Below are 56,944 nucleotides of genomic sequence, written 5' to 3'. Positions count from 1 at the left end.
GACGAGTCAGTAGAGCCGTCGTCTACAAGGATCAATTCCCAGTTCGTGAAGGTTTGTTTGCGTATGCTCTGCACGCATTCTTCAAGGTAACGTTCCTGATTGTAAACGGGAACGATGATGGAAACGCAGGGATGTGTCTGCCGGAGGGAGGCCATGGATCAATCTGTGGAAGTTGGATGCCAACCGGTGCGGCAGCCGTCCAGGGCCCGTTCCAGGTTGGCCTGGGATTGTTCGTCTATTTGTCTGTTCAGAAGGAGGAGATTCTGCTGCATCGCGGCGTATTCTGCGTTCGTTTGCGTGATGGCGCGGCGCATGGCGTTGCCGAGTCCCTCCTTGCCGTAGAGAAGGGCATTTTGAGCATCGAATCTGTAGAAAGAGGCAAATTTTTCATGGATGAGCGGAATTTTCGCGAATCCATAGATGAGCTGGGCTGATCCTGTGACACCGGTGGAAATGTAGCGTTCGTGAGCCGGATTGGTGGGATCCAGCAGGGGAAGGAAATAATCTGCCCGTTCCATGGCCGCGAACATGGAAGGAAAGTCAAGTTTTCCGGTGATGTTCAGGAAGGGGCGCAAATGTTCCGGTATTTCTCCCATTTCTCCTTCTCCCACGATGGTGACGGAAAAGTCCTTAAAGCCAGCATGGTAAAGCTCCGTAAGGGCTTCAAACAGCAGGCCGTGGTTTTTCCTTTCCGCGGAGAGTGCGCCTACGGTAATAAATTCGGGTTTCGGGTTACGGATGGTGATGGAAATTTGCCCGAACGAGTGGGGATTGACCATGATGCCCTTGTGGAAGGTGCCCAGTGTCAGCAGCCTGCCTTCCTGTTCGAACATTTCTTCCTTCAATCGTTCAATGTCCTTCAATTCGTGTTCCACGATCAGAAGGTTGCGGCGGTTCCTCAAGCCTGTTACATCAAGGGCGGAAGGCATCCCCGGCTTTGTATAAAAGAGGGAGGATGTAAAAATAATGGCTTCATAGCGGTTCAGGACCTCTTCCCTGTAAAGGCGTGGCCATAAGGTTTTCATGATGGTAAAGGCGCGTATTCCTTCATTCCCGGTGCGGCACAGGGGGAATTGGCTGCCCAGGGAATGGTGCATGAGCACATCCACACGGTACCCCATGGAGAGTAAAAGGGCACAAAAACCGGAAATAACTTCTCCATGGCAGTCGTTGGGTTCAAAAACGAGCACGGTACGTTCCGCTACCTCGTGCCTGCGCCATGCCTTTTCACTCCGGCGTGCCTCCTTGTCATAGTCGGACACATAATCCATTAGAAAAGTGCGCAGCTTTTTCCGGGGAGAGCGGAAGGGAATCCACATGGTCAGAAAACGGATCAGAGATATTAGGATGTGCATGGCTAATTTTATTTCAACATCTGGAAGAGGTCACAGGCATCCGGCTTTCCGGATAAGTTTTTCCTGATGATGGGAAAGGCGGGGGGCAGAGTCCGTCCCGGATACTTGATGAATTTCCTGTAGAACACAATATCAAAAATTTTCGGGCCCTCCCGTTTTTGAGACATCTACCGAAGTGCAGGGTTGATTCCGGGAATACGGCGGGGATAAGCTGATGCTTTTTTTGTTTCCGCTCACGGTTTGCTTTTTCCCATGCAGGGGGGCAAGGAGGTTCCTGCATGCTTCTTATGAGCATGGTACTGTCTGCTAGTGCCTGTGACGGGGATTTGCCATTGCGGTCATGCCGATTTTCATTAGAATGCGGAGAAGGAACGGCGCGGGATTTTCCGGTTCTTCCGGCGAACATCTGAAAAAACTGGCTTCTCTATGAATGATACTGTTTCCATTATTGTTCCCTGTTATAACGTGGCTCCATATGTGGATACCTGCATGAACAGCCTGGTGAACCAGACGCTAAGGGATATTGAAATTATTTGCGTTAATGACGGTTCTACGGATGGCACGTTGGCTGTGCTGCGCGGGTGGGCTGAAAAGGATGCCCGTATCCGGGTGATCGACCAGGGAAACGGAGGGGTCTCTTCCGCCCGTAATGCAGGGATGGCCGTAGCGGGCGGGGAATATATCGGCTTTGTGGATCCGGATGATTATGTGGATGCCTCCATGTATGCCCGGCTGGTGGAAACCGCGCGGCGGCATGATGCGGAGGTCGTGGCCTGTGGCTACGTTTTCTTTTCCGAGGAAGGCGGATCAGTGACGGAGGAAGGCAGATACGTTCCGGAAGAAGGTTTTGAACCGGATTCCGGAAATGCCCGTTTTAACGGGAATCCCGTATGGCGCCGGATGAGGGCTGAATTATGTAACAAGGTGTATCGACGAGAGGTCCTTCAACATTACGGGTTGCGCGTGAGATTGGAGTTTCCCGCGGGAGAAGATTACGTTTTCTGGATGGAGTTTCTTCCAAAGGCCTCCCGGCTGGCTGTCATTTCCGACCAGTTGTATTTTTACCGCAGGAAAAGAGCTGGGTCTCTCACTGATCTATGGGATGGAGATGGCGCCTTGCGCATGGAAAGGCTGGAATATATAACGGCCCGCTGGAAGGAACTCGGATGCTGGGAGGAGGCCGTCAGAAAGGGTTGGCTGGCGTATGCGATGAAGGACGGATTCCTGGCTTATGTCTGCTCCCCCAGGGAAGAGTTCTTTCACTTGGATGCCGAGAAGAGAGACGAATTGAGCAGCCGTTACAGGAAATGGCTGCAGGAGGCGGATATTCCTCTGGACAAGTGCGGCTTGGATCGGTGGGACTGCGCCTTTTGCCATCTTCTGGGAGAAGATTTGATCAAGGATGGTCCCTTCACTCGCCTTTACCACGCTCTGATGTCACGGTGCCGCGGAAGGAGAGGGCGTTATTACAGGCTCAGGGCGTTATTGTCCCGCTCTTCATGAGGCTGTATTCATCATTCTTCCATGTTATGAAAGCAGAACCCCATATGGAGGTCCGTACGGAGAATTTGCCTGTCTGGATCTTACAGAAGGATAGGGAAGGTTATCTGTACGGATGACAGCTCTACGGGTGGCGCTCCGGACGGCCTGTCCGGGATGGTGGAACATTTTTTGCGGAACCTATACTCCCATGTAGCACATCTGCTCCTTGAGCTGGGCCACCTGGAGGTCTTCTCCCAGGTATTCCCCGATGGAGTAGCCGAAGAGCATGGCGGCTCCGGGGCCGTTGGCGGTGAGCATGTTGCCGTCCAGCACCACGTTTTCATCCTTCACGATGTGGGCTCCGGCTTCGTTCAGTTCCCGGTAAACGTCCTGGGCCGGGTAGGCCGTAACGTTCCTGTCCTTCACCAGTCCGGCTTTCGCCAGAACGATGGGGGCGGCGCAGATGGCGGCCACCAGTTTGCCTGAGGCATGCATTTTTTTGACCAGATGGATGACTTCCGGCGTGTCCCGGAGCACCCAGGCGCCAGCGCCGCCGGGCAGGATCAGGGCGTCCAGCTTGTCGGCATGGAGCTTGTCCAGCATGGTGTCCGTGCTGACGGCCACGTCATGGGCGCTGGTTACCTTGTCAGACTGAACGCCTGCGAGGAGCACGTCCATGTTCAGGCGGCGCAAAATGTCCAGCGGGGCGATGAGCTCGATTTCCTCAAATCCGGGGGCGGCGAGAATGGCGACTTTTTTCATGCTTGATGAGACAGGGAAACGGAAGGGAGCGTTCAAGGAAAACGGTGAAAGCGGAGGGAGCTTCTACAGGAGGAGCAGCACCGGATTTTCCAGAAGAGTTTTGAATTCGGCGGCGATTTTGGACGCCTTGCTTTCCGGCAGAATGTTGGCGTTCACGTACAGGGTGACGGGCAGGATGAGCTTGGAGACGGGGCGTCCCGCCTCAATGCCCGTCTTCGGCGACGTGCCGCCGATGCTGATAATGCTGTGGGGCATTTCCGGGAGCACGGAACGCTGGGCTTCCACATTCACGCGGCTGTCGCAGAGCAGGATGTTGGGCGTGATGCTGCCCGCCGGGGGCGGTCCTTCCGCGCGAGCGGCCAGCCGTTCCATGGCGATGTTGTAAATCGTCTTGTCGGAGGCATTTTCAATAAAGACATACTTTTCCCCCTTGTCCAGCACCATCAGGAGTTCTGCGGCGGGACTCCCGGCCAGCCATTCCGGTTCACTGAGGCACGCTTTCACTGCAGCACGCACCACGTAGTCAAAGAGGCTGTAGCGGCCGCCGATGAGTTTTTCACACTGGACTGCGATGGGCGTGCTGATGGCGGCCAGATAAGCCATGTTCGCTTCCAGCGAATACAGGTAAAAGTTGTCTACCCGTGTGGCGTGGCGCGTGTCCCTGGGGGCCAGCGGGGTCTGCACCCGGCGGGCGGGACCGTCTGCGGAGCGGATGGCGGCGCGCACGTCCGCGGCCATGATTTTTCCACGGGGACCGGTGCCTGTCAGGCTGCCGGGGTTCAGTCCGGCTTCCGCAGCCAGCCTGGCGGCCAGCGGACTGCACTTGACCCCGGGGCACGGGGGGCAGTCACAGGATGCTGCGCCGAATTCCGACTGAAGCAGCGCAATGGGCGCCCCCACGGCGGCGGAGCCGCCTTCCGGCACCAGGATTTCCATCAGGGTTCCATCCTCGCATGCCTGGAGTTCCACATGGGCCTTGTCCGTTTCAATGTCGGCCAGATGGTCGCCCACTTCCACGAATTCTCCTATCTTTTTGACCCATCTCAGGACGATGCCTTCATGCATGGAGTCAGACAGGCGGGGCATTTCAATGGTAATAGCCATGGAGGTAAATATTGAACGTTGGAGTACGGTAAGAAGAGGGCGGCGCGCCGGAGGGTTCCATCCTCTCCGGCGCGCGGGTGCGCGGTTACGCGCTGTATTTTTCCACGCCGTCGATGAACACCTTGGCGGTGTTGAAATCATCGTCCAGCAGAACCATGTCCGCAGTGAAGCCGGGGGCAATCTTGCCCAGGCCTTCCAGGCCCAGGGATTGCGCCTGGTTCCAGGAGGTGGCCTTCACCAGGTCGCTGAGGGGCTTGCCGGTCAGGCGGTGCACGTTTTTCAGGCCGTGGGCGTATTTGAGGGTGCTGCCGGCCAGAGCGCCGGATTCCTGAAGGCGAGCCACGCCGTCCTTCACGATGATGGGCAGGCCGCCCAGGTCCCCGGGGCCGTCCGGCATCCAGGAGCAGGCCAGGGAGTCCGTAATCATCATCATCTGGTCCGTCTCCTTGTTCTTGAATACGGTTTTCAGCATGTCCGCGCAGAGGTGGATGGTGTCGCAGATGATTTCAATCTTGATTTCCCTGTCCAGCAGGCCGGAACCCACCAGGCCGATTTCACGGTGGTGCAGGGGGGACATCTGGTTGCAGTAGTGGGTCAGGTGCACGAGCCCTGCGGATTTTGCCTTGTTAAAGTCCGCATGAGTGGCGGCGCTGTGCCCGGCGGAGCAGCGGATGCCGCTGGCCGTGGCTTTTTCAATGAATTCCACAGCGCCGGGCATTTCCGGAGCCAGGGAGACCAGCAGTACTTTGGCAATGGAATTCAGGTTGGCTACTTCATCATAATCCGGCTGGCGGACAAAGGCGGGATTCTGCGCGCCGCAGCACTTGGGATTGATGAACGGCCCTTCCAGGTGAACGCCGGGCGTCTTGGCGAATTCCTGGTTCTTCATGTATTCCGCCACGGAGGCGCACACGTCTTCCAGTACCTTGGGGGACAGGGTGAGGGTGGTCGGCAGCCAGGAGGTGACGCCTTCCTTCATCTTGCATTCCGCAATGGTGCGGAGGCTTTCCAGCTTGGCGTCGCAGGTGTCGCAGCCGCCGGCGCCGTGGCTGTGGATGTCAATAAAGCCGGGAAGGAGCATCTTGCCTTCCGCGTCCACTACCTTGTCAGCGGCGGGGAGTTCGCTTCCTGCGGGATAGACGGCAGTGATGGTCTTGCCTTCGATTGTTACGGCAGCCCCGGGCAGGTCAATGCCGGGAGAGATAATGCGTGCGTTTTTAATGAGTGTTTTCATAAAATGAATGGTTGGTTGATGGATGGATTCCTGTCGTTGTTGAAATGATCAGGAGGGGATGATGTTAATCTGCCTTTTTGGAAATGACGAGCCATGACCAATGGCGGCAGCGCGGGCACCGGCCAAAGTTCCTTTTCCGGCCGGCCGATTTGTAAAGGATGCTGTATTTCCCGAAGGGTTCCTCCATGCCGCAGCGGTTGCAATGGATGACCCATCCGGGAGCTCTTTTTTCCCATTTGGCGATGTTCTCCGGCGTGGCTTCCACTTCCGGGGGAGTGAAAACCTGGTCGATGAACCGCCTGAGAATATTCATGCCGATGGGTGTTCCGGGGGGCCTGGTTTATTTGGCGGCGTCCAGCGTTTTGTTCCACTGGGCTACGCGGGCGGCTTCCGCTTTCAGCACGGCGTCCGCGGCGGCCTTGTCCAGAATGCGGATGTCCTTGATTTTGTCTCCCCGCACGATGGAATTGACCACGTTCTGCCCTTTCAGCACCTTGCCGAAGATCGTATGGCGGCCGTCCAGATGGGGCGTGGCGACGTGGGTGATGAAGAACTGGGAGCCGTTGGTGCCGGGGCCGGCGTTCGCCATGGAAAGCACGCCGGGGCCGTCATGCTTGAGGGCCGGGGAAAACTCGTCTTCAAAGCTGTAGCCGGGGCCTCCCATGCCCGTGCCGGTGGGGTCGCCGCCCTGGATCATGAAATCCGGAATCACGCGGTGGAAGGTAATTCCCTTGTAGTAGCCCCTGTTGATGAGATTCAGGAAATTGGCTACGGTGACAGGCGCCTTGGAGGGATAAAGGGCCAGTTCAATGTCTCCCTTGGTGGTGGAGATGACGATATTGACGTCCTTGAGGCTGGCGGTGGAGTCCGCAGAGGCGGAGAAGCCCGCGAGGGCGCACAGGGAGCACAACAGAAGGGTAAGGTACTTTTTCATGGCTTCTTGTTTCCCCCCTATGTTGCCGGAATAAAAGCGGGTTTGCAAGTAAATCGCGCGCCCTCGCAGGAGGCCGCGGCAAAATCGGCGGTAACCCGCAGTGGACGTGAAAATTTAGAAGGGGGGAATGCTCGTTCAGGAGGGAAAGTTGTCCGTGATCCGCAGCCATGAGGGGCGGGAGCCCCTCATTCCCAGGTGCCGGCAGCGCATTTCCGAGGGGGGTAGCCGTGAAGCGGCTTTTTTCTCATCAGCCTTCTGGGAACAAGGGCCTCCCGGCCCTTGCTCTCTATCGGAGTCTTTCTCCTGGAAGATCTTGTTTTGTATTTCGTTCAATTTTTTCCCCTCCTTTATCAAGAATCAAGTTACGTCAGCCCGGGCAGGGAATGATGCCGGGAGAAGGATGAAAGATTGCGCGTGATCCGCAGCCATGATGGGCGGGAGCCCCTCATTCCCGGGCGTCGGCAGTGTTTTTCCGGGGGGTAGTCACGAAGCGGCTTTTTTCTTGTCAGTCTCCTGGGAACAAGGGCCTCCCGGCCCTTGCCCTCTATCGGAGCCTTTCTCCTGGAGGCACTTGATTTATATTTTGTTCAAATTTTCGCCGTCCCTTGTTATCCTCACGGGCGCACCTTGCGAATCTCATGCTTCGCGCTTCATCCAGCAGGATCTTTATCCGGTTTCCCTTACCAGGTTCCGGTAAATCCATGGTGTCCTTGGTGTTTTTCCCTATCGTTGCCCGAAGGACCCGGTGATTTTAATTGATCCGCCCTGTTACGCGGGAAAACCGGAAGATCAACCAGGTCATGCCCAGGCTCAAGACTCCCATCACGACGAATTGCCAGGACGGGGGAATGACCAGCATCATGGCGTATTGGAACCCGACGGCCAGCAGCCCCAGCGCGCAGTCCACCAGGTTTCCGGCGGCAATCATGTCCCCGCGCTTGTCATTGTCCGCCCGGTCCTGGAAAAAAGCGTTCAGCGGCACCAGGAACAGGGCGGCGGAAATGCCCGCTGCCATCAGCAGGGCATAAAAGAGGTGGGAGGTCATGGAGACCGTGGACAGGGCTACGCAGCACACTGCCATCAGCGCGCCTCCCGTCACGGAGACGTTCATCCGGATGTGGCGGCGGCATATCATGGAGGCAAGGATGCCCCCCAGCACCGTTCCTCCGCTCATCCAGGCCATCAGCATGGCGCCCACGGAACTGAAATCGTCACTGCCGCCGGAGATTTCCTTGGCCATCTGGATGGTCATCAGCATGATCGTGCCGCCGAAGAACCAGAAGTAGCCGATGCCCATTTCACTGACGCGCAGGTTACGGTTGTTCCACATCTTGCCCAGCTGGTGGAAGTGTTCGTAAAACAGGGACCAGGAAAAGGGCCGGAAGCCCTCCGGAGCATACCGCGGCAGGTAGAAACTGGAAATGGCCACCGGAATGGCCAGAAGCAGGAACACCAGGCACGGGAAGGAGGCGGCATACCAGCCGTCATTGAGGCCGGAAGGTTTCAGCCATGTGTCAAACCACTGGAAGAATCCATCCCCCAGCCAGTGGTGCCAGATGGTGTCCGTGGAAGGTTCCAGCAGGTAGCGGAACCACAGGAAAACGCCAATCTGGCCGATGAGCAGGCTGAGGATGGAGGCCATTTCCACGATGCCGCTGGCAAAACCCATGCGGGAAGTGCCTACGATGTCCTTGACAATGCCCTTCTTGGACGGGCTGAAGATGGTGGCCTGCACCGCAAAGACGCAGAACCACAGGATGGCCCCGTGCAGGTTGTGGGTACGCAGGCTCCAGTACATGCCCCCCAGCACGCAGATTTGAAGCAGGGCCATGGATTGGATGATGCGCGCCTTGCAGAAACGGTCGGAGAGCCAGCCCACGAACGGGGAGAACAGGATGAAGGGAAGCACGATGATCGCCCCCAGCGGGTATTCCAGGTCTCCCTGCGTGCCGTACAGCCAGACGCCCAGGGGAATCAGCAGGAATTGAGCTCCCTTTTCGTTAAAGGAATTCTGCGCCTGGATCAGGACAAGCCGCCAGAAGGCTCCCCAGGGAACCTTTCCGGCGTGTCCGGGCGTATGGGGGGGATGATTCATGAAATTACGGGTTGGACTCTTCCACTTCCTCCATTCCGGAAGCACGGAACAGGCAGAGCACGCCGATGACGGCCACCAGCAAGACGCTGGCGATCAGGGAGGCCTCATAGCTGAAGCCGCACATTTCCGGGCTGGAAAACAGGTACTGGAGCACAACCAGGCTCAGGAAGGCGGCAGGAACGGCTGCCGTCCAGTAACAGCGGTTTTTGCTGCGCAGGTAGACGGAGACGGCCCAGAGCGTGGCGGCGGCCAGGAGCTGGTTGGCCCAGCCGAAGTATTGCCAGATGATGGCGTAGTCCATGCTGCTGACGGCAATGGCCACGGCAAAAAGAGGAATGGCGATCATCAGGCGGCGGCTCAATTGTTCCTGGTTCAGCTTGAAGCAGTCTGCGATCATGAGGCGCGTTACCCGCAGGGCGCCGTCCCCCGTGCTGATGGGAAGGATGACGACGCCTATCATGACCAGAATGGATCCGGCGTGCCCCATCCAGGATTCGGAAATCATCTGAATGGCCAGGGCAGGGGTTTTGCCGTTGGCAGTAGCCATTCCCAGGGCTTCCGGAGAGCCGTAGAAAGTCAGCGCGGCGGCGGCCCAGATAAAGGCGATGATCCCTTCCGTAATCATGGCGCCCCCGAACACGGGCAGTCCTTCACCCTCCGTTTTCAGGCAGCGCGCCATGAGCGGGGACTGGGTGGCGTGGAAGCCGCTCACGGCTCCGCAGGCAATCGTGATGAACATCACGGGGAAGAGGGGAAAGTCCGCCGGGTGGCGGTTCCGGAAGAAATCCAGGTCCGGGAGCACTTCCATGCGGGGAATGTGCATCCAGTACGGCATGAAATCCGCCAGGGGCATCAGGAGCATCACGCCCAGAATGCCGACCACCATGATGATCAGGGCTATGGAAAAGAAGGGGTATACCTTGCCCATGATAGCCTGGATAGGGAGGATGGTAGCCAGAAAATAATAGCCGAAGATGATCCACACCCAGGAGGAAATGCTCCAGCCCGTCATGGGGGCCAGGATGGCGGCCGGTCCCACGGCGAAGACGACGCCCACCAGCACGCTGAATACGATGCACGCGGCGCGGCTGATCCACTGGGCCTGGCTGCCCAGGTAGCGGCCCAGGATTTCCGGCAGGTTTTCACCCTGGTGGCGCAGGGAAATCATGCCGGAAAAATAGTCGTGCACCATTCCGCCGAAAATACAGCCGAACACGATCCACAGCAGCGCTGCGGGACCGTACAGCACGCCCATCACGGCCCCGAAGATGGGACCCAGCCCCGCAATGTTCAGCAGCTGGATCAGGAAAACGCGCCAGCGGGGCATGACCACGTAATCCACGCCGTCCGTGCAGGCCACAGCGGGTGTGGGCCGGGCGTTGTCCGGACGGAAGATCCGCTCCAGCACGCGCCCGTAGGTGAAATAACCGGCCGTCAGGAACAATATCCCCAGGATGAAATAGCAGTAACCGTTCATGTTGGAAAAACGCCCGGCCTTCTGTGTGGGCAGGCAGGTCGTTCGTGGAACTTAGCTGTTATCCGGGCTTCTGGCAAGCCGTTATATGAGGCGGGAAAAAGCGTAGAACGGATTTGGAATCCGAAGTCAACGAAAAAAATCTGCGGAAAAGTTGGTTAGGGATAATAGGGCATATAAGGATAACAGGAATAACAAGGGTTGGCAAAATTCCCCTATTGCCCCTATTACCCTTATATTCCCTATGAATAGGCCTACTTGATGGCGGCTTTTACTGATCACGGATTCCAAATCCGGTAAAGGGGGAAAGTAATTTCCATCCACCACCACCTCACTCTTATTTATGAAGAAAACATTAATACTTATTGCCTCTCTGGCTTCCTGTTCGTTGTCTGCCCAGGCTGCTACCTTGTGGACAACTACTTTCGGAAATGCGGCTCAATCCACCGCGACGGATGTAACGCTCACCAACACGGGAGAGATGTCCGGCATCACGGGAACCGTTGATTCCCTGAAGAAGACCCTGCACAACGGTGGAGCGGAATCCGATTGTTCTTTGAAGACAATTGGGGCCTTGGGACAGAATTCCTCCCTGTTCACTCCTGATGTCAATGTACAAACGAATGCCGGCGGGTCATGGACTGCTGGAATGATCTTTACCAATGGAGGCGCCCAGACATGCTCCATCACTTCCGTCACGATGACCATGATTTCTTTTTCCGGGGAAGGCAAGGTACAAAGCGCACCGAAAGATTTTTCTTTGACGTTGAACATCGGCGGACAGATGGTGGACGCTACTGCTACGATTCCGGGAGGCAACGGATCAACCGGAACTCCGGTGACTTTGACTTTTAGCCAACCGATAGAGATGGGAGCCGGAGATACGCTGAATTTTTCCGTTCTTGTCGATAAGGCTACTCAGACAGACGGTTCTTTTTTCGGCATCAAGTCCATGGAATTCCAGGGAGCACTTCAGGTTCCTGAACCGGCCACGGCTTCTTTGGGGCTGCTGGGGCTGGCTGTTTTGATGATGCGCCGTCGCAGAGCCTGATTTTCCGGAAGTCCGTAGTTATTCAATATCAAGCAGCCCTGTGGATTCGGCCTAAAGAGCGGTTTTTGCGTTCTATCCGGAGAACTTAACTATTCTCCCCCATTCTGGTAAGCCATAAGTGAAAGAGCAAAAATACGGAACGGATTGCCAATCCGAAAAGAAATTCGATGGGCCTTACTTATTGTATTGGTTGCAGACATTCTATGCGTTGCATCGGATTAAATTTTCCGGATAGGAAATGACTTTTTAAAAATGGACCCATGCCGTTTTCTATCTAAACATTTCTTTTTGATCATTTATTGTTGACTTCGGATTGGCAATCCGCTAGGGAATAAGGGTTGTTTCCATTCAACATCCCCCCTAGTTATGAAGAAAACATTAATACTCATTGCCTCCCTGTCTTTTGGAACGGCGGTTTCACAGGCCGCGGTGCTGTGTTCCACTACATTTAACCGGACAGGAACCTCCTTGGATACCGTCACCGTGAATACGGTATCCGACGTCGGCCTCACTTCCTCCACTTCGATCAGTACCGGGGATTTTCACAAGAGTACTACTGGAAATGATCTGCTTGGGAATGGTTCCATTCCCGCGACCGTATTTTCTCCCAACGCGAATGTCGGGAATGCGGATAATAATACATGGAGCGTTTCCTTCACCTTCACCAATACGAGTGGCCAGAATATGTCCATTTCTTCCATTGATTTGTCCATGATCGGATTCACAAGCGGCGGCGAGCCTCAGCATGGGGCGGGAAATGGCGTTGTTAACATGCCCGCGGATGCAGGCTGGATAGGCGGCAATAGTGACGGGAATACAAACAAACCTATTAATCTGACCCTTGCCATAAGCGGTCAGGCAGACCAGATGCTGACTTATAACGGAGCTACGTCAACGAATGGCAGTGGGACATGGGAGGGCATCCGGACCGGCAGCTATAATTATGATAATCTTGTGCTGGGAGCGGGTGATAATCTGATCATCACCATCACCGCCTCCAAGAACAGCGCTTATAGCTCCGGTTGTTTTGCCGGTCTCACCGGCATCCAGATTAACGGTGAATTGATGGTTCCGGAACCTGCCACGACATCCCTGGGGCTGCTGGGATTGGCCGCGCTGATGATGCGCCGCCGTAGAGCCTGATTCTCAGTGCTCCCGCCGATATTTGATCTCTCCAAGCCGCTCTGTGGATTCACTCCCGAAGAGCGGCTTTTTCTCTTGATATAGAAGTGTTTTTTTGATTCACCTCACCTTTCTTTACCATCATTATGTTCCTGCTGCGTTTGTTCCCCGTTCTGGTGTCCTCACTGTTATTTTTGAATCCGTTAAAAGGTCAGGAGGTGAATTACGTCTGGAAAGGTTCCTCGACTGACTGGACAAAAGAAGATAATTGGAGCGTGAACGGGGCTCAGCCGTCAGCCGCCCCCGGTGCGGCGGTTTCCGCCTACACGCACTGGATGCTTACGGACAAGAATTCAGTAGGAAAGACCAATATAGGCGGTCTTGCCGGAGGCCGGTACCTGAAGGGGATACGGGTGGAGGGGATCGGCAGTCCGTCGGGAGGGGGGCTCCAGCTTTTCGTGTTGAATTCCGGTTCCACCGCGCATTTGCGCGTGGCGGACGGCGGCATCACCGTGGAAAACGCGAGTATGGGCGGCTACAATACGGACTTCGGTATTGCCCGGCTGCGCGTGGCCGCGGACCAGGAGTGGCATGTGGCTGAAGGCCGTAGCTTTTATGTGGGACGGGACAGTCCAGCTCCCAGTGACGGGGCATATTCCCTGGATACGGAAAAAGAGGTTCCCTATCGCGTGACGCTGACGGGCTCCGGAGCCGTGCGCATTGGAAAAGGAATGCTGCTGAACAATATTTCCAAAAACATCGGCTTTGTCATGAGTGCCGGGAAAGGAGCGCCCACTCTGGATCTAACGGATCACGGCATGGAACATACGATTACGGTGGAGGACGTCGGCCGCCTGGAAGGCATGCTCCTGTACGGGGGATCCCTGGTGACGCGGGAAAACGCGGCCGTGACTTTTTCCGAAACCACGGCGAAGGCGTCCGGTCAATGGAGCATCGGGACGGGAACGTCCTTTGCCCTGGAAGACGCCACGCTGGATCTGACGGATGCGGGAGTGGACGGGGACGTGACGCTTTCCGGCGCCTCCGGCATTACCGGTGGTAACGGGGCGCTGAACCAGACGATTCTGGATGACGCCCGGGTGACTTATACGAACCGGCATATGCAGGCCGGGGAAATCCGGAGTGTAGGCGAAAACGTAACGATTACGCTGAATAATTCTTCCATTCACTTTGACGGAGAAATTCCGGCGGTGGACCTGGTGGTGCAGGGAAACTGCACGCTGGGTGGCAGCGGCGCGTTCCCTGGAACGATCACGCATACGCCGGGCAGCAGTCTTGCCGTGGATGGGGATATTTCCCTTCCCAGTTCTGCCCTGACGCTGGGGCGTGCCCATGTGAGCACCCTGGACGGAGTGCCGCAAAACGCAGCCGTACAGCCGGAAAACCCCTCCCAGCAGGCACGGGAATACGTCGTTCTGTTTGATTCCTCTTTTGAGGATTTCATTGCCTCATGGCCGGGCAGGCATACGCTGGGCGTGCAGTTCAAGCCGGAGATGACCGCTTCCATCACCGTGAAAGAATTGCCGAAGGGGGCGGTTTCATGGAACTATGACGAAGGCTCCAAATTACTGACGCTCCAAACGGATGTGGCCGTCAAGCCGGAGATGCCGGCCGGCATTTCCGGTTCCAAGCCCAACATCATCTTTGTGCTGGTGGATGATATGGGCTGGGGGGATTTGAGCGTCAACTGGACGCAGCAGGACAAGAATGGACGCGAGGTTACCCGTAGCAACAGCTTCAAAACGCCTACCCTGGATACCATGGCCGCGGAAGGCATGCAGCTGCGCCGCCATTACAGCGCCGCTCCGGTTTGCGCCCCCGCCCGCGCCTCCCTGCTGCTGGGCGTGCACCAGGGGCATTCCCGCGTGGTGCGCAACAACACATTCGACTACCCCATTGAAAACTCCCATACGCTGGGAAGCCTGCTGAAAGAGGCCGGGTATCACACCGCGGCCATCGGCAAATGGGGCATAGGCGGAGCGGGGCAGAGCCCTAAGGCGCTGACTGCCGCCCCCCATATGCGGGGATTTGATTATTTTTACGGTATCATCAAGCATTTGTCCGGCCACTTTCATTATCTGAAGGACGGGAAGCAGGAAGTCTTTGAATATGATGACCAGGGAGAGAAGACATGGACCGATATCAGCGGGAAGATTCCCGCCTCCGCGTATGATACGGACCTGTTCGGGGCACGGGCCAAAAAGTGGATCATGGACCATCATGGAAAAACTCCCAACCAGCCTTTCTTTCTGTACCTGGCCTTTCCCGCCCCTCACGGCTGCCTGTCCGCTCCCGCCTGCCCCTATCCGGCCGGTCTTGGGAAAACCGGAGGGCTGCAATGGGAGGAAAAGGACGGGTATGCCGCCAGTAATACGGGGGCTGCCGGCTGGTCCGGAGTGGGGAGCGTTCCTTTCACCGTTGACAAGACCGGCGAGGAGACCACTTTCCAGATAGATGGCTATGTTTATCCGGAACATACGCAATTCGGAGTTACGGAAGGGCGCCACGCCACCATGATCCGCCGGGTGGACGACGTCATCAAGGACGTGATCCAGCTGTTGAAGGATCTGAACATTGACGATAATACGATGATCGTCTTCACTTCCGACAACGGTCCCCATAATGAAGGCGGTTCCGGCAACTACAACAACGGGGCCCAGAACCCTTCCTATTTCAAGAGCTACGGCATGATGGACGGCATCAAGCGCGACTGCTGGGAAGGCGGCATGCGCGTTCCCACGGTGGTGCGCTGGCCCGGGAAAATTCCTTCCAACGGCATCAGCCTCCACGCCTGCCAGTTCCATGACTGGATGGCCACCTTCGCGGATGCGGCGGGTGTTCCCGTTCCGTCCCGTTGTGACGGCGTTTCCCTGCTGCCCACGCTGGCGGGAGTTCCGGATCGCCAGAGAAACGGAGTGATTTATGCGGAATATTCCCAGCCTGGCGGCAGCACTCCTTCCAATAATGGCGATTTTCTGGTTGCACACAGGGGAAGGGGACGTACCCAGCAGCAAATTGTCTTTGTGGACGGGTTCAAGGGAGTGCGCGTGGACGATGCCGACCCCGGAACGGATTTTGAAATCTATGATACGAAGAACGATCCCCAGGAAGCCCGCAACCTAGCTTCTTCCCGCCCGGATCTTCAGGAAAGAATGAAGGCCCAGGCCCTTCGCATGCGCCGTCCCTCTCCTACGGCAGTCACGAATTTTGATTCCGGTTATATCCAGCCGGTAGCCGCGTTATCCGGACTGAAGGAGGGAGGGCTGCGCTGGCGCGCCTGGAAACGCGGGTTTGGCTGGGTGCCGGATTTCCGCCAGATGGAAGAAGCCCCCGCCGCCACGGGAACTACTAAAACGTTGGATGTCCTGGATGTGAATGCGGGCTTTTCCGGCGAAAAAGGCGTGGAACTTACAGGCTACCTTAAAGTTCCGGTCACGGGGGAATACACATTCTATCTTCAGACGGATTCCAATACGGGCTCCAAGGCGTTTGTCCACCTGCATGACATGCAGCTGATTGATGCGGATTATGTCTATATTTCCGGAAATGAGGTGGCATCCAACGCCCGGGAAGGCGTTTCCAGCGATGTTTCCCCCGATGCGAAGCAGCCGGTGAAGCTTACCGCGGGGATCCATCCCATCCGGATTGGCTATGTAGGGAAAACCGGCGCTTCCTCTCTTTCCATGCGCTGGGAGAGCAAGGAAGCGGGCATTGAAAAGCAGGATATTCCCGCCAGCGCCTTTTCCTATGAATACGTCAATCCCGTCAATATCGACAAGACGGAAGAAACGGTGGGATTTGCCGCCACCACCACGACACTGACGGTTCAGACGCAGCTTCCCTGGACGGTTTCCTGTGACCAGCCCTGGGTTACGGTGACTCCCTCTTCCGGTGCTGGGACTGCCGTGCTGGATATTGCGGTGGAGGCTAACGGGCAGCAAACGGAGCGGACGGCCCTGGTGACCATTCTGTGCGATGGAGAAGAGAGGACGTTCACGCTGAACCAGTCGGGAAAACCCGCCCCGACCGGATACGATAAATGGACCCAGGATCATTTCGGGGAAGGAGCGCCGGGAGACCAAACGGCGCCTGACGCCTGCCCGGCCGGAGACGGCATCACCAACCTGATGAAATATGCTACGGGCCTGGACCCCAACAAACCGTGCGGAAGCGTGACGAAGCTGACCATTCAGGAGGACGGGGGGAAAAAATACCTGCTTCTTTCCTGGCCGGTAAACCCGGAGGCGACCGATGTGACCTTCAGCGTGGAGAGTTCTTCCGACCTGAAGGTCTGGACGGATGAAGGAACTGTTGCTCCGAACAACACGAACGGTGAATTCCGTGATACGGTGACGGTGGAAGAAAGCGGTCCCGAGCGCCGGTTCCTGAGATTGAAAGTGACGAGGTAATCCAGAGGGAATCTCCACTTCAGTTCGGAAAAAGCGGGTGATAAAGGCCGGGAAACCGGGCGAGCCCGGTTGGACGGAAAGCTCAAGCTTGAAGCCCATGGAAAGCGGGTGTTGATGAAGGCCGGGAGGTCTTCATTCCCAGGGCAGCTTTTCCTCCAAACCACGGGAAATTGCCTGTTCCCCGCGTTTTCTGCTGGCCGCCCTTTGGGAACAAGGGCCTCCCGGCCCTTGTAAAAGCCCTGTTGTTTCACCCCGTCCTGGTTTGAGTGCTGAAGGCCGGGAGGCCTTCATTCCCAGGGCAGCTTTTCCTCCAAACCACGGGAAACTGCCTGTTCCCGCGTTTTCTGCTGGCCGCTCCTTTGGGAACAAGGGCCTCCCGGCCCTTGTAAAAAGACTTCCGGAAGCACGGGTTCATTCCATTTTCCATAACCGTTCCCTTGCATAAATAAATTCATTGAATAACCAAAATATTTCCATAATATCCATTCATGGGATATTATACGGGACCGTATCACCGCGGTATTCATCTGCCGCATTACGATCAGGGTCGTCTTCTGCATATGATCACCTATCGTTTGGGAGACAGCTTGCCGGATAATGTTCTGCTGCGCTTGAAACATGAGACGGCAGAGCTGCCGCAGGAACAGCGGGGAATAGAGCGAAAAAGAAGGGTGGAATACTGGCTCGACCAGGGACATGGGTCATGCCTGCTCAGGCATCCGGATTGTGCCCGGTATGTAAAAAATGCATGGGAATTCCATGATGGGAAGTACTACGATTTGGATGCTTGGGTGGTAATGCCCAATCATGTTCATCTGCTAATGGAAGTTTATGAGACTTCCCAGTTGGAAAAGATCATCAGGATGTGGAAAACGTTTTCCTGCCGGTTGATTAACAAAAGAGTGGGACGGAAGGGAACGTTATGGATGCCGGATTATTTTGATCGTTACATCAGGGATGCAAGGCATTTTGCAAATGCACGCGTTTATCTGGAAAGGAATGTCCGGAAGGGGGGGAGTCCTGTGGCATTTGCCTGGTAGGAACGGCCTTCAACATGGTGCGGGAAGCGGGCGTTGATGAAGGCCGGGAGGCCTTCATTCCCAGGGCAGCTTTTTCTCCAAACCGTGTGAAGCTGCCTGTTGCCCGCGTTTTCTGCTGGCCGCCCCTTGGGAACAAGGGCCTCCCGGCCCTTGTAAAAAGACTTCCGGAAGCACGCTTCCCTTCCGGCAGGTTCCTATTCTTCTTCCTCTCCCGGTTCGGCGGGCGGGGCTTTGGGAAGGTTTTTGTCAATGTCTTCCAGAAGATTGACCAGGTCAACGCCGCGCTGGGCGGAGTCGTCCAGCCGGAACGTCAGGCGCGGCGTGTTGCGCAGCACCACGCGCTTCGCTACGGCGGACTGGATGAGTCCATGGCGGGAGTTTAATTTTTCCAGCACCTGGGAGGGTGACATTTTTCCTACCACGCCCACCCATACTTTTCCTTCTTTCAAATCGTCCGTCACTTCCACTTCAATGACGGTGACAATCGTGCCGGGGAATTCAAAGTCCTTCTGGATGGTGGTGCCTATTTCCCTGCGGAGGAGTTCATTTACCTTGTCAGTGCGTCTGCTCATATGAAGAGATAGAGTGATGGATGATCCGATTGGTTCAATCGAAGAAAGAAGAATGAAGGAGAAAGGACAGGGATGGAGCTTCTTTGAACGCCCGGCGGAGCGTGAAAGGGGCGTCCATCCCTGTTGCCTGATTCCTGTTTAAGGTTACAGGGTCTGCTGGATTTTTTCCAGCGTGTAGCATTCGATAATATCGCCCGCCTCGTATTCGTTGAAGTCGCCCAGGCGGATGCCGCATTCCAGGCCGGCCTTGACTTCTTCCACTTCATCCTGGAAGCGACGGAGGGTGGACATTTTGCCGTCAAAGACGGGAGTCTTGTCACGGATGACGCGCGCTTCACAGCTACGGAGGATTTTTCCGTCCTCCACCATGCAGCCCGCCGCGCGGCCCTTGTTGAGCTTGAAGACCTGGAGCACTTTGGCGTGGCCGATGATGGTTTCACGCGTTTCCGGTTCCAGAAGGCCCAGCATGGCGTCCCTCACCTGGTCAATGAGTTCGTAAACGATGGAGTACAGTTTTACCTGCACGCCTTCCCGCTTGAGCAGTTTCACGGCGTTGGCCTCCACCTTGACGTTGAAGCCCAGGATGACGGCGTCCGAAGAGGAGGCGAGAAGCACGTCCGATTCCGAAATGGGACCTGCGGACGCGTTCAGGAAGATGCATTCCACCTTGTCCGACTGGATGTCCAGAATGGCCTTCTTGATGGCCTCCACGGAGCCCTGCACGTCCCCCTTCAACAGGATCTTGAGCTGGGCTTTCTGGGTGCCGTCCCCCATCATGGCGAGCAGTTCCTCCATGCGGGCCTTGCGCGGCTGGGCCAGGCGCTGCTTGCGCAGTTCTTCCTGGCGTTCTTCGCCCAGTTTCTTGGCGGCGCGTTCGTTTTCCATTTCCACGAGTTCGTCGCCCACGTTCGGGGTTTCGGAGAACCCGGTGATTTCCACGGGCATGCCGGGGCCCACCTTCTTGACGCGTTCGCCGTGGTCGTTGACCAGGGCGCGCACCTTGCCGGCGTACGGGCCGCAGATAAAGGGCATGCCTACGCGGATGGTGCCGCTTTCCACGATGGCCGTGGCGGAGCTGCCCGTTCCGGGTTCCACGCGGGCCTCAATGATGGAGGCGCGGCAATTGGCCTTGGGATTGGCCTGGAGTTCCAGCACTTCCGACTGGAGGACGAGCAGGCCGAGCAGATCGTCAATGCCGTCCCCGGTCAGGGCGGAGACTTCCACGCATTCCACGTCGCCGCCGAAGTCCGTGGGAACCAAGCCTTCCTCCATCAGGCCGCTCTTGGTCTTGACGGGGTCTGCGGCCGGAAGGTCGCATTTGTTGATGGCTACGATGATCGTCTTGCCGGCCGCCTTGGAGTGGGCGATGGCTTCCCTTGTCTGGGGCATGATGCCGTCATTGGCGGCCACCACCAGCACCACAATGTCCGTCACGTCCGCGCCGCGGGCGCGCATTTCCGTAAAGATGGCGTGGCCCGGAGTATCCAGGAAGGTGAGGGTGCTGCCGTTATAGTCCACTGTGTAGGCGCCGATGTGCTGGGTGATGCCCCCGGCTTCCCCCTTGGCTACGCGCGTTTTGCGGATGTAGTCCAGCAGGGATGTTTTACCGTGGTCCACATGGCCCATGACGGTGATGATGGGCGTGCGCAGGATAAGGGTGGCCTTGGGTTCTTCCACTACCGGCACCGGTTTGGGTTCCTTGACCGGTTCCTGCTGGGCTTTGACGCCGCCGCCCTTTTCCCGTTTTTCACGGGCGAAGGTGTAACCGTGGAGGTCGCAGATGGCGCTGACGGCATCCGCGTCCAGCGGCGTGTTCGGGTTCGCGAAGATGCCCATGCCCATCAGGTCCTTGATGATCTGGAAGGGCTTGGCCTGGAGCATGCCGGCCAGCTCGGAGACGGAGACGGGCGGCTTGAGGTTGATGATTTTATCTTCTCCGGAGTCCGTTTCCCGGGATGCAGGCGCGGCAGGTTCTGCGGCGGGTGCGGCCTGGACAGGAGCGGGAGCCGGTTCGGCAGGAGCGGGTTTGGGCGCTTTTTTCTTGGGGCCGGAAAGCAAGTCGAGAGCTTCTTTCTTGACCGGGGCAGGACGGGAGGGTTCCGGTGCGGGTTCCGGCTTGGGTGCGCGTTTCTTTTTGGGAGATCCGCCGATCAGATCCAACACTTCCTTTTTGGGTTCGTTCTCTTCTTGTTTATTAGGCATCTTAATTTAAGTTTGTTAGATATTGAGCGCCGCGCTCAATGGTTATTGGGAGATGAGGTCCCGGGCCTTGTCCAGGATCTGGGCTGCTTCCTCTGCGGGAATGCCCATGCTTTCCGCGATGTCGGAAGCTTCAAATCCGGTGAGGGCTACCAGGTCCGTTCCTCCCATGGTTACCAGGCCCATGGCGGTTTCTTCCGGAATTTCCAGTTGTTCGCTGAGGGTCTTGGCCGCGGCCTGGCATTGGCGCATCACTTCCTCGGCCGCCGCCTGGTTCTGGCGTTTTTCTTCTTCCTGGACGTCAAAGACGCGCACCTGGACGTCCCAGCCCATCAGGCGGGAGGTGAGGCGGGCGTTCTGGCCCCTGCGGCCGATGGCCTTGGAGAGGTCCTTGTCATCCTGGACGATGACGAAGATCTTTTTGGCTTCTTCGTCCACGGTGATTTCCCGCGGTTCCACGGGGCTGAGGGCTTCCCGGACGAAGGTGACGGGGTCTTCCGTCCATTCCAGGATGTCCACTTTTTCATTGTTGAGTTCCCGGACGATGTTCTTGACGCGGGCGCCGCGCATGCCTACGCATGCCCCCACGGGGTCCACCTTGTCGTCATGGCTGATGACGGCCACCTTGGTGCGGTAGCCGGCTTCACGGGCAATGCCGTGGATTTCCACGGTCTGGTCTCCTATTTCCACTACTTCCGATTCAAAGAGGCGGCGCACCAGGTTCGGATGGCTGCGGGAGAGGATGACTTCCGGGCCACGGGCTTCCGTGCGTACTTCCACGACGTAGAAGCGCATGCGGTCGCCGACGCTGTAATCTTCATTCGGGACTCGTTCCCGGGAGGTCATCACGCCTTCGAATTTGCCGAGGTCCACAAAGATGTCCCCCTTTTCAAAGCGGCGGATGGTGCCCGTCACCAGATCGCCGGCACGGTCCTTGAACTCGTCGTAGAGCATTTCCTTTTCCGCATCCAGCAGCTTCTGGAGCATGGTCTGGCGTGCAGTCTGCACGGCAATGCGGCCAAAGCCCTTGGGCGTGATGTTGGTGGGAAGGAGATCGTGCAGCACGGCGTTCTGGTCCAGTTTGACGGCCAGAGACAGGGGAATCTGGTTGAATTTGTCGGAATACTCTTCATCCGGCACCACTTCCAGGTCTGCAAAGATGCGCACCTTGCCCTTGTCCACATTGATTTCAGCCCTCAGGTAATTGATGCTGCCGGAACCGGGAACCATCTTGCGGTAGGCGGAGAGAAAGGCGGATTCCAGAGCGAGAAGAATTTTTTCACGGGAGAGTCCTTTTTCCCTCTCGTAGTAGTCAATCAAAGCTTTAATATCGTTTGTCATGAGTGTGGAGGAGTGTGATGGATAGACAAAAAAGAGCGGGTCGACAGACCCACTCTCGAGTGTCTCTCGGGGTGTTTGCCTATTTAAGTAAGCATGAGGGGGAGGTTCTGGCAAGAAAAAACGCTTGTTCTATGCGGCATGCAAAAGATTGGAGATGATTCCGGAAGAAGGATTTTCAACGGGGTCCCGGAAGGGGGTGCGGCGGGGGTGTTTGAGGGCTTGACGGAACCGGTAAAAACGGGAAGTATGCGTGCATGAAACTCGTTTCATGGAACGTGAACGGATTGAGGGCGATTCTTGGCAAGGGAATGGGGGATGCGATGGAGGCGCTGGAGCCGGACGTCCTCTGCCTCCAGGAAATCAAGGCGCGTCCGGAACAGGTGAATGACTTGTGGCTTTCCTCCTGGCCCTACCAGCTTTGGAATCCGGCGGAGAAGGCCGGTTACTCCGGAGTGCTGATTCTCAGCCGGGTGCAGCCCCTTTCCACGTCCACCGGAATCGGCTGCCCGGAGCATGACCGGGAGGGGCGCGTGTGCACGATGGAGTTTGAACAATTTTATCTGGTCAACTGCTATACTCCCAATTCACAGGGAGCCTTGGCGCGCCTTCCTTACCGGGAACAGTGGGATGCGGCGTTCCGCAATTACGTGGCGGCCCTGGCGGCGGTCAAGCCGGTTGTTTTTTGCGGAGACCTGAATGTGGCCCACCAGGAGCTCGACATTGCCCAGCCCGAAGAGAACCGTTTTTCCGCCGGGTTCAGCGATCAGGAGCGCGCCGGGTTTACAAAGCTGCTTGAGGCCGGGTTTACGGATACGTTCCGCTTGTTGCATCCCGGGGAACAGGGCTGGTACAGCTGGTGGTCCTACTGGGGCGCAGCCCGTGTGCGGAACCTGGGGTGGCGGATTGACTATTTTTGCGTTTCCAATCCGCTGGCTTCCAGGGTGAAGGGGGCCTCCATCCATGCGGACGTGACAGGGTCCGACCATTGCCCCGTCAGCCTGGAGATCGACTGCTGAGCGTCGTCTTTCCCTATGTTTTTTAACTTCAAAAGAAATTCATGATGATGGAACAAGCATTGCCTCTGCTGGTAGTCGCCACGCGCAACGCCCACAAGACCGGGGAAATCCGCGCCATGCTGGCCGGGAAATGGGAAGTGAAGGACCTTTCCGACTATCCTCAGGCGCCTCCCGTGGATGAAACGGGAGTCACGTTTACGGAGAACGCCACGCTGAAGGCGCTTTCCGCCTCCAAATGTATTCCCGGCGTCCTGCTGGCGGATGATTCCGGATTGGAAGTGGATGTGCTGGACGGCCGTCCCGGCGTCTGGTCTTCCTCCTTCGGCGGGGAGGAAGGGAACCACGCGCGGAACAATCTCCACATGATGGAGGAATTGCGGCGCGCCGGAGTCCGGCGGGGGGACAAGCCTTCCGCACGGTTCCGCTGCGTGATGGTGCTTGCCAGGAACGGCCGCGTATTGGCGGAGTTTTCCGGTTCCGTGGAGGGCCACATGCTGACAGAACCGGCCGGGGAAGGGGGATTCGGTTATGATCCCCTGTTTGTTCCGGAAGGCCATGACCGGAGTTTTGCCCAGCTTCCCATGGAAGTGAAGAATTCCATGTCGCACCGCGCCCGCGCTCTGGCTCAGGTGGTGGAGTGGATGAAGGAACACCGGGACTGAAAACGCCGGAAACGGTCCTCTGTGAGGGAATTTCCTGTCGTGTACCTGCGGGGAAAATCAGGATTTTGGCTCTTCCCTGTGTGCAGGGAGAGGCCGGAGGGAGATGCCGGGACAGGCTGGGCATGCCTCCGCTTCCGTCCGGTAAATGCCCAAGCACCGGGGACAGTACCGCGTACATCCGTCGCTTTCTTTCCATTCCGGTTCTTCCTCTGGAGGGAGAGTTCCGCAGTGTTCCAGATAGGCGTGCAGGTTTTCGTATTCTTCCCGGCAGGCTTTCCGGAACCGTTCTGCCGTGTCAGGAGAAGAGGCCGGCCCCGGAACGGGATAGCGGGCCTCCCGGAGCAGCCGGGACAGGAAGGGGCGGCGGTGGCGTACCGGAAGCAGGGCGCAGGCCCATGCCGCCGGATGATAACGGCGGCCCAGCGGCAGGGAGAGGGATTGCGCAGCTCTTGCGGTGCTTGGAGGATACAGCAGGAAATGGAACAGTTTGCCCCACCGTTCTCCCCGGCGTTCCGGGTACAGTTTCCGGTGAATGCGGAAAAACAATCCGGCGATGCTCCATCCGGTCAGAAAAATCAGGGCGGCGGAAAGCAGGAAGGCCGCTCCCGGCGGCAATAGATGAAAAAGTAACGGAGGCAGTGCAAACATGGCCAGGAGTTGCACCGTTCCCAGAAGACGGAGGGGCAGGGTGAGCCGCTCCATCCGCTGAACGGCCCTCCTGACAGTGCCGGGATGCCCCCGGAGGGAGGGGAAGCTGCGGAGGGCAGCCGTCCGCTTTTCTGGCGTTCCGGAACGAAGGGCGTTTAGCTGGTTCATGACGGCTGCGGCCATGCCCTCATCCTGAAAACGGGCAAAGGAGGCGCCGTTGATGCAGAGCCGGGAGCTTTCCACAGAGAGGGCGTTTATTTCTTCCCACCGTATTTCCCTTCCCGTTTCCCGGTGGATGATTCCGGCAGGATGAAACAGGAGGGGACAAGGAGAGCTGAGCACTGCAAGCCGCCAAGGAGCCAGGGGCGGCAAGATGGCCAGGAACCCGTGCCGGATGGCCATGCCTTTTCCTGCCTCCTGAGCCCTCCAGCAGCGCCCCAGCGGACCGGGAAGAAAAAGAACGGCGTCTTTCCCGGCGATCAGGCAGCATTCCACCAGGTAAAGAACGGCCAGGAGAAGGAAGGTGGTTTGTTCATCGCTCATCCGCCGCGGTTGTCAGGATTGCTTTTTCTTAAAGAATTTTTTGATGAAGGCTCCGGCTGCGGCCAATCCGGCTACGATGAGCTTCCAGAATGATTTGAAAAAGCCGCCTTTGGCGAGCGCCGCCGCGCCGCCGCCGGCAACCAGGGCCATCAGGCCGTATTCAGCCACCTTGTCTCCGGAGCGGTATTCCCCGTACTTCTGCCCCGCCTGGTAGTCAAATCCTTCCAGCCATTTCCGGTAAACCGGCAAGTCCTGGTCAATCGTTTCAGGAGCGGTGATGAGCGTCACGGTCATGACTCCCTTGCGGCCCAGGATGCGGGTGTTGACGTTCAGGTTGTCCACGCCCTCGCTTTCTCCGGTGATGATCCATTCCAGATTGTGAGTCCCTTCATCGTAATAGGGTTTTTTATACCAGCCTTTGATGTACATGGGCGCCGCTCCCATTTTGGCGCGTTCCTTGTTGGCTTCCGCGGTGTTTTTCCGGAGGCTGTCCATCAATTCGTCCGGGTCCAGGTCGTCCTTCTCATCGTCCTTCACATAGCCTACCGGGTCAAATTCAAACACGGCGATGCAGTGGTCCCCCAGCACGCTGCCCAGTTCCCCTCCTTTCGACGGGTTGCCCAGCCGCTTCATCAGCCTGGAGGTATCCGTGCCGTTCAGGTAAATGCATCCCCCCGGAAGCTTGACTTCCGCGATGGTTTTCAAACGCAGCGTTCCCGGTCCCTCCTGGATATTCAATCCCTGCAACGGGTCCTGGCTTTCCTCCGGCTGCTGGGCGGTGGCGAAGTTTGTCGCCAACAGGGAGAGGCTGCAGGCGGCGGCCACTGTAAAGCCGCGGCGTATATGTTGGATATTCATGTCTTCCACCTTACTCAGGCATGGGTTGAATTCAAGAGGATTATGGCGGAACGGAGCTTGCGTCCGAAAGGGGCGGGGAGAAGATCCGGCAGAGGAATCCGGGAATGGTCAGTCCAGCCTGAACGCGCAGATCTGAAAGGGGGCAGGGGAGGCGGTATTCAGCAGCTGGTATTTGCCGGTGCGCCAGGAATGATGGGGCAGCCGGGAAAGGAAGGCTTCCACGGCTTCCGCTTCCACATCCCCTCCTTCATGGCCGGGATAGCACATGACGCTGAGAAGGCCGTTTGGAGCGATGAGGGCTGCGGCCTGTTCCAGCGCCGCCAGGGTGCAGTCCGTCCTGGTGACCGTTTTTTTATCCCCGCCCGGCAGATAGCCCAGATTGAAGACGACGGCTTTCACGGGGCCGCCGACCAGTTCTGCCAGGCGGTCATGGCTGGCAAGATGGAGATGAACGGCGGGAGTAAGCAGCCCCGCTTCCTCCAGGCGTTCCCTGGTGGCGCGGATAGCTTCCTCCTGCACGTCAAAAGCATGCACCTGCCCGGCAGGACCGGCCAGACGGGCCAGGAAAACCGTGTCGTGCCCGTTGCCTGCCGTGGCGTCCACCACCGTATCCCCGGGAAGCACGACGTTGCGGATCCAGTCATGCGCGCAGGTGAGGGGACGGCTGAGCAGGGAGCATTTCATGACCGGGTTGTATAAGAGCGGCGGTTGTATGACAATTCGTTTATAAAATTTCTGTGTAGAAAGGATGACAGGTTGTTTTTTCAGGGAACGTATGTTAGAAAAGAGAATGAAACCTTGCCCATGCTTCTGCATGCAGAAATGAACCACTGACTTTACAACGAAAATGACTGACAGACGTACTTTTTTAAAAGGGACTGCCGCCGTAGGAGCGCTTGCAGCCATATCGGACATGGATTCCCTGTTCGCCCAGGAGGCCGGAGCCCCGGCGTCATCCGGCATTCCGGACCTGGTAGCAGTCCGCAACGGCACCCGTGCAGAGATGGTGAAGAAGGCCGTGGATACGCTGGGCGGCATGCAGGCCTTTGTCAAGCCGGGCCAGACCGTCGTGATCAAGCCGAACATCGGCTGGAACAAGGCTCCGGAATTCGGTTCCAACACTCATCCTGAAACCGTAGCCACGCTGGTGGAGCTGTGCAAGCAGGCGGGGGCGAAGGAAGTCCGGGTTTTTGACCACTGCTGCCATAACGGCGCCTATGAAGGCAGCGGCGTGAAAGAGGCCGTGGAAAAAGCCGGAGGCGTGATGGTGGACGGTGGCAATGAAGGGCAATACGTTCAGACGGAAAACCCGAAGGCCAAGAAATTCACTTCCGCCAAGGTGCACAAGGCCGTGCTGGAAGCAGACGTTTACATCACCTGTCCCCCGCTCAAGCACCACAGCGGTTCTGAAATGACCGCCTGCATGAAGAACGTGATGGGTACTGTCTGGGACCGGGGCGCCATGCATAAGAACGACTTGCACCAGTGCATTGCGGACGCCGTATACTTCCGCAAGCCGGACCTGTGCGTGCTGGACGCCTATATGCCGATGGTGCGCAACGGCCCCGTAGGGAAGGACACGAATGACCTGGTGGAGCGCAAAACTCTTCTGGCCTCCCGTGACATCGTCGCCATTGACGCCGCAGGCGCAGCCCTGCTGAACAAGGCCGGAAAAATCCGCCATGTGCAGCTGGGAGAAGAGATGGGGCTGGGTACCGCGGACCTTTCCAAGCTCAACATCCGCCGTATCAACATGGCCTGAGGCGGCGCTTTCCCTCCCCTCCTGCGGATGACGCGGAGGGGAGCAACTTTCCGCCCCGGGCGGGTTTATTATTGATATGTCAGTCATCAAAGCCTTTTTCGTCAGTCCGCTGAAGTGGCTCCGCGTGACGGTGGCCGTCATTTTCTTCCTCGGGATTGCGTATGCTTTCCTGCACCATATTCCCGCGTGGAATGTGCCGAACATGACAGGGGGCGGGGAAGGCATGGAGGCTTCCTTTTCCCTGGCGCAGTGGCAGTTTGTTCCATCCATGCTGGGGGCTATGAACGGGGTTGCCGTTTCTGCCGTGATTCTGGCGGTGCTGCTGGTGCTCACGCTGTTGTTCGGCCGCGTGTATTGTTCCTTCCTCTGTCCGCTGGGGATTTTTCAGGACATCGTTTTCAGGATCCGCCGCTGGATGGCGCCGAAACGTTTTTTAAAGTTTTCGCGCCCCGTGCCATGGGTTCGGTATGTGGTCCTGGGATTGCTGGCCGCCTGCTGTGTGGCGGGACTGGCCGGGCTGTCCCTGAATTGGCTGGACCCGTACAGCATTTTCGGGCGCATCATGTATGTGCTGGCGTGGCCTACCGCTATCTGGGGGAACAATCTGCTGGCGGCGGACAGTTCTTCCGCAGACCTGGTCCGCATGAACTATTTTCCCGTGGCCTTTCCGGCTCTGCTGGCTTCCGCCGGCATGCTGGGCCTTGTGGTGGTCATGAGCGCCTGGAAAGGGCGTCTGTACTGCAATACGGTGTGCCCCGTGGGCACGCTGCTGGGACTGCTTTCCCGCGTTTCCCTCTTCCGGCTGGGTTTTGATCCCGCCACCTGCAAGAAGTGCGGCAAATGCATCAAGTCCTGCAAGGCGCAGTGCCTGAACCTGAAGGAATACAAGATAGACTCTTCCCGCTGCGTAGCTTGCTACGACTGCGTGCGGTCATGCAGCGAAGGGGGAATACGCTACCGCTGGTTTACCAAAACGCGCCGGCTGGTTCCCGCCAGGAAGAAAAAAGCCGCGCCGGTTCCCGTTCCCCCTTCCTCCGCCGTTGCGGCTCCCGTCGTCGCCGGAAGTTCACGACGCCAGTTTCTGGGGGCTACCGCAGCGGGTCTGGCCACCACCGCCCTTTCCGGCTGCCGGGGAAACGCCGCCGGAAAGCTGGACCCCACCCAGTGCGTGCTTCCCCCCGGGGCAGGTTCCCTGGAACGTTTTCTGGACGTATGCACCGGCTGCCAGATGTGCATCGCCAACTGCCCCACCCATGTGCTCCAGCCGGCCTATTTGCAGCTTGGCCTCAAGGGATTCATGAAGCCCCGGATGGATTTTTCCACCAAATACTGCCTTTACGACTGCCACCGCTGTGCGGAAGTCTGCCCCACGGGCGCCATCCAGAGGCTGCCCATTACGGCGGACAGGGATACGACGGAAATCACGAAGGATACCACACGTATCGCGGTGGCCCAGTTTTACGTCTGCCGCTGCCTGGTTGCCCGGGAGGACATGGACTGCGGCGCCTGTACGGAGCATTGCCCTACCAAGGCCCTTTATACGGTTCCCTACACGGGGCGGGATGGACAGGAGCACCGTCTGCCCAAGCTGGACCCTTCGCTGTGCATTGGCTGCGGCGCGTGCGAGCATGCCTGCCCGGTCACTACGGAACGGCCAGAGGAACGCACGCGGCTGAAAACCTGCAATTTGTGTGAGGAAAAGTGCGAATTTAAGCAACATGGGAAAATGCCTCCCCGGGCTCTTATCGTCCGTGCCGTGAATCCCCAGCAGAAAGCCGTGAAGAAATTTGAGGAAAAAGCCGTGGACCCGGTGGGCGATACTGATTTTCCGTTCTGAACATGGCTGAGAGAGTTTGGGGCACGCAGAATCCACAGGGTGCCTGTGATGAGGAGGAGAGGAACAGGGGGAGGGTGATTCATCCATCTTTCGAATTCCTTTTTCTCCTTCCCGGCTTCATTCAGAACATTCTGTCCGGCAGGGCCAATCCAATGCCTGTAAAAGAGGTGGGGCATTCATTTTCTCCTCTCAGGTAATTTTTTCTTGCCCCCGGGAATAGAAACCCTTTTATTTGCTGCAAACAAAAGAGTTAATGAGTATATGGGATATCATTGAGGATTTTATCCTGGGCAGGCTGTGGGATGCCTTCTGCTTTTCTTCCCTCTACCCGGAAGAATGGACCTTGATGCGGTTCATCAATGCTTTTTTGCTGATGTGTGCGGTGGTGTTTCTACTGGCCGCAGGAATGTTGGGCTGGTCGCCTTTCCTGATTGCGGCAGGTCTTCTTCTGGCAGGCTGCATTACCCGGCTGGTGGTATGGAAGATGATGAAATGAAGTCGGTCGCAGGGGATAGAAGCTAAACCTTCTTTTCCAGAAACACCGTGGTCATGCCGCCTGCTTCCTTCCGGCCTAGTTCCGTATAGCCCAGCTTGCGGTATAGATACAGAGTTTCCGGGGTGTCTGCGGAAGTGAACAGGAGGTATCCGGCGGCTTTTTCCCGGAAGCGCTCTTCCAGAGCAAGCATGAGTTGTCGGCCGATTCCCCTGTTCCGGCAATCCGGAGCTACGATGAGCTTGCCGACATGGCAGACTTGCGAAGTATCCAGGCAGCCCCGGACGGACCCGATGATACGGCCGTTTTCCGTATATTTGAGGAATACGCTGTGCCGGGCTTCTTCCTGTAAATCTTCCAGGGTTTGTTCCAGGGGCGGGAGGGTTGTGAATCCCAGCCGCCTTGCCACTTCTCCGAAGGCGAGAAATTGAAGACTCAGAATTGCCGGAAAATCTTCCTGGGACGCTTGCTGGATCATGTTTCTATCATGGTTCCGGGGAAGGGAGGAATCTATGAAAAAAAGCAGGATGTCGTTATTCCGGGCGTTCCGGGGCCGCGCGGCCGCTCGGATATGCCTGTGCAGAGGATAGTGATTCACCGTTTGAGTGACGATGTAATCCTGCATGGTTGATGGGTGAACGGTTCTTTCCCGGCAAGAGAAATAGTAAGGGTTCTTTCTTGGCAGGATAAGAGAAATGCCTTATAAAGGAAGTTTTTGAATGGCCTGTTTCCTGTTGATGCCAAGATAAAATCCTGATGCCTGATTTTCCTTGATAATGCGGAAGTTGATACGTTAGAATAAAAGAACCATGTTGCAGGCGGACGGCATTACGTATGAGATAGAAACACCGGATGGTCCTTTGAAATTATTGGACAATGTTAGTTTTAATGTGCCCAGAGGGCATTTTATGGCTATTGTAGGACCTTCCGGGTGCGGAAAGACTACCTTGTTAAAGGCGATTGCGGGTATGATTGCTGAAACGGACGGACGTTTTTTCTGGAACGGCCATGATCTGGCGGAAGAAGATTTTGAGCCGACGGAAATCGGGTTTGTTCCCCAGTTCAGCATTGCCTATGACCAGTTAAGCGTGGATGAGAATGTAGAGAGCGCCGCCAGGCTCCGCTGTCGCTTCGATTCCGTGGACGACTTGGACGAAAGCATTGACAATGCGCTGGAAGTGACTGGGATGGAGGGAATAGCTGACCGTGACGTGAAGATTCTTTCCGGCGGCCAGAAGCGGCGCCTGGCCCTGGCCATGGAGCTGGTGTCCAATCCGCGTCTGCTGATTTGTGATGAGGTGACGTCCGGCCTGGACCCGAGGTCCGAGCACGATATTGTGGACCTTCTGCATGAAATCTCTCGTTCGGAAGGCCGCATCGTCATCTCCGTCACGCACAGTCTTTCCCATCTGGACAGGTATGATTCCATCCTGGTCATGCACCAGGGATGCGTGGCCTACCATGGTTCTCCGAAGACGATGCTGCATTACTTCGGCGTTTCTTCTCTGGAAGAGATTTATCCCAAGCTTCAGGACCGTCAGGGCCCTTCCTGGTGCAGGTCATGGGGCAAGTACCGGGATTCCTATTATTCCCGCCTGGAAAAGGAGAGGGAGCAGAAAATTCTCTCCGGGGAATTGCCTGATCCGGATGCCGTGCGCAGCGCTGTGAAGGCCGGGAAGGAAGAGGAACGTGAAGAGACTGAAAAGGGAGAAGCCATTGGGAACGGTTCCGTAAAAGCTTCCGCTGCGGAAGGGAAGAATGATTCCCTGAAGGATGAAGAGGAAGACATTCCGGAAGTACCGGGATTTTTCACACAATTCTTTTGCCTGCTGGGGAGGCGCTGGCGCATTTTCTTCCGCGACCGTTCCCAATTGATTCTTCAGCTGGTGATGGTGCTGCTGTTTCCGGTGCTGGTAGCCATGTTCACGGATAAGGGAACCGGGCAGATCGTGGGCCTTTCCGCTACCCAGGACGTTCAGACCCTCCAGAGGGATATGGAGGCCCAGCAGCTGAATATGAAAACGGGTTCCGCCGTCTCCGGCATCATCATGTTTGAGGTTATTCTTCTGGGCCTGATGGGGTCCAACAACGCAGCCCGCGAGGTGGCCGGGGAACGGGCCATCATGGAGAAGGAGAAGTACGCGGGAATGAGGCCCTCCGCCTATCTGGCTAGCAAGCTGGCTTATCTGAGTGTTCTGGTGCTGGTGCAATCCGTCTGGATGTTTGCCTTTGTGGATTTCTTCTGGGACCGGGGCGGAGGCTTGACTCATCTGTTGTTCCTGATTCTGGCGGATGCCGCCATGACCTTTGTGTGCCTGGGCATTTCCTCCCTGGCCCGGAGTGCGGACCAGGCCTCCCTGCTGAGCATTTACCTGGTGGGGTTCCAGCTTCCCCTCTCCGGAGCGGTGCTGGCCCTTCCGGAACAGGTGGAAGGATTCATACGGCCCTTCATTTCCGCGTACTGGGCCTGGTCAGGCAGTATTTCCGCCCTGAAGGCGGACGTATACAACGCCGTTAAGAATGTGCTGGATACGGAGCTGACGCCGGCGTTGATTTGTTACATTGTGCTGGGCGTGCATGTGGCGTGCGGCATTGCGGCTTCCTACGCGGGCATCAGGCGCTCACGCTGGGAGCTGTAATTTAATGCGTGCACTTGCAGGGAGTTCGTTATATACTTTCTCCATCAAAAGTTATGGCAAGACGACGTGCAGCAAAAAAGAAAAGTTCCTCCTCATCCACACCGATGTTGATCGTCGGTGCTGCGGTTCTTGTGCTGGCTGTCATTGTGGGGGTTGTCATGTTCCGTGCTAAAGACAAGCCTCTGGCGGGGTCCGATATTCCCCTGGATATTCTGGCGATGAACGCCTCCCAGCTTTCCAATACCAATTACGCGCTGGACGGAACGGTGATTGACCGTTTTCCGCGCGGTGAGTCCGAACTGATTTCCTTCTTGTACAAAGACGCCTCCGGCCGAGAGTACATTATTCCCATCTGTGTCTCCCCGGAGGCCAGGAACGGACTGAACATCAACCGTGACCAGCAATACAGAATAGGGTTCCGGGTGGAAGACATCTCTCCGAAGGTGCGCGGCGTATGCGTAGCCACATCCATTCAGCCTAAATGAACAACCTTCCTCGCCCCATGAAAAGCTGCTTTCTCCTGACCCTGGCCTGCACGATTCCTGCATTGGGACAGATGATGTATAATCCGCCTGCTTCGGGCGGCGGCGCGCCTGCCGCTCCTCCTTCCGCCACTCCCTCCGCAACCCTGCCGAACGCCTACCAGCCTTCCCGGCAGGGGGATGCCAAATCCCTGTACGGCAATGAACTTCCTTTCCTGAATCCCCAGGACGGCACCGTGACCATCAACGGGACGACGCTGAATATGGGCAGTTTCCGGGAAATTGAGGCGCGTTTCAACAAGTACCTGAGCCAGCCGGAGGAGAGTACGGAAGATGCGAAGGAGTATCAGAAGATTTTTGAAAAGCTCCATGAGACGCTTTCCATGCGCAAGGAAAGGCTGATGGCGGACAACGTGGTGCGGCAGGTAGTGGACCTGCTGACCGCCGCCTCCAGCAATCCGCTGGACGGAGGCGTTTCCGACGCCCTCTGCCAGGCTATTTATACCGCATGGCAGGCCAAGACCAATGGGAAGAACAAGGGGAAAATGCTGGAGGCGATGGAAAGGGAAATACGCAGCAATGCCCAGAAGCTGAGCCTGATGGAAAGCGGCGTGACCACCAATTCCGGTTCTCCTTCCAACCAGAAGGGCGCCAAGAAGGGCTCTTCCAACAATAATCCGGCCAAAAACAACCCCCGCTACAAGTATCTGGAAAAGCGCATGGTGGAAATGGAGGCCCGCAAGCTGAAGCTGGAAAGCGAACAGGTGCTGACGGTCACGGAAGCGAAGATCGTATTCCAGTCCACGCTGGTGCAGCTGTTTGCCCAGCGGCGCTTTGATCATGTTTCCATAGGGTGCGGCATTTACAGCCGCCTGTTCAATGACGGGGATACCAAGCTGCGGCTGGATAAGAATTCCGATGCCGCCAAGATGTTCAGCGGAACGCTGGGCGCCCCTCCCACCGTAGCCATTCTGGACAACCTTTCCCGCGAGCTGGCGCGCGATTCCGACCGCCACATGAAGGCCGTGAACAATCTGGTGGATTCCCACCATTACGTGGACGCTCTGGAACGGCTGAATGAAGCACTGCTGATTGGCGAATTCATGCCTGCCGTCAATACGTTCCCGTATGAAAAGAAACAGAAGCTGTACGCTTTCAAGCGGGATGTGGAGAAGTTGTTTGAGTTGATGAACGGCAAGGATTACGAGGAAGCGCTTACCCTGGTGGAAGCTCTGAAAAAGACTTCCAGGGATTTCAGCACGGGCCGTGCTGAATCCGCTATCAGCGCCGCCGTGTTCGCCAGTGACGCCTATATTGCCCAGGGCCAGGAAGCCCTCGCCAGGGGAGACCGCGCCAAGCTGGAGGAATGCCTGAAAAGCGCCATTGAAATCTGGCCCAAGAATCCCCGCCTTCTTCCGCTGAGGAATGCCATGATGGCTGCGGGGCAGCAATCCCACGCGCTGGAAGATTTCAAGCGTTTCCACAAGAACAAGAATTTCCGCCGTATTTTTGACAACCAGTATGAATTTGCCGTTTTGGTGAAGGATGATCCGGAGCTTCAGAAACAGTTTATGGAAGATCTGGGCAAGATGGCCGTCATTGAACGTGCTCTGAGCGCGGCCCGCCAGCGTGAGGCCATGCAGGACGTTTATGGCGCATGGGAGGAATTGCAGCTGCTGCGTTCCAAGGACCAGGAGCTGTTCATCAATGACCAGGAATTGAATGCCCAGTATCTGGACCTGACGACCAAGGCAAGCTCCCTGGTGAATTTGCTGAACGACGCGGAAAAGTGCAGAAACGCGGGAGAAGTAGGTTCCGCCCTGGGCAAGTACATGGAGGCTAAAAAACTGTACCTGCATTCCCGGTTTGCCAAGGAGGGCATCGAGTCTCTGCTGAACGAAGTTCTTCCGTTGAATTAGGAAGGAGGTCTCCGCCCGCCGGTGCGCCTGCGGAGACGGAGTATTTGCTTTTCTTCCGGAACGGCGCCGGTATGCTGTCGCCCATGAAGGCGGTGTACCTGTGTTTGTGCATGCTGGCGGCGTTCTGTTTTTCAGCTGCGGCTCTTCCTGCGGATTGCAGCCAGGTGGTAGTGGGTTCGGCGGACGGCTGGAACAGTTCCCATGTGCAGCTAAGCCTTCTGGAGAAAGGTCCGCGCGGCTGGGTAATGGTAAAAGGACCGTTTCCGGCGCGGTTGGGAAAGTCCGGGCTGGTGTGGGGAAGAGGCGTCAGCATCCCGCCTTCGGGTGGTCCGGAAAAAGAAGAGGGGGATTTGCGTTCTCCCGCCGGCATTTTTGAACTGGGTGGCGTGTATGGCACCGTACCCGTTCCGCAGAAAAAACGTTCCATGCTGTACCGCCGCATCACTCCGCGGGACATGTGGGTGGATGATCCTGCTTCCCCTCTGTACAACCAGCACTTTGTGCTGAAGCATGATCCTGCAACTCCGTGGGAGTTCAAGCAACAAATGAAGCTGAATGATTACGCCCACAGCCTGAAACTGTTTATCAAGCATAATGCTGTGTCTGGCAGGGAAAAGCCCGTGCCTGGTGCCGGCTCTTCCATCTTTTTCCATATCTGGCGCAGGAACGGGGCTGCCCCCACGGCCGGGTGTACCGCCATGAGCGAGGAGAATCTGAGAGCCATGATCGCATGGCTGGACCCCTCCCGGCATCCCCTTTACATCCTGCTGCCAGCCAGGGAATACCTGCGCCTGCGTGAAGCGTGGGGGTTGCCATAATTGCTTGTCATTTCGTGGCCGCAGCGGTTGCTGCCTATCTCCCGGCGGGAAGGGGGCAGGGGTTGATTCAAGCTTCTCCGATCCGCTTGGTGTAGACGGGCGTTTGTTTACCTGCATGTCCCGTTTTTGTCTGGTGGTGCGAGGGGGTGGAGGGAATGCGGAGGCTAAACCGGATTTTGGGAACGGAGGATCCCCGCCTTTCCCCCCGAAACGCAAGAAGCCGGCCTTTTCCAAAGGCCGGCTTCTGCATCATCAAATGGTTTTTACTGTTCCTGGGGCTGGGGAGCGGGAGCTTCCGGCTGGAGCAGGGGGGTGGAAGTTTCCTTTACTTCTTCCATGGAAACCTGTTCTTCTTGCGGTGCGCAGGATTCGCGGGACTGCCGGGATTGTTCCTGGCGTTCGTTGGCGCCGCTGACCAGCAGGTTCCGCCCCATGAAGGGCTGGTTGTGAAGGATGTCCACGGAACGGACGGCGTCTTCCATCTTCTTCATTTCCACAAAGGCGTAGCCCTTGGACTTATGGGTGCGGGGGTTGTAAATGATTTCCACGGAATTGACCTCTCCAATGCCTTTGAATACGTCTTCAAGGTCGCTTTCCGTAGCTTCATAGGAAAGATTGCCCACATAAAGCCTGCGGTTGGAGACGGGCTGCTTGGGAGCGGAAACACGTTCCTGCCTGTTGCGGGCCACGCGGGTGTTGGTTTTGGCGGCGGCTTTATCCCTGGGGGCAGGCCTGTCGTTTTTGGCCGGACGGATACCGAAGAGGCCCAGGAAACGCTGCCACAAGGAGAGCTTGGCAGGTGCTTCTTTTTTATACTTGGGACGATAGCCGCTGGAATCCCGGCGGTCATTGCCATAGGAGCGTCCGCCCTTGTTATAGCGGCGCCGGGCTCCCTGGCCCTGTCTTCCCTGTGTGTTGTGCTGTGACATACTTATGTTCTAAGTTGGTGATTATGTTGGTGTCATACCGGATTTGTCGCTATAGGCGGTAGGTTCCGTCCGGCATATCGCCGGGACGTTCCGCTACCATCAGAAAAGCCAGGAGTAAGGATGCCCCGTGCCCCGATCAACGGTCCATGCATGGTCTGATAGGGAGGCGATCCGGCTAGGTGCGGTACCAGTCCGGTCGATTGACGCGTATACCAATGCACAGGGAGCCGCTCTCTTGCAAGCAGGTATCCCGTCATTTTGGGCTTTACGGTTTTTAAAAGCCGCAGGGCCAATATCTTTTTCCATGGAAGAGGGGCATGATGCTTGCAACTTGACAAAAAGTCCGGGACAGCGCACTTTAACTTTGACTAACTAACTAACTCGCCAATGCTAATTCAAAATGCCGACCGTACTACGTATGGGATTAATAAAATAATTGTTGTTGTTCTGGCATTCGTCGTCTTTTTTGTCGTGGGATTTGTTTCCTGGAAGTGGGACGGACTGCAGCCGGAACCGTGGCGCCTCCGTACGCTCGTCCTGACGCCTTTGACGATGTCCCTGCTGCTGTATTTCTGTTGTGACCAGTTCGGGGTTTACTACCGCTGCCTGACGCTGGGCCGCTGCATCAGGAAGTTCGTGGTGGCGTATATCTGCTTTGTCGCTATCAGCAGTATTACGTGGATCTATTTGGTTCCCTTTTCCGTGAACATTGTGGTTCAGATATTGACGTACCTGCTGACGTTCCTGGCTGTGCTGTGGCTTCGCATCCTCCGGTTCCGCGCGGAAAAGAGGCTGACGGAACAGGCGCCTACGCTGCTGGTCGGGATGCCGGACCGCGTGAAGGAATTCCGGATTCTTCTGGAAAAGGACCACCTGGAATTCAAGGAGGCCTTGAACGTACTTCTTCCGGAGGAAGTGGAGCCGGAAGGAGTCAGGAAACTGCTGATCAAAAACTGCATCAGCAAGGTAGTGTTTCTGCCGGAAGGGGTGCCTGCCTCCGTGCCCGAATGTTTGGTGGAATTGTGCGGCCGGATGGGAGTGGACTTTTACGCTACCATGGTGGTGGGCATGCCTCATGTGCATAAAACCTACTTCGGAGTGATGGGAGGGGCCAGGATGTTGGTGTACAAGTCCACGCCCATTCCCTATACCACCTCCTGGCAGTTGAAGAAGATTCTGGATAAGGTGGGCTCCCTGCTGTTGCTGGCAGTGACTTCCCCCCTCTGGCTGTTGGCCGCTGTCGGCATCAAGCTGTCTGCCCCTGGGCCCGTCTTTTATCGCCAGAAACGTTCCGGCCTGTATGGCAGGGAGTTCGGCATGTGGAAATTCCGCACCATGTACCAGGATGCGGACAAAAGGCTGAACGAGGTGAAGGCCCAGTATGGCAATGACATGGACGGCCCTATTTTCAAGCTGGAGAATGACCCCCGCATTTTTGCCTTCGGGCGTTTCCTGCGCAAATTCAGCATAGATGAACTTCCCCAGCTCATCAACGTGCTGAAAGGTGAAATGAGCCTGGTAGGTCCGAGGCCGCTGCCCGTTTATGAGACGGAGGCTTTTACCAGTGACGCCCACCGCCGCCGGCTAAGCGTGCTGCCCGGCGTAACGGGTTACTGGCAGATTGCCGGCCGCAGCAACATTCGGGAGTTTGAACGGCTGGTGGAGCTGGATATGAATTATATTGACCACTGGTCCCTGTGGATGGATATCAAGCTGCTTTTGAAAACCGTCCCGGCGGTGCTGTTCGCCCGTGGAGCGAAGTGATGTTCCGCCTTCCCTTGCATTGTTGAATCGCGGGGTGGTGGTCCTCATTTCCGGAGTCTTTTCCAGGGTGCTCCGGACCGTTGTCTCAAGCGGCGGAAGGCCGTTTTTGGAAGGAATGAGAGTACTTGTTGAGGGGTGTTTGGAATATTTGGTTGAAAATGAAGAAAATTATGGTCGGACGGAGACTTTAACCTTGAGGTGCGGAAAGGGATGGGGCAAAATTAATCCACTATGGATTTAGTTCAGCGAGAAATCTCTAAAGAAACGGTAACTCCGTATTTTATCGAGTATTTCGGGCAGGCGCCAACTCATGTGGCAGCGGCACCGGGGCGTGTGAACCTCATTGGTGAGCACACGGATTATAATAATGGCTTTGTAATGCCTATGGCTCTTGATAACCATTGTGTTGTAGCTGTGGCTCCGTCCCCTGTGGGCAAGCATCGCTTCTGCGGTTCCCTGGGAGACCAAATCCATGAAATTGCGGTGGAGGACGCTCTGGTTCCCGGCGAACCTTTCTGGTCCAATTACGTCCGCGGCGTTCTGGCCAACCTGCACAGGCGCGGCATAGAAATCGGACCGGTGGACATGCTGATTGACAGCAACGTTCCCCGTGGCGGCGGCCTTTCTTCCAGCGCCGCTCTTGAAGTTTCCGTCTGCACGGCGCTTGCCGCCTTTGCCGGGGTTGAAATAGATCCCAAGGAAGTGGCCCTGATCGGGCAGGCCGTGGAACATGAATTTGTGAACGTTCCCTGCGGCATCATGGACCAGTTTATTTCCGCCAACGGGAAGAAGGGCATGGCTCTCAAGCTGGACTGCGCTTCCCTGGAATATGAACTGGTGCCGATGAATAACGAGTCCGTCTCCGTACTGGTGCTGGACAGCGCCGTCAAGCACTCGCTGGCGGATGGAGCCTATGGGCAGCGCCGCAAGCAATGTGAGGAAGCCTCCGCCATCATGGGCGTTCCGTCCCTGCGGGAAGCCACGCTGGGGCTGCTGGAATCCTTCAAGGAGCAGCTTGGCGACGTGCGCTACCGCCGCGCCCGGCACGTCATTGGAGAAAATGCCCGCGTGAACGCCTTTGCGAACGCTCTTGCCCGCGGTGACTGGGATGAAGCCGGCGTAGCCATGCGCGGCAGCCATGCCTCCCTGCGGGATGATTATGAAGTTTCCTGTGCAGAAGTGGACACCCTGGTTTCTCTTTGTGACCGCATTCCTTCCGCTTCCTCCGTTTACGGTGCGCGCATGACGGGCGGCGGTTTCGGCGGCTGCATTGTCGCCCTGGTGAAGACGGAAGACGTGGAAAAAGTGGCCCGCGAACTTCTGGACGGCTATTGCCAGGAAACGGGCATTGAAACCACTTACCTCGTGACCCGTGCCGGAGAAGGCGCCCGTGTCCTCTACCAAGCTTAATCCATACTGATTATGAGAAAACTAGCAACCATATTCGGGGTTCTGGCCCTGATGACGTGGGGTGTTTCCGGCCAGGAGGGCTCCATGCCCGCAACGGCGACTGGTACGCAGCCCTCCCTGGCCGTTCCGGCCGTGACGCCCGCTGCGGAAGCACAGCCTGCCGCAGAACTGCAGCCGGCAGCTCCTGCCGCTGACACCGCCCAGACAACGCCGACGGCTGCCACGGAAACCCAGACGGCCCCTCTCTCCGCGATAGAAGTCGTTCTGTTCTGCGTGGTGGTGGTGGGCGTGATTGCCCTGGGTATCTGGAAAAGCCGTGATCCCCAGGAAACGGAGGAAGAAAAGAAGACCAAAGGCGCTTCAGACTACTTTCTGGCAGGTCGCGGCCTGACCTGGTGGCTGGTGGGCTTCTCCCTGATCGCCGCCAACATTTCCACGGAGCAGTTTGTGGGCATGTCCGGCAAGGCCGCCAACTGGGTAGGCATGGCGATTGCCGGTTATGAATGGCTGGCCGCCATCACGCTGGTAGTCGTGGCCTTCTGCTTCCTTCCCAAGCTGCTGAAGGGCGGCGTGTACACGATTCCCGAATTCCTGGAATACCGTTATAACACGCTGGCCCGCACCCTGATGGCTGTGGCCACGTTGCTGATTCTGGTGGGCGTGCCGACCGCCGGCGTAATTTACGCAGGCGCCAAGGTGATTTCCGTGTTCTTTACGGGGTACAGCGCCCTGAACATTGACTTCGGTAATATTACCGTCGGCTGCATCATCATTGCTTTCTGCGCAACCGTGTATGTTTTTGTGGGTGGTTTGAAAGCCTGCGCCTGGACGGATCTCTTCTGGGGAGCCGCCCTGATTGTGGGCGGCGGCGTGGTGGCGTATTTCGCCCTGATGGCCCTGAGCGGCGCAGACCCGAACCATCTGGTGCAGTCTGCCGCAGCTAATTCCGGCGCTACGGTAGCCTCCCTGGGGAACCCCTCTGACAGTCTCTGGCATGGTGTGACGCGTTTCTTTGAACTTAACTCCGGTGATGCGGCCAGCGGCGTGAATACTGTGGGCGGCAAGCTTCACATGATACGTCCTGCGGACGATGCGGAAATCCCGTGGACGGCCCTTTGCCTGGGCTTGTGGATTCCCAACTTCTTCTACTGGGGCCTGAACCAGTACATCATGCAGCGCACGCTGGCTTCCAAGTCCCTGGCGGAAGGCCAGATGGGCATCGTGTTCGCCGCATTCCTCAAGCTCATTATCCCGTTTGTGGTGGTGGTCCCCGGCATTCTGGCCTACAACCTGTACCGCAATGACCTGAAGGAACAGGCTGAAGTAAAATATGCGGCGGAAATCCGCAAGGCGGAAGATCCGGGTACTGTCAAGGGACGTCCCGTCATTTACAAGATTACGGACAGTTTCCTGGTGGAAAATGTGGAAGAGGGCTGTGCACATGCCCTGCATAACGCGGAAGTGATGAAGGTCAGTGAAGATGTTCTGGCTGACTTGAAGCAGGCCTGCGCCGATCTGAAGGCGGATGCCGCCAATGACCAGACCACTCTGGCGGAACGCGCTCCGTTCGTGGAAAAGATCGCCACGCTTAACAGCAAGATCATCAAGCCCGCCGTAGACCATTCTGACAACTATTACCTGACGGATACGCTGGTGGGCTTTGACTATGACTCCGCGTTCGGTACGCTGATCAGGAAGCTGCTTCCCGGCACGGGCTGGACCTGGTTTGTCCTGGCCGCCCTGTTTGGCGCGGTGGTGTCCTCCCTGGCATCCATGCTGAACTCCGCTTCCACCATCTTCACGATGGATATTTACAACAAGCTGCGCAAGAATGCGAAGCCTACGGAGCTGGTTACTGTCGGCAAGATCGGTTTGCTGGTATGCGCCGTGATCGCCCTGTGCATTGCTCCGTTCCTCGACAGCCCGGCCTTTGGCGGTATCTTCAACTTCATTCAGGAATTCCAGGGCTTCCTCAGCCCGGGCGCGCTGTGCGTGTTCCTCTTCGGTTTCTTTGTTCCGAAGTGCCCGCGCATCTTCGGCTGGCTGGGGATTGTCATCAATGCCGTTCTGTACGGCATCCTGAAGGTGTGGCAGCCGGAAATGGCCTTCCTGAACCGCATGGCCGTGTGCTTTATCACGGTGGTGCTCATCGGCTTCATCTTCACGGCGGTGAACGCTGCCCGCGGCGGTCAGTCCATCGTGCTTCCCGACCGGGGCGTGGTTGCCCTGCAATCTTCTTCCCGTGCCAAAATCTTTGGCTGGTTCGTGATTGCGGCCACGGTGGCTCTGTACATTATCTTCTGGTAATGTAAACGGGGGTTCAACCCTGTGTTTTTATCCTCCCGGCTTCAGGGCCGGGAGGATTTTTTGTGTCTGGGGGAGGCTGTTTTTTCTCAACCTTCTTAAATCGGAAAAGGATGTCAGGAAGGATGACAAATGCTTCCTTGTTGTTCGTAAACGAATTGCATGAATAATTGAGGAGGTGTGATTTTTTTTCTTATCTGCCGCATGAACTTGAAGAAAGGATTGGAATCAAACCCCTTGTTGATGTTCCATCAAGGAAAAGTTCCCGCCCTGTTGATAAAATGAAGATGCGTGCCTATATAATGTCCCTCCTTGTTTTCCTGTGCGCTATGCCGGGATGGAGCAGTACGACGGTGGTTTCATTCGGCGGACCGTCCAGGGCGTATGCCTGCCCTTGGAACCTGGACAGCGGTACGGAAAGAACAGTTCCTACGCCTGCCGGAATCCCTGCCCGGTTGAGGGATGCGTTTGATCCTGTATCTGCAATTACGGTGGGATACAATGGGAGTGGTCTGACAGATGCAGGAAATGTTGATGTCAGCAGTTTACAGCCGAACAGTTCCTATAAGGTTTCTTCCATATCCACCGTGAGCGGCTTGGCTGACGTCCCAACAGGGAATGGTGGCAGTCCTGTAATCGTCAGTGGAAATGGTTTGAGCATCGGGAAAACTTATTTGTCCAGCGTTGCATCCATGCCGACTTGGCAGGTTGTTGCAGGATTCTCAACTTCCGGTGCCACGATGGATTTTACAGACAGCCTGCTTTCTCCGGAAGGCAATGATGCCGTATCTTCCCCGGCAGTGACGGAAGGAGTACTCAACTTGGCGGTACCGGAATTCGGCACGGTTTCCCTGTGTCTCGTGGGCTTGACGGCTCTGCTGATGCGCCGCCGCGTCCATCGCTGAACCGGGTTTGATAAAAAGTCACTCGTGGTTAAAGACGGCCGATAAAACACCCGGTTGTCTTTATTCGTCTTCCAGGAGCATGCTGCGGAGGGAGTCGAAAAAGTTTCCGGATTCCTCCTCCGTCGCTTCCGCGTTCATCAGGTCCTCCCACTTGGCATATTCCAGCAGGTGGGGGGGAATCTCGCTCAGGAAGGAGGAACGCTGGCAGGGCATGCGGTCTCCGTAGCGCAGACGGGTGGCGCAATAGGTCAGCATGAGCTTTTCCTGCGCACGCGTGATACCTACGTAAAGCAGGCGCCGTTCTTCATCGCAGTTCCCGTCTTCCAGGGAACGCTTGTGGGGAAGGATGCCTTCTTCCAGCCCCACCAGATAGACTACGGGAAATTCCAGCCCCTTGGCGGCATGCATGGTAATCAGGCATACGCCGGGCTTGTTTTCCACGTCGTCGTCATTGTCCTCCTTGTCCAGGGTGACCTGGGCCAGGTAGTCCCGGAGGGTTTTTCCGGGCTGCCAGAAATTGCGGAGGGAAGCCTTCACGTCCCCGATGGAGACGAGACGCTTCTGGATTTCAGCCTCCGTTTTGCACAGGCGTGTGACGTACTCGCTGAATCCGGTTTCCTCAATGAGCTGTTCAAGAGCGTCTCCAAAGTCGGTTTCCTTGTCCTGAAAAATGTCAATATATCTGGCGATCAGGTCATTGAACTCCTGCACGCTGTTGCGGGCGCGGGTGGAGAGAGCCGCCAGGAATTCCTCATCCTGCAGGGCGGCCCAGACGCTGTTGCCGTGTTCGCGGCTCCAGTCGATGGCCAGGTGGCTGGTCAGCTCGCTGATGCCGCGCGGGGGAGTGTTGAGGATGCGCAGCAGGTATTCGTCCGCCTGCGGATTTTCAATAGTCGCCAGGTAGGAGATGAGGTCTTTGACCTCCTTGCGGTCAAAGAAGCTCTGAGCGCCTACCATGCGGTAGGGAATCTTGTGCTCCCGGAGCGTCTGTTCAATGATGCGGCTCTGAGTGTTGGCCCGGAACAGGATGGCGAAATCCTCCCAGGGACGCTCCTCTTGCCTGCGGACGTTTTCAATGTCCGTAATGATGAACTCGGCTTCCTCCGCGTCTCCGGGCATGGAAATCAGCCGTACGGCTTCTCCACCCCCCTTGTGGGCGCGCAGCGTCTTGTCCCGGCGGCCCAGGTTATGGCGGATCAGGGCGTTGGCGGCATCCAGAATGGGGGCGGTGCAGCGGTAATTTTCTTCCAGCTTGATGACGGAGGGATTCGGGAAAAATCGCTCGAATTCCAGGATATTGCTGATTTGGGCGCCCCGCCAGCCGTAAATGGACTGGTCGTCGTCGCCCACCACGCAGACATTGTGTTCAGGACCTACCAGATGCCCCAGCAGGCTCATTTGAAGGCTGTTGGTATCCTGGAATTCATCAACGGTAATATACCGGAAACGTTGCTGCCAGGCTGCCCGCACGTCCGGATGTTCTTTCAGCAGCTTGTCCGCCAGGATCAGCAGGTCGTCAAAATCCACGGAATTCTGCGCCTGGAGCTCTCGTTGGTAGGAGGCGGCGATGTTGGCCGTCAGGTTGTCTTCAATAGAGTCCAGGCCGAGTCCGCTGTTCTTCATCCGGCTCATGGCGGACAACACATCCTTGGGACCGATCTTTTCCGTAATGCCGCCGTGCCGCACGATCAGGCGCCGGATCAGGCCGCTCTGCTCGGACCCGCTGTAAATGGTGAAATTGGTCTTGTACCCCAGACGGCCTATGTCCTCCCGCAGGATGCGCACGCAGAGGGAATGGAAGGTGCTGACCATGATCTGGCGCGCCGCCTTCCGTTCCACCATCTGGCCTACGCGCTCCCGCATTTCCAGGGCGGCCTTGTTCGTGAACGTGACGGCCAGGATGCTTTTGGGGCTGATGCCCCGGTCCACCATGTGGGCGATGCGGCAGGTAACGGTGCGCGTCTTGCCCGTTCCGGCGCCGGCCAGGATCAGGACGGGCCCCTGCAAGGTCTGCACGGCTTTCCTCTGGGCCGTGTTCAGGCTCTCCATGGAAAAGGACTTGGCCATTTATACGTCAAAATGGATGTCTTTCAAATTCGGGTGGCCGGCAATCAACTGGGAGATGTTCATGCGCGTGCTGCCTTCCAGCTGGACGTTCGTCACCAGCAGTCCGCCGCTGCCGCAGGCGATCAGCAGCCCCTGTTCTCCGGCGGAAAGCACCTGTCCCGGTTTCCCTTCCGCCTCCGGGACGATGGTGAAGCCGGGGAAAATTTTCATGTTGCGGATGCGGTTCTTGCGGTTCCAGTAATTGGTGAAGGTGCCGGGCCACGGGTCATATGCCCGGATCATGCGGCCGATTTCCTCCGCGGGGAGTGTCCAGTCAATTTTGCCGTCTGCGCGCAGGAGCTTGGGGGCGTACGTCGCCAGGATTTCCTGCTGGCGAACGCGGGTGGCGGTTCCTTTTTCAATGGCGTGGATGGCGGGCAGCAGCACGTCCGGCGTCATCTGCGCCAGTTTGTCGTGCAGGCTTCCTCCGGTTTCCGTGTCTTCCAGAGGAGTGCTGATCTGGGCGATGATATCCCCGGCGTCCAGCTTTTTGACAATGTGCATGATGGTGATTCCCGTGTGGGAATCGCCGGATTTGATGGCGGATTGAATGCAGGCTGCTCCGCGGTGGCGCGGCAGCAGGGAGGCGTGGGCATTGATGCAGCCCATGGGCGCCAGGTCAATCACTTCCTGGCTCAGAATCTGGCCGTATGCCATGACTGCAATCAGGTCCGGATTCAGCCTCTTGAGGTTGAGCAGCGCATCCGGTGTCCGCAGGGAATGCGGCTGGAGCACGGGGATGCCTGCGTCCCGGGCAACGTTTTTGATGGCAGGGGCCGTAAGTACCTGGTGCCTGCCTACGGGGCGGTCAGGCTGTGTAACCAGGCCTACCAGGTCCGAATGACGGATCAGGCTGCGGAAGGCGGGAATGGCAATGTCGCCTGTGCCCATGAAGACGATACGCATAGCTGAAAGCTTGCCCTGACGGCTTGCGCAGGTCAATGTTAAATCCGGCGTGATCGGGGGAATAATAGCGTGTAAAGGCCGTTTTTGTGATCCTTTTCCGTTTGGAGCGTGCAAACGCCTTTTACCCCTTGCAGACATCATCCCTTCATTTCATCCCGGGTTGGATTCAATCATGAAGGCCGGGAAACCGGGCAAGTCCGGTTGGACGGAAAGTATAAACTTGAAGCCCGCAGGGTGAGTGAATCTGAAAGATGAATGAATTAAACCTTTATTCCCGGCAGGGCGTTTTCATGCAGTCCTTGTGAAAGTGCGTTTCCCCGTGCTTCTTGCTGACTGCTTCATCTGGGAACAAGGGCCTCCCGGCCCTTGTAAAAGAAATATGTTATATCACTCCGGCCAATTCCAACGATGAAGGCCGGGAGGCCTTCATTCCCAGCAGGACGTTTTTCTTGCAATCCGCGGGAAGGTGCATTTCCTCCGTGTTTTCTGGCTGACCGCCATATTGGGAACAGAGCTTCTTGGCCCTTGCCGTAAAAACAGACACTTCTTCGGATCTCGTAGAAAGAGCTCTGAGACAGCGCCCTCCTCCCTGCAAGAAGTTCTTTCCGATTGGACGGGATATGGTATACCTTGCTCCATGGAGAAGGGAAGTCTGCCGCGCATTCTGGTTGTGACTGCGGGATACGGGGAAGGGCACAATTCCGCGGCCAGGGGCGTGCGGGATGCCTTGACGGCGCGCGCGGAAGTCCGCGTGACGGATCTGTGCGCGGAGGCAATGCCCGGGATGTTTCGTCTGACGCGCGCCGCCTACCTGTGGATTATAGCCCGCATGCCCCGTCTCTGGAAGCTGATGTATGAGGTGAGCGACAAGCGCAACCTGGCGGAAAAGCCCATCAAGGGGCTCGCGCCCGTGGAGCGTTTGCTGGAATGGCTGCTGCGGGAATGGAAGCCGGACGCCGTGGTATGCACGTACATGTTATATCCCTACATGCTGGATTCCCTGGCGCTCCGGACTGGGAAAACTGTTCCTTATTTGACCGTCGTGACGGACTCCTGCGTTATTAACAAATCCTGGCTGTGTTCGGAGTCTCCCCTGTGGGCCGTGACGGATCCCTGGACGCGGGAAATCATGGCGGAGAAGGGTCTTCCGCCGGACAGGCTGTGCGTAACGGGTTTTCCCGTCAATCCTTCCCTGGGGGTGTTGGCGCGGGAGCATCCCGTTTCCTGGAAGGAGGGGGATCCGTTCCGGGTGCTTTACTTCGCTCAGCGTTCCGCCCGGCATGCGCGCGCGGAGCTGGAAGCCATGCTGGAGGCGGCTCCCGGCTTGCACGTGACCTGTATCCTGGGGCATCGGTTCAGGCGCATTTATCCCCATATCCGGGATTTGCGCGCTAGGTACGGAAGCAGGCTGGTTGTGCGGGGCTGGACGCGCCGCGTGCCTTCCTATCTTTCTGCCAGTCATGTGGTGGTCGGGAAAGCCGGCGGCGCCACCGTGCACGAGGTGTTGGCGTCCGCGCGGCCTATGCTGGTGAACTTTCTTCTTCCGGGCCAGGAGGAGGGAAACGCCCTCCTGCTGGAGAAGCTGGGCGGCGGCTTCCATGTGCGGGATGTCCGCGCTCTGGTTTCCGCTCTACGGGGGATGATGGCGGATGGCGGCGCGCAGTGGAGGCGCATGCATGAAAATTTGCTGAAGGCGGATATGACCGGGGGAAGCGGCAAGATAGCGGATTTGGTCTTGAAACTGGCGGAGGAACGTACTAACTGATTCCCGTGACCTATCTGCTGATCGACAATTCCAATACGCGCACCAAGTTCGTACTCTCCACGTCGGATGCGCTGCTGCCGGAACGGTACATGATCCCTACCCGGGAGCTGAGCGAGGAACGGCTGGACGAAGTGCTGGACGGCGTCCGTTATGATGCCGCCGTAGTGTGCTCCGTAGTGCCGCGTGTAGCGGAAGTGCTGAAAAACTGGATGGTCAAGCCGTGCCATTTCCTTTCCTGCGATTCCCGGCTGGGTGTGGGCATCGACTATCCCCACCCGCGCCAGATAGGCGCTGACAGGCTGGCGAATGCCGTGGGCGCTGTAGCCTATTACGGGTATCCGTGCATTGTGGTGGACTTCGGCACCGCCGTGACTTTTGACGTAATCAGCCCCAAATGCACTTATTTGGGCGGCGCTATTGCCCCGGGGCTTGCCAGCATGGGGGATTATCTGGCGCGCAATACCGCCCTTCTTCCCGCGATTGATCCCCAGGAACCCGCCCGCGCCATAGGAACCAGCACCGTGGAGGCCATGCAGTCCGGCGCCGTGTACGGCTACCGCGGGCTGGTGAAGGAAATCCTGACCCGGCTGGAGGATGAGCTGGAGGCGCGTCCCGCCGTGGTGGCTACGGGCGGAGACGCTGCGCTGATAGCCAGGGGCGTGGAGCGCATTGACCAGGTGGACCCGGATATTACGCTGAACGGGTTGCGGATAGCTGCCGCCCTGAATCTTTGAAGAGCGGGCAAGGAATTGGGCCGGAGTTCGTTACTTTCGGAAAGGAGGCCGGATGACACGTAAAAACTCATAAATAGGTGTTGCAAATTGCGTATACCCCATGTAGTATCCATGAACCTTAACAATAAATATCATGTCTGACAACAGCATCGAAGAAAAAGTAAGAAGTATCATCGTTGACCAACTTGGCGTTGAATCCGATAAAGTGACTGCTGATGCGAAATTCATCGAGGATCTCGGTGCTGATTCGCTGGATACCGTTGAACTCGTGATGGCTTTCGAAGAAAACTTTGACATCGAAGTGCCCGACGAAGAAGCCGAAAAGCTTCAGTCTGTTGCCGACGTCGTTGCCTACATCGAAAAGGTTCAGGGTTAAGTTGAACTGCTAAAATCCTTTATTATAAAAGCGGCTTCCCTGTCCAAGGCAAGGAAGCCGCTTTTTCATGGAAAGCCCCCAGCTTTCTTCTTCCATGAGTGACCTGCCCTCCTTCTCCCGTGACGATATCCGCTATGCGGCGGATATGACCCGGGTGGTGTATGAACCGGACCGTCGCATTGATACCTTTGGCGATACCAGGTTTAATTTCCTTCTCATCAGCGAGCTGATGGATGAGGTGGGCGTGGTGCGCGTGCGCAGCGGCTGGGTGGAAGCGGAAAAACCGAAGATCATCCGGCCTTCCATTTATAATGAAGTCAGTACGGAGGGATTTTCCGGAGAGGCCAAGAGATTTTTTGACTGGCTTTCCAAGAATGGCCCTGGCTTTTTGACGCTGCTGGAATATGGATTCAGATTCAAGAGGTCGGAAGTGAATGAGGAAATTCTGCATGAACCTCTTGATTCCGTGCGCGGCCGTCTGTTGGACCAGGTGCGCAATGGGGAGGACACGTTGATGGCTCTCATTGAGGGAGTGGATGACGCATGGGAGGTCTCCCTCTTGAAATTCACCGTGGAAATGATACAAAAATCCCATGAGATCAACATCTTTGACTTCAAGCGCAAGGGTCTTCTTTAGCCTTCTGGCGGCGGCTTTCTGCGCCCAGGGAGTTTTGGCGGACGGGGAGAATTATTCTCTCTGGCCGCGCCGTCCGGAGGCCCTGGCGGAAGCCCGGCGCCTGATGGACCGGGGCAGTCTGCCCCAGGCCCTGGAACTGCTTCAGCCTCTGGCGGAGCAGGGCGGCGTAGTGGGGCGGGAGGCGAAGGATCTCATTGGCAGGCTGCGCATCCGCCAGTTGCTGGATCCCAGTGGGCCGGACGTGAAAAAATACACCGTCAAGAGAGGGGATTCATGGATACGCATGGTCAGGAAGCTGGGTTGTTCCCAGGCCATGGTGATGCATCTCAACGGTCTGATGGATATTCCCGTTCTGCATGCCGGGGATGTATTCAAGTACCGTCCACTGGATTTTCATGTGGTAGTCAATGTGCCGGAGAAGGAAGTCTGCCTTTACGACGGGAAAAATTTTGTAAAAGGATACCCTATTCTGGCCATGAAGGATGGGGGGAAAAAGAATGTGGAAACAACTGTCAAGGATGAACAGGCTCCCGTTTCCATTTACAGCAAACAGTTTCCCTCTGCGGACAAGACGCTGGTGCTGGCGTCGGGAGGGTATGTCATTGACATTTCCCACGGCGTACCCCGTTCGCCTGGTTTTTATTTAAGCCGGCAGGATTGCAATGAACTGGCCATGCTGACCCGGACGGGGACAAAGGTGACCATTCTCAGGGAGAAGGGAGAAGGGCAGTGAGGCTGGTTATTCAGCGCGTCCAGGAGGCTGCCGTGCATATCGGCGGCGTTTGTGCGGGAAGCACGGGGCCGGGACTGATGATCCTGATAGGCATTGAAGAGGCGGATGCGGAGGAGGATGCTCGCTGGCTTGCCAAAAAGGCGGCGGACATGCGTATATTTTCCGATGCGGATGGGAAGATGAATCTTTCCGTGAAGGAGATGGGGGGCAGCGCCCTGGTAGTGAGCCAGTTTACGCTGCATGCCTCCACCAGGAAGGGCAACAGGCCTTCCTTTATTCGTGCCGCAAGACCGGAGCAGGCCATTCCCCTTTATGAACTGTTTAAGAAGGAACTGGGGGCGTTGCTGGAAGGCAGGGTGGAAAGCGGGGAGTTTGGGGCGGACATGCAGGTTTCCCTGGTCAATGACGGCCCGGTGACTATTTTCATGGATTCCCGGAATAGGGAATAAAGTTCGGAATCTCTGGTTTGGCCTTTTGCTGCGTTCCGGAGAAATGATGCAAACGCGGCAAATGAGGGGTTCCTCCTTTTCAATGCTATGTAAATTTCTACTTGCCGGGTTTTGCTTCGGTAAGTTTCTATGGAAAAACTCTGATCCTGCTCCATCTTTTCTAACGGCAGGCTGGAGGAGCTTGGCCGTTACAGACAGGGATGATGTTTTTGTCCGGTCGTTTGATGCTTTTCTCTGTGGATCGGTCTTCCCCAGGAGAATTTCTGTTTGGAGATTTCCTTGATGTAGTGGCTCAAGGGTAGTGATCCCCGTCAAACAGATGGACGCCCTGTTTTTGTTCCGGGTGTTGGAGGTACTGCACTGCTATTCCAGAACAGGAGAAGGGATTAAAAAACTCCCTGCGGGCCATTCATGCCGCAGGGAGTTTTAAATAGAGCGCTGTTTGAAAGAACCTGCTTAGTAGCAGAGGCCTTCCTTGGTGTTGGCCCGGATGAAGTCGCGGTTGAGGCGGGCGATGTTGTCCACGCTCACGCCCTTCGGGCAGGCAGCTTCACATTCATATTGGTTCGTGCAGTTGCCGAAGCCCTCCGCTTCCATTTGCTTCATCATGGCCAGGACGCGCCTGGTGCGTTCCGGCTGGCCCTGGGGCAGCAGGTTGAGGTGGGCAATCTTGGCAGACGTGAACAGCATGGCGGATGCGTTTTTGCAGGAGGCCACGCAGGCGCCGCAGCCGATGCAGGCGGCAGCGTCAAAGGCCGCTTCCGCCTTCACTTTTTCCACGGCGATGTTGTTGGCATTCGGCGCGGAGCCGGTGCGCACGTCAATGTAGCCGCCGGCGGCGATGATGCGGTCCAGGGCGGAGCGGTCCACCATCAGGTCCCGCAGGATCGGGAAGGCTTTCGCACGGAAAGGTTCAATCCAGACGGTATCGCCGTCCTTGAACTTGCGCATGTGGAGCTGGCAGGTAGTCACCTGGCGTTCCGGACCGTGGGGGATGCCGTTGATCGTCAGGGAGCACATGCCGCAGATGCCTTCGCGGCAGTCATGGTCAAAGTGGATCGGCTCCTTGCCTTCCTTGACCAGGCCTTCATTGACGATGTCCAGCATTTCCAGGAAGGAGGCGTCCACCGGAATGTCCTTGGCGGCATAGGTCTCAATACGGCCTTTGGTGTCCCGGTTTTCCTGGCGCCAGACCTTGAGAGTGAGATTGAGTGTTTTAGCCATGTTATAATCTTTCTTTTAAGTGTTAATGTATTGGCTATCTTTACTTGTAGCTGCGGATGGCAAGGTGCACGTTCTCGAAGGTCAGCGGTTCCTTGTGAAGGATAGGCAGGCTGTCTACGCCGGTGTATTCCCAGGCGGCTACGTAGGCGTATTCTTCGTCGTTGCGCTTGGCTTCGCCGTCCGGCAGCTGGTATTCCACGCGGAAGTGGGCGCCGCAGGATTCCTGGCGGTTCAGGGCGTCATAACAGAGCAGCTGGGCGAATTCCAGAAAGTCCGCCACGCGGCAGGCTTTTTCCAGTTCCGCATTGATGCCGTCCGCCGTGCCCGTCACGCGTACGTTTTCCCAGAATTCCTTGCGGAGCTGGGGAATGCGTTCGATGGCGTTCATCAGGCTTTCTTCCGTGCGGGCCATGCCGCAGTCTTCCCACATGATGAGACCCAGTTCCCGGTGGAAGGAGTCCACCGTCTTGGTGCCCTTCACATTCAGGAGCTTGTTGATGCGTTCCTTCACTTCGTCTTCCGCGGCTTTGAATTCCGGAGAAGCAGTGGTGACGGTACCGGGCTTGATGGTCGTCAGGTAGGCCGGCAGGGTGGCGGGAATCACGAAGTAGCCGTCGGACAGGCCCTGCATCAGGGCTGAAGCGCCCAGGCGGTTAGCGCCGTGGTCGGAGAAGTTGGCTTCACCCAGGACGTGCAGGCCCTTGACGTTGGACATGAGGTTGTAGTCCACCCACAGGCCGCCCATCGTGTAGTGGGAAGCGGGATAGATCATCATGGGCGTTTCATGGGGATCGTCGTCCGTGATTTCCTCATACATGTCAAACAAGTTGCCGTACTGGCCGTCGATCCATTCACGGCCCATGCGCTTGATTTCATCCGCAAAGTCCAGGAAAACACCCTTGCCGGTGATGGCCACGCCGCGGCCGTCGTCGCAGGCTTCCTTGGCGGCACGGGAAGAGATGTCGCGCGGAGCCAGGTTGCCGAAGGAGGGGTACTTGCGTTCCAGATAATAGTCGCGTTCTTCTTCGGGAACGTCCGCGGGGCGGATTTCCTTCTTGCGGATCTTTTCCGCAGTTTCACGGGACTTGGGCACCCAGATGCGGCCGCTGTTGCGGAGGGATTCCGACATCAGCGTCAGCTTGGACTGGTAGTCGCCCTTGACCGGAATGCAGGTGGGGTGAATCTGCGTGAAGCAGGGGTTGGCGAAGAAGGCGCCGCGCTTGTATGCCTTGTAGGCGGCGGTGACGTTGCAGCCCATCGCATTGGTGGACAGGAAGAACACGTTGCCGTAGCCGCCCGTGCAGAGCAGAACGGTGTCCCCGGCGTAGGATTGGATTTCACCGGTAATCAGGTTTCGGGTGACGATGCCCCTGGCTTCGCCGTCCACCAGTACCAAATCCATCATTTCATGGCGGGGGAACATTTCAATATGTCCCTTGGCCACTTCCTTTTCCAGGGCCTGGTAGGCGCCCAGCAGGAGCTGCTGGCCCGTTTGGCCGCGTGCGTAGAAGGTGCGCTTGAGCTGGGCGCCGCCGAAGGAGCGGTTGTCCAGCAGGCCGCCGTATTCACGGCCGAAGGGAACGCCCTGGGCCACGCACTGGTCAATAATGTTGGAGGAAACTTCCGCCAGGCGGTAGACGTTGGCTTCACGGGCGCGGAAGTCGCCGCCTTTCACGGTGTCATAGAACAGGCGGTAGACGGAGTCGCCGTCGTTCTGGTAGTTCTTGGCTGCGTTGATGCCGCCCTGAGCCGCAATGGAGTGGGCGCGGCGCGGACTGTCCTGGTAGCAGAAGCACTTGACGTTGTAGCCGAGCTCGGCAAGCGTGGCGGCGGCGGAGGCGCCGGCCAGGCCGGAACCTACCACGAGCACCGTGTACTTGCGCTTGTTGTTCGGGTTGATCAGTTTGGTCTCAAGCTTGTACTTGGACCATTTGTCCTGAATCGGGCCGGAAGGAATCTTGGCATCCGGCATCCAGTCGCTTACGGGAAAATTAATCATGACTTTGAAAGGAGTTGATGGTTATTTGATGATACCCAGAAGAACCGAGACCGGCACGGAAATGAAGCCCAGGCAGATCACGGCGCCGTAGGCGATGGCGACAAAGTTGTAAAAGGGCCGGATTTTGCGGGAATCAGCGCCAACCGTCTGGAAGATGGACTGCACACCGTGGCGCAGATGGCTGAACAGCATCAGGATGGCCAGGATGTAGAAAGCGGAGCACCATACATTGGAGAAACCGGCGACGATCATCTTGTACACGTCAAAGGTTTCCACCGTGCCGTCGGAAATAAAGGCGGTGTACTGGGTGGGATCATAACCCACGCGCAGGGTATACTGGTACAGGTGGTAGATCAGGAACACCAGAACAGTCAGGCCGGTGTAGATCATGTAGCGGGAGGAGAGCGTAGCCTTGATCGTATTCTTGAACACGTAAGGTTCGCGGGCGGCGTGGTTTTCCAGCTTCAGTTGAATGGTCAGCCAGACATGGATGACAAAGATCACCGCAAGACCCAGGCGGATGCCCCAGAGGGCGGCTTCCGGCATGGAGTGTAGGCCGTAGGCGTAAGTGTTGATCCATTCAGGGCCTCCGAAAATGAGAAGGTTGCCTGCCAGGTGTCCCGCGAGGAACAAGACCAAACATAACCCCGTCAGCGCCACAATGATTTTGCGGCCGATGGAGGATGTTACGAATGTACATATGGTTTTTACTAGTGCATTCATAGGCGCTCTAATGAAATAAATGCGTCTCCACAGGATGCCCGGTTCAAACCCGGATGGCAAGCCTCTTCTTGAATTCCCGGCGCTTTTTGGATTTTTGAAAAGACGCGGAAAGACATTGCAATTCACTAGTTTGGAATAGTTACAATTTTGTTACCTGTTCCGGCTTGACGCGGCTTTCCGCATGGGCGTATCGTCTGGGCATGAAAAGGAGTAAAAAAGAGGTATTGGACGCCGATTTTGCGGCGGCGCGCGCTGGCGTACTGGATGTGGCCGCATTTCTGGACCGGGTGGACCGCGGGGAAGGGGAGGCGGATTTCCGTTACCGTGCCCTGGTGGAAGTGCTCCCCCTTCTCTCCGTATCCGGAGCCGGACGCGTCCGGGCCATTCTGGAAGCCCTTTCCTACAGGGATGACGCCGTGCCGGAAACCGCCGCCGCCAAAGCGGCCTGCGGAGCCCCGAACCTCAACAAATAAAAATCATGGCATTTATAGAACCTCATATACACATGGTGTGCCGTACCACGGACGAATACAGGGCCATGGCGCAGGCAGGTTGTCTGGCGGTAGGGGAACCGGCATTCTGGGCCGGCTATGACCGTTCTTCCGCGGACGGTTTCCGGGACTACTTTGTGCAGCTGACGGAATGTGAGCCGGCCAGGGCGGCCAAATTCGGCATGGACCATTATACCTGGCTGTGCATCAATCCCAAGGAAGCGCAGGACGTGGCCTTTGCCCGGGAGGTGATGAAGCTCATTCCGGAGTTCATTGACCGTCCCAACGTCCTTGGCATCGGGGAGATAGGGCTGAACCGGAACACCTCCCATGAGATGACCATTTTTGAAGAGCATCTGGATTTGGCGATACGCCTGAACCAGCTGGTTCTGATTCACACGCCCCACCTGGAAGACAAGCTGAAGGGAACCAAAATGATTCTTTCAGCCCTGAAAAACCGTCCGGAGCTGGACCCTGGCCGTGTGCTGGTGGACCACTGCGAGGAACACACTTTTCCGTTGGTAAGGGAAGCGGGCTACTGGGCCGGGCTGACCCTGTACCCCACCAGCAAGCTGAATCCCAAGCGCGCGGCGGATATGCTGGAGATATACGGGATGGACCGCGTCTGGGCCAATTCCGCGGCGGATTGGGGGGATTCCGACCCTCTGGCGTTGACCGCTCTGGCCTGCGAGCTCCATAAGCGTGGTTTTTCCCGGCAGGAAACGGAGAGGCTTCTTTTAGCCAATCCGGAGGCGTTCATGGGGCAGTCCCCGAAGTTTCGGAAAATCTCGTCCCACTAATTCTGTCCATGGGCGGCGCAGCAGGCGTGGGTCATGAGTCTCCGTCTGGAAGGAATACGGTGAAGATGGCTCCGAGAATAACTGCTGCGTCGTCCAGAAGGCCCAGCTTGCCGATTCCATCAAACAGAAACTCATCAGGGGTCAGAATATAGGCGGTGGCTATGGCGACCAGCCATATATTCCGCTTGTTGAAAAATCGTGGCTTTCCTTCTTTGCCTTTCAAATACCGGAAAAGGCGCAGGAGCAGTTGCTGTTTTTGAAGATTCATGATTGGAATAAATAGGTGCATCTATTAGGGATTTTACCCGGTCAGGGTGGAGTTTCCCTGTGACATTTTGTACGCGGGACTGTCGGTTACTGAAAGAGTGTGCAGTTCCGGACATGAAAGGAAGATGGTTTTTCCGGTGTTCCCTTGCGGCTGTTCCAAAGTGAAGGAGGGGCTCATGGATGGGAACAACGGCAGGAAAGAATTGAAACGTTCCTGCCGGAAATGTTTTTGAACTGTTTTTTAACAATAAAAGAAGGTACCTCACGCTGTCGTGGGACCACTTTAAGGAAAGACGGGGAAACCGTATGCTTACGGTAGCGCATCATCAGGGCCGTCAGGCCAAGAAGGCACAACGTGGCCGTTGCGGGTTCTGGAACGCTGTAAGCTCGTTCATCAATTATCCTGCTTGCTCCTGTGAAAGGGAGGAATTATGGACGTAACAGTCATTCCTGCGTTGAATAGAGGTGTGTAACTATCTGAACACTGGATATGGGAGCACCATGCAGGAGTTCTTCCTATTTGCATACATAGCGGATTACAAATCCGAAG

At 56.9% G+C, this 56,944-nt stretch carries 50 protein-coding genes (1 of these 50 cut by a window edge); 26 read left to right on the top strand and 24 right to left on the bottom strand.

What is annotated here, in order from left to right:
• Positions 1-155, bottom strand: the 5' portion of a protein-coding gene (locus LIO64_RS00250; protein ID WP_290547449.1) for a glycosyltransferase family A protein. The gene continues 904 nt to the left of window position 1, outside the view; the window shows 155 of its 1,059 coding nt (coding positions 1-155); the start codon lies at positions 153-155; its stop codon lies beyond the left edge, outside the window.
• A gap of 3 nt (positions 156-158) precedes the next feature.
• A complete protein-coding gene (locus LIO64_RS00245; RefSeq protein WP_290547448.1) occupies positions 159-1,355 on the bottom strand; it encodes a hypothetical protein in 1,197 nt (398 codons plus the stop codon).
• A 426-nt stretch (positions 1,356-1,781) separates the two neighbouring features.
• Between LIO64_RS00245 and LIO64_RS00240 the strand changes: the two genes are divergently transcribed.
• On the top strand, positions 1,782-2,858 hold the full coding sequence (locus tag LIO64_RS00240) for a glycosyltransferase (protein ID WP_290547447.1): 1,077 nt from the start codon (positions 1,782-1,784) through the stop codon (positions 2,856-2,858).
• 177 nt (positions 2,859-3,035) lie between these two features.
• Here the strand turns inward: LIO64_RS00240 and LIO64_RS00235 are convergent, their stop codons facing one another.
• The 7 genes from LIO64_RS00235 to LIO64_RS00205 form a co-directional block, all read right to left on the bottom strand.
• Positions 3,036-3,599 carry a DJ-1 family glyoxalase III gene (locus tag LIO64_RS00235; RefSeq protein WP_290547446.1) on the bottom strand — a complete coding sequence of 188 codons (564 nt, stop codon included), beginning with the start codon at positions 3,597-3,599 and terminating at the stop codon, positions 3,036-3,038.
• Between the two features lie 63 nt (positions 3,600-3,662).
• Entirely contained in the window at positions 3,663-4,703 is a 1,041-nt protein-coding gene (locus LIO64_RS00230; RefSeq protein WP_290547445.1) for a biotin/lipoyl-containing protein, read from the bottom strand.
• A gap of 85 nt (positions 4,704-4,788) precedes the next feature.
• Positions 4,789-5,937 (bottom strand): N-acetylglucosamine-6-phosphate deacetylase, encoded by a 1,149-nt coding sequence (nagA, locus tag LIO64_RS00225; protein WP_290547444.1) that lies wholly within the window; start codon positions 5,935-5,937, stop codon positions 4,789-4,791.
• A gap of 64 nt (positions 5,938-6,001) precedes the next feature.
• Entirely contained in the window at positions 6,002-6,250 is a 249-nt protein-coding gene (locus LIO64_RS00220; protein ID WP_290547443.1) for a hypothetical protein, read from the bottom strand.
• A 27-nt stretch (positions 6,251-6,277) separates the two neighbouring features.
• On the bottom strand, positions 6,278-6,871 hold the full coding sequence (locus LIO64_RS00215; RefSeq protein ID WP_290547442.1) for a peptidylprolyl isomerase: 594 nt from the start codon (positions 6,869-6,871) through the stop codon (positions 6,278-6,280).
• 751 nt (positions 6,872-7,622) lie between these two features.
• Entirely contained in the window at positions 7,623-8,966 is a 1,344-nt protein-coding gene (locus LIO64_RS00210) for an MFS transporter (RefSeq protein ID WP_290547441.1), read from the bottom strand.
• Between the two features lie 4 nt (positions 8,967-8,970).
• A complete protein-coding gene (locus LIO64_RS00205; protein ID WP_290547440.1) occupies positions 8,971-10,443 on the bottom strand; it encodes a carbon starvation CstA family protein in 1,473 nt (490 codons plus the stop codon).
• 340 nt (positions 10,444-10,783) lie between these two features.
• Here LIO64_RS00205 and LIO64_RS00200 point away from each other — a divergent pair, with 340 nt between their 5' ends.
• The 3 genes from LIO64_RS00200 (at position 10,784) to LIO64_RS00190 (ending at position 17,043) form a co-directional block, all read left to right on the top strand.
• Complete coding sequence (locus LIO64_RS00200; RefSeq protein WP_290547439.1) at positions 10,784-11,491, top strand: PEP-CTERM sorting domain-containing protein; 708 nt, start codon at positions 10,784-10,786, stop codon at positions 11,489-11,491.
• Positions 11,492-11,857: 366 nt separating this feature from the next.
• On the top strand, positions 11,858-12,634 hold the full coding sequence (locus tag LIO64_RS00195; RefSeq protein ID WP_290547438.1) for a PEP-CTERM sorting domain-containing protein: 777 nt from the start codon (positions 11,858-11,860) through the stop codon (positions 12,632-12,634).
• Between the two features lie 125 nt (positions 12,635-12,759).
• A complete protein-coding gene (locus LIO64_RS00190) occupies positions 12,760-17,043 on the top strand; it encodes a sulfatase-like hydrolase/transferase (protein WP_290547437.1) in 4,284 nt (1,427 codons plus the stop codon).
• A gap of 287 nt (positions 17,044-17,330) precedes the next feature.
• Here the strand turns inward: LIO64_RS00190 and LIO64_RS00185 are convergent, their stop codons facing one another.
• Positions 17,331-17,603: a hypothetical protein gene (locus LIO64_RS00185; RefSeq protein ID WP_290547436.1), complete on the bottom strand. Its 273-nt coding sequence runs from the start codon at positions 17,601-17,603 to the stop codon at positions 17,331-17,333.
• On the opposite strand from LIO64_RS00185, the gene LIO64_RS00180 reads away from it, so the two are divergent.
• Positions 17,604-18,083, top strand: coding sequence for a transposase (locus tag LIO64_RS00180; protein ID WP_290547435.1), 480 nt, complete (start codon positions 17,604-17,606; stop codon positions 18,081-18,083). It abuts the gene before it with no gap.
• A gap of 194 nt (positions 18,084-18,277) precedes the next feature.
• Here the strand turns inward: LIO64_RS00180 and rbfA are convergent, their stop codons facing one another.
• From rbfA to nusA, 3 genes are all read right to left on the bottom strand, one after another.
• Positions 18,278-18,655: a 30S ribosome-binding factor RbfA gene (rbfA, locus tag LIO64_RS00175; RefSeq protein ID WP_290547434.1), complete on the bottom strand. Its 378-nt coding sequence runs from the start codon at positions 18,653-18,655 to the stop codon at positions 18,278-18,280.
• 144 nt (positions 18,656-18,799) lie between these two features.
• On the bottom strand, positions 18,800-20,857 hold the full coding sequence (gene infB, locus LIO64_RS00170) for a translation initiation factor IF-2 (RefSeq protein ID WP_290547433.1): 2,058 nt from the start codon (positions 20,855-20,857) through the stop codon (positions 18,800-18,802).
• A gap of 42 nt (positions 20,858-20,899) precedes the next feature.
• Positions 20,900-22,195: a transcription termination factor NusA gene (nusA, locus tag LIO64_RS00165; protein ID WP_290547432.1), complete on the bottom strand. Its 1,296-nt coding sequence runs from the start codon at positions 22,193-22,195 to the stop codon at positions 20,900-20,902.
• Between the two features lie 254 nt (positions 22,196-22,449).
• Between nusA and LIO64_RS00160 the strand changes: the two genes are divergently transcribed.
• Complete coding sequence (locus LIO64_RS00160; protein WP_290547431.1) at positions 22,450-23,211, top strand: exodeoxyribonuclease III; 762 nt, start codon at positions 22,450-22,452, stop codon at positions 23,209-23,211.
• Between the two features lie 41 nt (positions 23,212-23,252).
• Positions 23,253-23,873 (top strand): non-canonical purine NTP pyrophosphatase, encoded by a 621-nt coding sequence (locus LIO64_RS00155; RefSeq protein ID WP_290547430.1) that lies wholly within the window; start codon positions 23,253-23,255, stop codon positions 23,871-23,873.
• Between the two features lie 57 nt (positions 23,874-23,930).
• On the opposite strand, the gene LIO64_RS00150 is transcribed toward LIO64_RS00155, so the two are convergent.
• The 3 genes from LIO64_RS00150 to LIO64_RS00140 form a co-directional block, all read right to left on the bottom strand.
• The gene (locus LIO64_RS00150) at positions 23,931-25,064 is read right to left on the bottom strand and encodes a hypothetical protein (protein WP_290547429.1); all 1,134 of its coding nucleotides are present in this window, start codon (positions 25,062-25,064) and stop codon (positions 23,931-23,933) included.
• Between the two features lie 12 nt (positions 25,065-25,076).
• The gene (locus LIO64_RS00145; protein ID WP_290547428.1) at positions 25,077-25,922 is read right to left on the bottom strand and encodes a DUF2167 domain-containing protein; all 846 of its coding nucleotides are present in this window, start codon (positions 25,920-25,922) and stop codon (positions 25,077-25,079) included.
• A gap of 108 nt (positions 25,923-26,030) precedes the next feature.
• The gene (locus LIO64_RS00140) at positions 26,031-26,606 is read right to left on the bottom strand and encodes a class I SAM-dependent methyltransferase (protein WP_290547427.1); all 576 of its coding nucleotides are present in this window, start codon (positions 26,604-26,606) and stop codon (positions 26,031-26,033) included.
• A gap of 163 nt (positions 26,607-26,769) precedes the next feature.
• On the opposite strand from LIO64_RS00140, the gene LIO64_RS00135 reads away from it, so the two are divergent.
• From LIO64_RS00135 to LIO64_RS00125, 3 genes are all read left to right on the top strand, one after another.
• Positions 26,770-27,684, top strand: coding sequence for a DUF362 domain-containing protein (locus LIO64_RS00135; protein WP_290547426.1), 915 nt, complete (start codon positions 26,770-26,772; stop codon positions 27,682-27,684).
• Between the two features lie 76 nt (positions 27,685-27,760).
• Entirely contained in the window at positions 27,761-29,521 is a 1,761-nt protein-coding gene (locus tag LIO64_RS00130; RefSeq protein WP_290547425.1) for a 4Fe-4S binding protein, read from the top strand.
• Between the two features lie 253 nt (positions 29,522-29,774).
• The gene (locus LIO64_RS00125) at positions 29,775-30,017 is read left to right on the top strand and encodes a hypothetical protein (RefSeq protein WP_290547424.1); all 243 of its coding nucleotides are present in this window, start codon (positions 29,775-29,777) and stop codon (positions 30,015-30,017) included.
• A gap of 22 nt (positions 30,018-30,039) precedes the next feature.
• Here LIO64_RS00125 and LIO64_RS00120 read toward each other — a convergent pair whose 3' ends face one another.
• Positions 30,040-30,639: a GNAT family N-acetyltransferase gene (locus tag LIO64_RS00120; RefSeq protein WP_290547423.1), complete on the bottom strand. Its 600-nt coding sequence runs from the start codon at positions 30,637-30,639 to the stop codon at positions 30,040-30,042.
• A gap of 184 nt (positions 30,640-30,823) precedes the next feature.
• Between LIO64_RS00120 and LIO64_RS00115 the strand changes: the two genes are divergently transcribed.
• The 4 genes from LIO64_RS00115 (at position 30,824) to LIO64_RS00100 (ending at position 35,872) form a co-directional block, all read left to right on the top strand.
• The gene (locus tag LIO64_RS00115; protein WP_290547422.1) at positions 30,824-32,653 is read left to right on the top strand and encodes an ATP-binding cassette domain-containing protein; all 1,830 of its coding nucleotides are present in this window, start codon (positions 30,824-30,826) and stop codon (positions 32,651-32,653) included.
• A 104-nt stretch (positions 32,654-32,757) separates the two neighbouring features.
• Positions 32,758-33,138 carry a hypothetical protein gene (locus LIO64_RS00110; protein ID WP_290547421.1) on the top strand — a complete coding sequence of 127 codons (381 nt, stop codon included), beginning with the start codon at positions 32,758-32,760 and terminating at the stop codon, positions 33,136-33,138.
• A 17-nt stretch (positions 33,139-33,155) separates the two neighbouring features.
• The gene (locus LIO64_RS00105) at positions 33,156-35,054 is read left to right on the top strand and encodes a hypothetical protein (RefSeq protein WP_290547420.1); all 1,899 of its coding nucleotides are present in this window, start codon (positions 33,156-33,158) and stop codon (positions 35,052-35,054) included.
• 83 nt (positions 35,055-35,137) lie between these two features.
• Positions 35,138-35,872, top strand: a complete 735-nt coding sequence (locus LIO64_RS00100) for a L,D-transpeptidase family protein (RefSeq protein ID WP_290547419.1) — start codon at positions 35,138-35,140, stop codon at positions 35,870-35,872.
• A 263-nt stretch (positions 35,873-36,135) separates the two neighbouring features.
• Here LIO64_RS00100 and LIO64_RS00095 read toward each other — a convergent pair whose 3' ends face one another.
• Positions 36,136-36,801, bottom strand: a complete 666-nt coding sequence (locus LIO64_RS00095; protein ID WP_290547418.1) for a hypothetical protein — start codon at positions 36,799-36,801, stop codon at positions 36,136-36,138.
• Positions 36,802-37,188: 387 nt separating this feature from the next.
• Here LIO64_RS00095 and LIO64_RS00090 point away from each other — a divergent pair, with 387 nt between their 5' ends.
• The 4 genes from LIO64_RS00090 (at position 37,189) to LIO64_RS00075 (ending at position 43,184) form a co-directional block, all read left to right on the top strand.
• A complete protein-coding gene (locus LIO64_RS00090) occupies positions 37,189-38,565 on the top strand; it encodes a sugar transferase (protein WP_290547417.1) in 1,377 nt (458 codons plus the stop codon).
• A 231-nt stretch (positions 38,566-38,796) separates the two neighbouring features.
• Entirely contained in the window at positions 38,797-39,975 is a 1,179-nt protein-coding gene (gene galK / locus LIO64_RS00085; RefSeq protein ID WP_290547416.1) for a galactokinase, read from the top strand.
• A gap of 12 nt (positions 39,976-39,987) precedes the next feature.
• Positions 39,988-42,282, top strand: coding sequence for a sodium/solute symporter (locus tag LIO64_RS00080; protein WP_290547415.1), 2,295 nt, complete (start codon positions 39,988-39,990; stop codon positions 42,280-42,282).
• 737 nt (positions 42,283-43,019) lie between these two features.
• Positions 43,020-43,184 carry a hypothetical protein gene (locus LIO64_RS00075; protein ID WP_290547414.1) on the top strand — a complete coding sequence of 55 codons (165 nt, stop codon included), beginning with the start codon at positions 43,020-43,022 and terminating at the stop codon, positions 43,182-43,184.
• A gap of 60 nt (positions 43,185-43,244) precedes the next feature.
• On the opposite strand, the gene LIO64_RS00070 is transcribed toward LIO64_RS00075, so the two are convergent.
• Together LIO64_RS00070 and fmt are read right to left on the bottom strand one after the other, a co-directional pair.
• A complete protein-coding gene (locus tag LIO64_RS00070; protein WP_290547413.1) occupies positions 43,245-45,251 on the bottom strand; it encodes a UvrD-helicase domain-containing protein in 2,007 nt (668 codons plus the stop codon).
• Positions 45,252-46,196: a methionyl-tRNA formyltransferase gene (gene fmt / locus LIO64_RS00065; protein ID WP_290547412.1), complete on the bottom strand. Its 945-nt coding sequence runs from the start codon at positions 46,194-46,196 to the stop codon at positions 45,252-45,254.
• 637 nt (positions 46,197-46,833) lie between these two features.
• On the opposite strand from fmt, the gene LIO64_RS00060 reads away from it, so the two are divergent.
• The 6 genes from LIO64_RS00060 (at position 46,834) to dtd (ending at position 50,890) form a co-directional block, all read left to right on the top strand.
• Complete coding sequence (locus LIO64_RS00060) at positions 46,834-47,961, top strand: glycosyltransferase (protein WP_290547411.1); 1,128 nt, start codon at positions 46,834-46,836, stop codon at positions 47,959-47,961.
• A gap of 5 nt (positions 47,962-47,966) precedes the next feature.
• Positions 47,967-48,695 carry a type III pantothenate kinase gene (locus tag LIO64_RS00055; protein ID WP_290547410.1) on the top strand — a complete coding sequence of 243 codons (729 nt, stop codon included), beginning with the start codon at positions 47,967-47,969 and terminating at the stop codon, positions 48,693-48,695.
• Positions 48,696-48,828: 133 nt separating this feature from the next.
• The gene (locus tag LIO64_RS00050; RefSeq protein ID WP_012420022.1) at positions 48,829-49,071 is read left to right on the top strand and encodes an acyl carrier protein; all 243 of its coding nucleotides are present in this window, start codon (positions 48,829-48,831) and stop codon (positions 49,069-49,071) included.
• 94 nt (positions 49,072-49,165) lie between these two features.
• A complete protein-coding gene (locus LIO64_RS00045; RefSeq protein WP_290547409.1) occupies positions 49,166-49,708 on the top strand; it encodes a hypothetical protein in 543 nt (180 codons plus the stop codon).
• Positions 49,665-50,441: a LysM domain-containing protein gene (locus LIO64_RS00040; protein WP_290547408.1), complete on the top strand. Its 777-nt coding sequence runs from the start codon at positions 49,665-49,667 to the stop codon at positions 50,439-50,441. Before LIO64_RS00045 ends, LIO64_RS00040 begins: the two co-directional genes overlap by 44 nt.
• Complete coding sequence (dtd, locus tag LIO64_RS00035; RefSeq protein WP_290547407.1) at positions 50,438-50,890, top strand: D-aminoacyl-tRNA deacylase; 453 nt, start codon at positions 50,438-50,440, stop codon at positions 50,888-50,890. Before LIO64_RS00040 ends, dtd begins: the two co-directional genes overlap by 4 nt.
• 456 nt (positions 50,891-51,346) lie before the next feature.
• Here dtd and LIO64_RS00030 read toward each other — a convergent pair whose 3' ends face one another.
• From LIO64_RS00030 to LIO64_RS00020, 3 genes are read right to left on the bottom strand one after another with little or no spacing between them, the layout of a single operon-like run.
• Positions 51,347-52,114, bottom strand: coding sequence for a succinate dehydrogenase/fumarate reductase iron-sulfur subunit (locus LIO64_RS00030; protein WP_290547406.1), 768 nt, complete (start codon positions 52,112-52,114; stop codon positions 51,347-51,349).
• A 40-nt stretch (positions 52,115-52,154) separates the two neighbouring features.
• Positions 52,155-54,113 carry a fumarate reductase/succinate dehydrogenase flavoprotein subunit gene (locus LIO64_RS00025; RefSeq protein ID WP_290547405.1) on the bottom strand — a complete coding sequence of 653 codons (1,959 nt, stop codon included), beginning with the start codon at positions 54,111-54,113 and terminating at the stop codon, positions 52,155-52,157.
• 21 nt (positions 54,114-54,134) lie between these two features.
• Positions 54,135-54,836, bottom strand: coding sequence for a succinate dehydrogenase cytochrome b subunit (locus LIO64_RS00020; protein ID WP_290547404.1), 702 nt, complete (start codon positions 54,834-54,836; stop codon positions 54,135-54,137).
• A gap of 200 nt (positions 54,837-55,036) precedes the next feature.
• Between LIO64_RS00020 and LIO64_RS00015 the strand changes: the two genes are divergently transcribed.
• On the top strand, positions 55,037-55,309 hold the full coding sequence (locus LIO64_RS00015) for a hypothetical protein (RefSeq protein ID WP_290547403.1): 273 nt from the start codon (positions 55,037-55,039) through the stop codon (positions 55,307-55,309).
• A 5-nt stretch (positions 55,310-55,314) separates the two neighbouring features.
• Complete coding sequence (locus LIO64_RS00010; protein WP_290547402.1) at positions 55,315-56,127, top strand: TatD family hydrolase; 813 nt, start codon at positions 55,315-55,317, stop codon at positions 56,125-56,127.
• Positions 56,128-56,158: 31 nt separating this feature from the next.
• Here LIO64_RS00010 and LIO64_RS00005 read toward each other — a convergent pair whose 3' ends face one another.
• Positions 56,159-56,395 (bottom strand): DUF1232 domain-containing protein, encoded by a 237-nt coding sequence (locus tag LIO64_RS00005; RefSeq protein ID WP_290547401.1) that lies wholly within the window; start codon positions 56,393-56,395, stop codon positions 56,159-56,161.
• Positions 56,396-56,944: the final 549 nt, after the last annotated feature.

This window comes from Akkermansia sp. (genome assembly GCF_020860705.1).
Classification (GTDB): domain Bacteria; phylum Verrucomicrobiota; class Verrucomicrobiia; order Verrucomicrobiales; family Akkermansiaceae; genus Akkermansia.
The sequence above is the reverse complement of the archived record's forward strand: the minus strand, read 5'-3'. Positions and strand labels throughout refer to the sequence as shown.

Bases quoted from the DNA above. Each gene is read 5' to 3' on its own strand.
- LIO64_RS00245 (WP_290547448.1), bottom strand. From the start codon at position 1,355: ATGCACATCCTAATATCTCTGATCCGTTTTCTGACCATGTGGATTCCC.
- LIO64_RS00240 (WP_290547447.1), top strand. From the start codon at position 1,782: ATGAATGATACTGTTTCCATTATTGTTCCCTGTTATAACGTGGCTCCA.
- LIO64_RS00235 (WP_290547446.1), bottom strand. From the start codon at position 3,599: ATGAAAAAAGTCGCCATTCTCGCCGCCCCCGGATTTGAGGAAATCGAG.
- LIO64_RS00230 (WP_290547445.1), bottom strand. From the start codon at position 4,703: ATGGCTATTACCATTGAAATGCCCCGCCTGTCTGACTCCATGCATGAA.
- nagA (WP_290547444.1), bottom strand. From the start codon at position 5,937: ATGAAAACACTCATTAAAAACGCACGCATTATCTCTCCCGGCATTGAC.
- LIO64_RS00220 (WP_290547443.1), bottom strand. From the start codon at position 6,250: ATGAATATTCTCAGGCGGTTCATCGACCAGGTTTTCACTCCCCCGGAA.
- LIO64_RS00215 (WP_290547442.1), bottom strand. From the start codon at position 6,871: ATGAAAAAGTACCTTACCCTTCTGTTGTGCTCCCTGTGCGCCCTCGCG.
- LIO64_RS00210 (WP_290547441.1), bottom strand. From the start codon at position 8,966: ATGAATCATCCCCCCCATACGCCCGGACACGCCGGAAAGGTTCCCTGG.
- LIO64_RS00205 (WP_290547440.1), bottom strand. From the start codon at position 10,443: ATGAACGGTTACTGCTATTTCATCCTGGGGATATTGTTCCTGACGGCC.
- LIO64_RS00200 (WP_290547439.1), top strand. From the start codon at position 10,784: ATGAAGAAAACATTAATACTTATTGCCTCTCTGGCTTCCTGTTCGTTG.
- LIO64_RS00195 (WP_290547438.1), top strand. From the start codon at position 11,858: ATGAAGAAAACATTAATACTCATTGCCTCCCTGTCTTTTGGAACGGCG.
- LIO64_RS00190 (WP_290547437.1), top strand. From the start codon at position 12,760: ATGTTCCTGCTGCGTTTGTTCCCCGTTCTGGTGTCCTCACTGTTATTT.
- LIO64_RS00185 (WP_290547436.1), bottom strand. From the start codon at position 17,603: ATGCAGAAGACGACCCTGATCGTAATGCGGCAGATGAATACCGCGGTG.
- LIO64_RS00180 (WP_290547435.1), top strand. From the start codon at position 17,604: ATGATCACCTATCGTTTGGGAGACAGCTTGCCGGATAATGTTCTGCTG.
- rbfA (WP_290547434.1), bottom strand. From the start codon at position 18,655: ATGAGCAGACGCACTGACAAGGTAAATGAACTCCTCCGCAGGGAAATA.
- infB (WP_290547433.1), bottom strand. From the start codon at position 20,857: ATGCCTAATAAACAAGAAGAGAACGAACCCAAAAAGGAAGTGTTGGAT.
- nusA (WP_290547432.1), bottom strand. From the start codon at position 22,195: ATGACAAACGATATTAAAGCTTTGATTGACTACTACGAGAGGGAAAAA.
- LIO64_RS00160 (WP_290547431.1), top strand. From the start codon at position 22,450: ATGAAACTCGTTTCATGGAACGTGAACGGATTGAGGGCGATTCTTGGC.
- LIO64_RS00155 (WP_290547430.1), top strand. From the start codon at position 23,253: ATGATGATGGAACAAGCATTGCCTCTGCTGGTAGTCGCCACGCGCAAC.
- LIO64_RS00150 (WP_290547429.1), bottom strand. From the start codon at position 25,064: ATGAGCGATGAACAAACCACCTTCCTTCTCCTGGCCGTTCTTTACCTG.
- LIO64_RS00145 (WP_290547428.1), bottom strand. From the start codon at position 25,922: ATGAATATCCAACATATACGCCGCGGCTTTACAGTGGCCGCCGCCTGC.
- LIO64_RS00140 (WP_290547427.1), bottom strand. From the start codon at position 26,606: ATGAAATGCTCCCTGCTCAGCCGTCCCCTCACCTGCGCGCATGACTGG.
- LIO64_RS00135 (WP_290547426.1), top strand. From the start codon at position 26,770: ATGACTGACAGACGTACTTTTTTAAAAGGGACTGCCGCCGTAGGAGCG.
- LIO64_RS00130 (WP_290547425.1), top strand. From the start codon at position 27,761: ATGTCAGTCATCAAAGCCTTTTTCGTCAGTCCGCTGAAGTGGCTCCGC.
- LIO64_RS00125 (WP_290547424.1), top strand. From the start codon at position 29,775: ATGAGTATATGGGATATCATTGAGGATTTTATCCTGGGCAGGCTGTGG.
- LIO64_RS00120 (WP_290547423.1), bottom strand. From the start codon at position 30,639: ATGCAGGATTACATCGTCACTCAAACGGTGAATCACTATCCTCTGCAC.
- LIO64_RS00115 (WP_290547422.1), top strand. From the start codon at position 30,824: ATGTTGCAGGCGGACGGCATTACGTATGAGATAGAAACACCGGATGGT.
- LIO64_RS00110 (WP_290547421.1), top strand. From the start codon at position 32,758: ATGTTGATCGTCGGTGCTGCGGTTCTTGTGCTGGCTGTCATTGTGGGG.
- LIO64_RS00105 (WP_290547420.1), top strand. From the start codon at position 33,156: ATGAAAAGCTGCTTTCTCCTGACCCTGGCCTGCACGATTCCTGCATTG.
- LIO64_RS00100 (WP_290547419.1), top strand. From the start codon at position 35,138: ATGAAGGCGGTGTACCTGTGTTTGTGCATGCTGGCGGCGTTCTGTTTT.
- LIO64_RS00095 (WP_290547418.1), bottom strand. From the start codon at position 36,801: ATGTCACAGCACAACACACAGGGAAGACAGGGCCAGGGAGCCCGGCGC.
- LIO64_RS00090 (WP_290547417.1), top strand. From the start codon at position 37,189: ATGCTAATTCAAAATGCCGACCGTACTACGTATGGGATTAATAAAATA.
- galK (WP_290547416.1), top strand. From the start codon at position 38,797: ATGGATTTAGTTCAGCGAGAAATCTCTAAAGAAACGGTAACTCCGTAT.
- LIO64_RS00080 (WP_290547415.1), top strand. From the start codon at position 39,988: ATGAGAAAACTAGCAACCATATTCGGGGTTCTGGCCCTGATGACGTGG.
- LIO64_RS00075 (WP_290547414.1), top strand. From the start codon at position 43,020: ATGGATTTTACAGACAGCCTGCTTTCTCCGGAAGGCAATGATGCCGTA.
- LIO64_RS00070 (WP_290547413.1), bottom strand. From the start codon at position 45,251: ATGGCCAAGTCCTTTTCCATGGAGAGCCTGAACACGGCCCAGAGGAAA.
- fmt (WP_290547412.1), bottom strand. From the start codon at position 46,196: ATGCGTATCGTCTTCATGGGCACAGGCGACATTGCCATTCCCGCCTTC.
- LIO64_RS00060 (WP_290547411.1), top strand. From the start codon at position 46,834: ATGGAGAAGGGAAGTCTGCCGCGCATTCTGGTTGTGACTGCGGGATAC.
- LIO64_RS00050 (WP_012420022.1), top strand. From the start codon at position 48,829: ATGTCTGACAACAGCATCGAAGAAAAAGTAAGAAGTATCATCGTTGAC.
- LIO64_RS00045 (WP_290547409.1), top strand. From the start codon at position 49,166: ATGAGTGACCTGCCCTCCTTCTCCCGTGACGATATCCGCTATGCGGCG.
- LIO64_RS00040 (WP_290547408.1), top strand. From the start codon at position 49,665: ATGAGATCAACATCTTTGACTTCAAGCGCAAGGGTCTTCTTTAGCCTT.
- LIO64_RS00030 (WP_290547406.1), bottom strand. From the start codon at position 52,114: ATGGCTAAAACACTCAATCTCACTCTCAAGGTCTGGCGCCAGGAAAAC.
- LIO64_RS00025 (WP_290547405.1), bottom strand. From the start codon at position 54,113: ATGATTAATTTTCCCGTAAGCGACTGGATGCCGGATGCCAAGATTCCT.
- LIO64_RS00020 (WP_290547404.1), bottom strand. From the start codon at position 54,836: ATGAATGCACTAGTAAAAACCATATGTACATTCGTAACATCCTCCATC.
- LIO64_RS00015 (WP_290547403.1), top strand. From the start codon at position 55,037: ATGAAAAGGAGTAAAAAAGAGGTATTGGACGCCGATTTTGCGGCGGCG.
- LIO64_RS00010 (WP_290547402.1), top strand. From the start codon at position 55,315: ATGGCATTTATAGAACCTCATATACACATGGTGTGCCGTACCACGGAC.
- LIO64_RS00005 (WP_290547401.1), bottom strand. From the start codon at position 56,395: ATGAATCTTCAAAAACAGCAACTGCTCCTGCGCCTTTTCCGGTATTTG.